Source organism: Nocardia sp. NPDC003726 (assembly GCF_053586955.1).
In genome coordinates this window covers 1-55943 of sequence record NZ_JBSFNF010000019.1, presented here as the reverse complement: position 1 = coordinate 55943, position 55943 = coordinate 1, and the positions used below count along the sequence as shown (strand labels likewise).

Genomic DNA, 55943 nt, shown 5'->3' with positions numbered 1-55943 from the left:
CGTCACCGACCTGCGCCGTTGGCGGGAGCAGACCGTCGCCTTGGCCGCGGACCTCGCGGCGGTGCAGGCGCGCCGGGATTGATTCCGGGTGGACGCCGGGTCGGCAAGACCGGCGGCAAGCGGATCGGCTCGGAAGCGGTGGCGACGTGCCTGCGGCGGGCGCCGTTCAGGCCGGAAGGATGATCATTAGCCGGAGATGGCGGGAAGCGTGTGCCCACGGAGACGCGTGTAGGCCGGACGGGCAAGGCGTGTGCGGATCAGGAGCAGAGATGGCAGTGGGGTTCGGAAAGGACGCGGCATGAATGCGGCGCGGCGATGCCCGTGTGGGCGTGGTGAGGCTTTCGACGACTGTTGCGGTCCGGTGCTGAGCGGCGAGCGTCCCGCTCCCACCGCCGAAGCGCTGATGCGCTCGCGCTACACCGCGTTCGCGGTGGGCGACGCCTGCTATCTGCTGCGTTCCTGGCATCCGCGCACCCGCCCGCGCGAGCTGACCCTCGATCCGGCCCAGCGCTGGTTGTTCCTCGAGATCACCGGGACCGATCGCGGTGGACTGTTCGACGACAGCGGCACGGTGGAGTTCGTCGCGCACTACCGGGACGCCGACGGCCGCGGCTCCCTGCACGAGACCAGCAGGTTCGCCCGGTCCGAGGGCGCGTGGGTCTACCTGGACGGCACGCACGAGGACTGAGCGGTAGCGTCAGCGGGCATGGCACGCGTCGCGATCGAGTACTGCACCCAATGCCGCTGGTTGCTGCGGGCGAGCTGGATGGCACAGGAATTGCTCAGCACGTTCGCCACCGACTTGGACGAAGTCGCGCTCCGGCCCGGTTCGGGCGGGGTCTTCCGGATCACCGTGGACGGCGAACAGATCTGGGAGCGCAAGGCCGACGGCGGATTTCCCGACATCGCGGTGCTGAAGCAGCGGGTGCGCGACCGGGTCGCACCCGAGCGCGACCTCGGTCACGCCGACCGGCGCGACTGACCCCGCGCCGGAATCTCAGCCGCAGCAGCCGCCACCGCAGCAGCCGCCGCCCGCCGGTGGCGCCGCCGGAGCCGGCGCGGGAGCACCGCCTCGGGAGACGGTGGCGAAGGTGGTCAGCAGCTTGACCGTGTCGTCGTGGCCGATCGGGCAGGTCGCCGGCGCCGACGACTCCGCCATCGGGCGGGAGACCTCGAACGTGTCGCCGCAGCTGCGGCACCGATAGCTGTAACTCGGCATCCGCTCAGTTTAGGGCTTGCGCCGCGGGCAGCTCGTCGTTCGGGGGGCGAGTCCTGGAGATGTCCGCGGGCTCGGTGGTGTTGCACGAGGCTCGCCACCGCGGCGGACCCCGATCTCATCGCGGTGGTGGGACCGTTGTCGCAGACCGGCACGCACGCACAGCTGCTGGGCGAGGACGGGCCGTATCGCCGATTGGGGGTCGCGTACGTGGGCGACGAGGCGGCGTCGGTCGGCGACCGGGAATCGGAGGCCGCGACCTGACCCCGCTCCACCCGCGCGACGGGAGCACCCTCCTGGCTATCGCAAGTTGCCGTGGGTTCCGGCGGTCGCCGTGACCGATTCGACACCGAGGCCCCGTCCGACGGCCTGAACAGCGGATGAATGGGAGTCGACGCGGCAATGTCATGGCATCGCGACGTTGTCGTCCTGATCTTCGACGTACTCTCGAAAAAGAAGTATGAGGAGGTCTGCGATGCGCGCTCAGTTCTCCGAGGCGGTGCCCGGTCCCGACGGTTGCGCCGAGCCCATCGCGCGAACGGCTTACGGCGACGTGCGCGGCGTGCGCGAAGGGTCGGTGTCCGTCTGGCGCAGCATCCCCTACGCGGCGGCCCCCACCGGTCCGGCCAGGTTCGCTCCGCCGCGGCCCCCGCAGCCCTGGGAGGGAGTGCGCGACTGCACCGCGTTCGGGGATATCGCGCCGCAGACGATGGGCACCATGGTTCCCATCGACTCGGGCCTGACCATGGGCGAGGACTGTTTGTGGCTCAACGTCTGGTCACCTCGGCCGGAAACCGGCGAGCCGACCCGTGGCGGGGAAACCGAACCGCGCCCGGTGCTGGTCTGGCTGCACGGCGGCGCGTACTGCCTCGGCACCGCCGCGCAACAGATCTACGACGGGCGCAAGCTGGCCGCGACCGGTGACGTGGTGGTCGTCGGGGTCAACTATCGGCTCGGTGCGCTCGGCTTCTTGGACCTGTCCTCCCTCGGCGCCGACTTCGCGCCGAATCTCGGCCTGCACGACCAGATTTCCGCACTGGAGTGGGTGCGCGACAACATCGCCGCGTTCGGCGGTGATCCAGGCAACGTCACGCTGTTCGGCGAGTCGTCCGGAGCGGGTTGCGTCACCGCGCTGCTCACCGCGCCGCGCGCCGCCGGGCTGTTCCACCGGGCGATCGCGCAGAGCCCGCCCGCGACCACCGTGTTCGGGCAGGAACGGGCCGCGAGGGTGGCGCGGCGGTTCCTCGAACTGATCGAGCTGCCCGCGACCAGGGCCGAGGAATTGCTGGACTGCCCGATCGAGCGGATCGTGGCCGCGGCGGGCGTCCTGCTCGACGAGATACCGCTGCGGGAACCGGGCCGGCTGGCCGCCGCGCCCGTGGTCGACGGCGATCTGCTGCCGACCTACCCGATCGACCGGTTCCAGCGCGGACTATCGCACCGGGTGCCGTTGATCATCGGCACCAACAAGGACGAGGCGTCGCTGTTCCGGCTGCTGCGCTCGCCGATCATGCCGGTGACGCCGGACGCGGTGAACGCGATGCTGCGTGACGTCGCGGCCGGTCACCCTGAGCTGTCCGCCGAGCGCATCGCCGAGATCACCTCGGCCTACCCGGACCTGAACAAGGCGCGCGGCGCGCTGGCGATGTCCACCGACGCGGCGTTCCGGATGCCGGCGCACTGGGTGGCCGACGGCCACGCCGAGCACTCGCCCACCTGGATGTACCGCTTCGACTACGCCACCCCCATGCTCAGGGCGGCCCGCGTCGGTGCTGGTCACGCCACCGAATTGCCTTACATCTTCGGCAATTTCGGCACGCTGAACCTCGACCCCACCTTCTGGCTCGGCGGGCGCAAGGCGGCCATGGAGGTCTCCGGGCGCATGATGCGCCGCTGGCTGGCCTTCGCCGCGCACGGCGTGCCCGCCGCCCTCGACGGCTCCAAGCACTGGCGGCCCTACCGGCTCGGAGCCCGCGCCACGCTGCTCATCGACAGCGTCGATCGGGTGGTCGACGACCCCGACCGCGACCTGCACACCGCCTGGGGGCAGCAAGCCGTGGGATTCTCCTAGCCGCGTGCGGGGTCGGGGCCTCAGACGTCGGTGGAGAAGCGGATGCCGCCGTCGGGAATCTCCACGCCGGGCCAGACGCGGGCGCCGCGCAGCAGTTCGCAGCGTGCGCCGATGTTCGCGCCGTCGCCGATGACGCCGTCGCGGACCAGTGCGCGGGGACCGATGCGCGCCCCGAAGCCGATGATGGTGCGTTCGACGGTGGCGCCGGCTTCGATCACCGCGCCGTCGAAGACGACCGCGCCGTCCAGGCGCGCGCCCGCCCCGATCTCCGCGCCGCGGCCGACGACCGTGCCGCCGATGAGCAGCGCGCCGGGAGCGACGCCTGCGCTGGGATGCACCAGCGATTCACCGCGCTGCCCCGGCAGGGCGGGGGAGGGCGCGATGCCGCGAACCAGGTCGGCGGAGCCGCGGACGAAGTCCTCGGGGGTGCCCATGTCGCGCCAGTAGGAGGCGTCGACGTAGCCCTGGACGCGGGCGCCCTCGGTCAGCAGCGCGGGGAACACCTCGCGCTCCACCGACACCGGGCGCCCGGCCGGGATCTTCTCGATGTACTCGCGGCGGAAGACGTAGCATCCGGCGTTGATCTGATCGGTCGGCGGGTCCTGGGTCTTCTCCAGGAACGCGGTGACCCGGCCGTCCGCGTCGGTGGGCACGCAGCCGAACGCGCGCGGGTCGCTGACCCGGACCAGGTGCAACGTCACATCCGCGCGGGTGGACTCGTGCGTGTCGAGCACCGCGCCGAGGTCGGTGCCGCCGAGCACGTCGCCGTTGAACACCATCACGTTGTCCGCGCGCAGCTTGGGCAGCACGTTGCGGATCGCGCCTCCGGTGCCCAGCGGCTCGGTCTCGGTGACGTACTCGATCTCCAGGCCCAGCTCGGAGCCGTCGCCGAAGTGCTCTTCGAACACCTCGGCCTTGAACGACGTGCCCAGCACCACGTGGGTGATCCCGGCCTCGGCGATCCGGGCGAGCAGGTGGGTCAGGAACGGGAGCCCGGCCGTCGGCAGCATCGGCTTGGGCGCCGAGAGGGTCAGCGGCCGCAGCCGCGTTCCCTGCCCGCCGACCAGGATCACCGCGTCGGTGCCTGCATTTCCTGCCATCGAGCTCCCCTGTTCACAAGGTCGTTTCCTGCCGGCGTCGCCGGTCACCCGGCGTCGCGCGCCTGCTGGCGCAGGGCAGATCGAACCGCAATCCGTGAGCGGATCGCAAGTCCGGCCCGCAGCGCCAGCCGCAGCGGAGCCTGCCACCAGTGCGGATGCCGGTCGGCCTGGAACCGGTAGGCGCTGGCGTGGTGGGCGGGCAGCATCTTCTCGGGATGACGTCCCGCCGCGTGACCCTTGGCGTGGGTGACCTCGGCGTCCGGCACGAAAACGTTGTGCCAGCCCGCCTTGCCCATCCGGTCACCGAAGTCGACGTCCTCCATGTACATGAAGTAGCGGGAGTCGAAGCCGTCGATCGAGTCGAACGCCGCGCGCCGCACCAGCAGGCACGAACCCGACAGCCAGCCGACGGCCCGCTCGGAGATCTCCTCGTTCTCCTGCCGGTAGCGGCGGGTCCACGGGTTGGACTTCCACACCGTGCCCAGGATCGCGTGTCCGGCGCCGTCCAGCAGGCCGGGCACCCGGCGGGCCGACGGGTACACGCTGCCGTCCGGCTCGAGCACCAGCGGCCCGAGCGCGCCCGCGCGCGGCCAGCGCTTGGCGGCGGCGAGCAGTTTGTCGATGGAATCGGTGCCCCAGCGGATGTCCGGGTTGGCGATCACGATGAACTCGATCGCCGGATCGATCTCCGCGACCGCCCGGTTGATCGCGCCGCCGTAACCGATGTTGCCGCCGGTGCGCAGCAGCCGCACGTGGGAATTGGCCTCGGCGACCAGCTCCGGCACACCGTCCACCGAGCCGTTGTCGGCGAGGATCACCTGAGGTTTCTCGGCGGTGGCCCCGGCTAGCGTGCTGATGAAGTGCTCGAGGTGTTCACCCGGCGAGTAGGTCACCGTGACGACGGCCAGGCCCGCGGGCGCGGCGGATGCGGAATCACTCACGACAGCCAACCTTAACGGGCGCGGGCGCGAGCCGTCCCCCGATAGTCCGCGCATGGTCGCGGGGATGGCGGACCGCGCCGCGGGCAGGCAGTCGGAAGGCGTGTGCCGATGATTCGCTCAGGGCTCCCAGTGGTGTCTGGAGACCTGATGACAGCAGTCGCCGGGCGTGTGCTGATGATTCGCGGTTGGCCGCAGCAGCGGCGGAGGGCTTGATTGAGGAAGGTCGCCTCAATCGGACCGCCGCGCCAGGGCGTCGCTCAGCGCGGCCTGCCAATCCCGCAGCGGCGTGAGCCCCGCGTCGTTCCAGGCCCGCGGCGACAGCACCGAGAACGCCGGGCGCCGTGCGGGTCTGGGGAACGCGGAGGAGTCGCACGGCCGGACGCGTTCGGGATCGGCGCCGACCCCGGCGAACACCGCGCGGGCGAGTTGGAACCGGCTGGCCCGTCCGGCGTTGGTGGCGTGCAGCACCCGTGGCGCGTCCGGTCTGCCCGCCAATTCCAGCAGCGCGGCGGCCAGGTCGGCGGCGTAGGTGGGAGAGCCGACCTCGTCGTCGACCACGTCGACGGTGTCGCGTTCGCGCTCCAGCCGCAGCATCGTGGCGACGAAATCGCCGCCGCGCCCGGTGTATACCCACGCCGTGCGCACCACGTGCGCGTCCGGGCAGCGGCTCAGCACCGCCTGTTCGCCCGCGAGCTTGGACGCCCCGTACACGGAGGTCGGTCCGGTCACATCGGCAGTGTCGTACGGCCGATCGTGGGTACCTGGAAAGACGTAATCGGTGGACAGATGGATCAGCCGGGCGCCGACGTCAGCGCAGACGCCTGCGAGCACGGTCGGTCCGGTGGCGTTGCCCGCGTACGCCGCCTCGGCTTCGGTCTCGGCCAGGTCGACGGCGGTATAGGCGGCGCAGTTCAGCACCACGTCGCCGGGCGCGAGTACCGCGCGCACGGCGGCGGGGTCGGTGATGTCGAGTTCGGCGCGCCCGTAGCCGCTGGCGGCCGGAGCGAGACGCCGCAATTCCCGGCCCACCTGTCCGTTCGCCCCGGTGACGACGAGGCGAGCGGGCACGGTGGACGCGGGCGCGGTGGGGTCGGTCACGGGCGCAAGTCTGGCACGCCGCCACGTTCTCGGTTACGGCCGTTCGCGACCACCTTTCGATAGCCTTGTGCTATCGGGTGATCCCGAAATCGGGCGGGGCGAGCGGTAACCAGGGTGGCGGATCGGTTGCGCACGCGTCGCCGGTACACCGAGTTTCGGCGAGAGGATGCGGACTTGTCGCAGCGGAGGGGCACATCGGCGGCGTCGCGGGCGACCGGGTCCGGCGACCGAGCCTTCGGGCCGTTGCGCTCGCTCGCCGTGGCCGCCGCCGTCACCGTGCTGGTGCTCACCGGTTTCGCCTGGCACAGCGTCGACGGGCTGGTCGCGAACATCGAGCGACTCGGCGATCTCGGCCTGGGCGGCAGTCGCGACGGCGCGGTGGACATCCTGCTGGTCGGTGTGGACAGCCGCACCGACGCGCACGGCAATCCGCTCTCGGACGCCGAGCGCGCGATGCTGCACGCCGGCGACGAGGTGGGCACCAACACCGACACCATCGTCCTGCTGCGCGTGCCCAACGACGGACGCTCGGCCACCGCGATCTCGATTCCGCGCGATTCCTACGTCAACATTCCCGGCCTGGGGATGGGCAAGATCAACTCCGCCTACGGCGCGACGAAGGCGACCCAGTTCCAGAAGCTCCTCGACCAGAGGGCCGCCAACGACGAGGCGGAGCGGCAGTCCACTCAGGCGGGCAGACAGGCGCTGATCAAGACGGTGGCCGGGCTCACCGGCATCACCGTCGACCACTACGCCGAGGTGAGTCTGCTCGGCTTCGCGCTGCTCACCGACGCCGTCGGCGGAGTCGAGGTGTGTCTGAAGAACCCGGTCGACGAGTGGATGTCCGGCGCCAGGTTCCCCGCGGGACGGCAGCGGCTGGACGGCCCGCGGGCACTGAGTTTCGTGCGCCAGCGCCACGACCTGCCGCGCGGCGACATCGATCGCATCGTGCGCCAGCAGGTGTTCATGGCGCAGCTGGTGCAGCAGGTGCTCAGCGCGAAGACGCTGGGCAACCCGGCCAAGCTCCAGCAACTCAGCGAAGCGGTGGGGCGGACGATCGTGCTGGACGAGGACTGGGACGTGCTGGCCTTCCTGCAACGGTTGAAGGACCTGTCCGGCGGTCAGGTGAAATTCGAGACCATTCCGGTCGCCGACCTCAACGGCGAGACCGGCAACGGCGAATCGGTGGTCAAGGTCGAGCCCAAAGCGGTCAAGTCCTACGTCGCCTCGCTGGTCGGCGACAACCCCGCCCCGCGCAATGCCGAGACGGGCTTCGATCCCGCGACGGTGACGGTCAGCGTCTACAACGCGGGCGGCATCGGCGGGCTCGCGGCCGAGGTCGCGCAAGCATTGAGCGCCAAGGGTTTTCGCCAAGGCACGGTGTCCAACTACACCGGCACTCGCGTCACCGGCAGCCGGGTGCTCGCGGCGGACACCGCGAGCCCGAAGGCGCAGGCGGTGGCCAAGGCGCTCGGCGGGCTGACGGTGCTCGCCGATCCGGCGCTGTCCCCGGATTCGGTGAGTGTCGTGCTGGCGAGCGACTATTCTGGTCCGGGCTCGTCGGCGAGCCGGATGTTCGATCTGTCCGGAACGTCGACCGCGGCCACACCAGTCCCGCCCGCTCCACCGATCGACGCAGGCCAGAACGGACCGAAATGCGTGAACTGAACCATGCGTGACATCGACCAGGCACATACGCTCACCGAAGCGGTACTCGATCCCATCCTCGCCCGCGAACCCGCAGGCCCGCGCGTCACCTACTACGACGACGCCACCGGCGCGCGCATCGAGTTGTCCGGCGCGACGCTGGCGAACTGGGCCGCCAAGACCGCCAATCTGATTCGCGACGAGTTCGGCCTGAGTCCCGGCGCGCGGGTCGCGGTCCTGCTGCCTGCGCACTGGCAGACCGCCGCGGTGTTGCTTGGCTGCTGGTGGGCGGGCACCGAGGTGGTGCTGCAGCCGGACCGGGACGCCGATCTGGCCCTGGTCACCCCCGACCGCCTGGACGACGCCGACGGAGCGGGCGAGGTCGCCGCGCTGTCGCTGGACGCCATGGGTTCGCCGGTGCGCGACCTGCCGGTCGGCGTCACGGACTTCGCCACCTCGGTGCGCGTGCACGGCGACCAGTTCCTCCCGCGCGGCGCCGGCGTCGCGCTCGACGGCATGCCGGTCAAGGAGGTGCTCGCCGAGGCGCGGAAATCGGCCGTGCGCCAGGGCTTCGCCGAAGGGGACCGGGTGCTGTCGAGCACGCCGTGGGACACCCCGGCCGAACTGATCGACGGATATCTCGCGGTGCTGGCCGCGGGCGCGTCGCTGGTGCAGGTGGTCAACCCCGATCCGGCGCTGCGTGAGCGGCGCATCGCTTCGGAGCGGGTGACCGCGCAGCGCGGCTGAGCCGCTCCTACCACGGTATAAGCGCCGGATCCGACCTGAGGACGTTCCACAACCGCGCACGGTTCCGTACGGTGGACTCATCGCCACGACGACGAGGTTGGACTATGAAGCCGCATTATTGGTTCCGCTGGTTGTCCGTGCAGGGCGCGCCTCGTCTCGTCCTGCGCACGCAGGCGCGCCGCGGTGATCCGTTCGCCGAACTGATGGCAGGCCAGGCCGGCTTCGACGACCCCTATCCGCTGATCGAGCGCTTGCGCGGCGAGACAAGGCTGCTGCGCACCCCGATCGCGTTCGCGACCTTCGACCACGAGCTGTGCCGCTCCATCCTGCGCGACAGCCGCTTCGGCGTGCGCACCACGGAGAGCTTCAACATCCCCAAGCCGTTGCGCAAGCTCGCCGAGCGTTTCCCGCTGCCGCCGAATCCGGTGGAGCCGCCGTCGATGCTGGTGATCGACCCGCCGGAACACACCGCGATGCGCAAACCGGTGGCATCGGCGTTCACCCCGCGCGCGATCCGCAGGCTGCGCGACCGCGTCGAGACGGTCACCGCGGAATTGCTGGACGGTCTGCCCTCCCACGGTTCCGCGGACCTGATCCACTCGTTCGCCTCCCAGGTGCCGATCGCCATCATCTCGGAGATGCTCGGCTTCCCGGACGAGGACAAGGCGCTGTTCCTGAACTGGGGCGACCAGATGACGCCCCTGCTCGACGTCGGTATCCCGTGGCGCGCGCACCGGAAGGCGATGCGGGCCATGGAGGTGATGAACGACTATCTCGACCGGCACATCGAGCGGTTGCGCCGCGAGCCGGGCGAGGACATCCTCAGCAGCCTGGTCACCGCGGGGGAACTGGACTCCTACGCGCTCAAGGCCACCGCGAGCCTGCTCATGGGCGCAGGCTTCGAGACCACGGTCAACCTGATCGGCAACGGTGTCGCGCAGTTGCTGGCCCATCCGGATCAGCTGGAGCGGCTGCGCGAAGAGCCGGAGCTGTGGCCCAACGCAGTCGAGGAGATCCTGCGCTTCGACTCCCCGGTGCAGACCACGGCGCGCACCGCGCTGACCGACGTGGAGATCGACGGCGTCCCGGTGCGCGCGGGCAACACGGTGGTGCTGTCGCTGGCGGGCGCCAATCGCGATCCCGCGGTCTTCGCCGATCCAGGACGGTTCGACGTCGGTCGCGAGAACGCGAAGGATCACCTGTCGTTCAGCAGCGGCGTGCACGTCTGCCTGGGAGCGAGCCTGGCTCGGATGGAAGGCGTGTACGCGCTGCAAGCCCTGTTCGACCGGTTCCCCGACCTGCGCCTGGACGGACCGCTGCGGCGGCGCGCGTTGTTCACCCTGCACGGGTACGAGCGGATGCCGGTGCACCTCGGCCAGCGCGCGCAGGCCCCGGAGCCGGTCTGATCAGCCCGTGGTCTTCCACACGTAGCGGGTCTTCGGACGTCCGGCCCGGCCGTAGTCGGAGCGGCGGACGACCAATCCGTCATCGGCGAGCTTCTCCAGATAGCGCCATGCGGTGATGCGCGAGACCCCGATCGAGGTCGCGGTGTCCGCGGCGGTCACGCCCTCGGCCTCGGCCGCGCGCACGGCGCGGGAGATCTCGTCGAGAGTCTGCGGCGCGACGCCCTTGGGGGTCGTCGCGCGCTGGTCGGTGGTGCGCAGGGCGCTCAACGCCCGGTCGATGTCGTGCTGGGAGATGGCGCTCTCACCGGCCGGCAGCGCGGTGCGGAACTCGCGATAGCGGTCCAGCTTGTCGCGGAAGGCGGCGAAGGTGAACGGCTTCAGCAGATACAGCACGACGCCGTGCGACACCGCCGTGCGCACCATGGCCAGATCCCGCGCGGACGTGATCGCGATGACGTCCGGGCGCGGCGCGAGACCGGTCAGCGCGGCGGCGACGTCCAGGCCGCTGGCGTCAGGGAGACCGATGTCCATCAGCACCAGGTCGATCGGTGTGCCCTCGGCCGCCGCGTCGGCCGCCGCGCGCATCGCCTCGCGCCCGGTGTGGGCGATGCCGACGGGTGTGAATCCGGCGATGCGCTCCACATAGGCGCGGTGAGCCTCGGCTATCAGCGGCTCGTCCTCGACGATCAGCACACGGATCATCGTGCCTCCTTTCGTGGGATCGTCACGGTCACCGCGCTTTCGGGATCCCGTTCGGTGCGAATGCTTCCCCCGTGCCGGGCCACCAGCCGGTGGACCAGCGCGAGACCGAGCCCGTGGTGGTCGGCCTTGGTCGAATAACCACGCTGGGACGCACGCGCGAACATCTCCGCCGACATCCCCGGACCGCTGTCGGCGACCCGGATGTAGAGCGTGGAACCGTCTCCCGCGTCCGCTCGCTGGTGGCGCAGCGTGACCTCCACCCAGCCGGACGTGCTGTCCGCCGCGGCATCGATCGCGTTGTCGACGAGATTGCCCACCAGCGTGACGGTTTCGTGCGGCGACAGCGGGTCCACCGAGTCGAGCGCGGTGTCGTCGGTGATGGTCAGCTCGATGCCGCGTTCGGCGGCCTGGTTCACCTTGCCGAGCAGCAGCGCGGCCAAGGCGGGCGCGCCCACCGCGGCGAACAGCCGATCGATCAGCGACTGGGACAACTCGAGTTCCGCGGTGGCGAACTCGACGGCCTCGCGGTGGCGGCCCAGCTCGACCATGGTGACCACGGTGTGCAACCGGTTGGCCGACTCGTGCGCCTGCGCCTGCAACGACGCGGCGAAGCTGCGCACCGAGTCGAGTTCGCCCATCACCGCTTGTAACTCGGTGTGATCGCGGATGGTCATCACGGTGCCGATCGCCCGGCCTTCCCATTCCACGGTGTCCTGGTTGACCAGCAGGATCCGGTCGGTGGTCACGTGCATCTCGTCGCGGACGGTGCCCCAGCTCATCCGTTGCAACGACAGCGGCAGGTCGCTGCGGCGCACCTCGCCCGGGGGCAGGTCGAGCAGGCGGCGCGCCTCGTCGTTGACCACTTCGGCGTCCTCGCCCGACGCGCCGAACACCACCAGGCCCTCGTGCACCGAGTGCAGCACGGCGTCGTGGTGCTCGTACATCGCGCGCAACTCGTCGGGCGCCAGGCCGTGCGTTTGCCGACGCAGCCTGCGGCTCAACAGGAACGAACCACCCGCGGCCAGCACCAGCCCGGCCCCAGCGACGCCGAGGATCACCGGGAACTGGGTGGCGACCTGGTCGCCGATCTTCGCGCGGGTCACCCCGGCGGAGACCAAGGCGACGATCCGCCCGTGGTCGTGCACCGGCGTCACCGCCCGGATGGACGGACCGAGCGTGCCGGTGAACGTCTCGGTGAAGGTCTCGCCCGCCAGCGCGCGATCGATGGTGCCGCTGAACGGCAGTCCGATCATCGCGGGGTTGGTGTGCGTGTAGCGGGTCCGGTCGGGCGCCATGACCACGATGAAATCCATGCCGGTCTCGTGCCGGATCTCCTCGGTCACCGGCTGCAGCAGCGCCGTCGGATCCGGACTGCGCAGCGCGTCGATGGTCGAGGGCGCGTCGGCCACGCTCACCGCGACGTCGGTGACCTCCCTGGTGGTGGTGACGTCGCTGTCGTGCCTGGCGTCCAGCACCGCGAGCACAACGCCGATCCCGATCATCAGCGCGAGCACGACCAACTGGAAGACGAACGCCTGCCCGGCGAGGGAGAGCCGACCGCGTCTCACAAGCTCTTCCTCCGCTGAACGTAATGCACCAAACAGTGACCGGGATCACCCGGCCGACCATCATTCTGCCTGGAAGGCGCGAGCCGCCTCGCGCCGGTACCTTTCGAAGGGAAATCCTCGCTATGAGCGACTCGACTCGAACGCGGCACGACCGCACCCATTGGCTGTATCTGGCCGTCATCGTGGCTGTGGTCGCCGGCGTCCTCGTCGGCTGGCTGGCGCCGGGCGTCGCGCAGTCGTTCGCTCCGCTGGGGACCATCTTCGTCAACCTCATCAAGATGATGATCGCTCCGGTCATCTTCTGCACCATCGTGCTCGGGATCGGCTCGGTGCGCGCCGCGGCCACCGTCGGCAAGGTCGGCGGGCTGGCCATCGGCTACTTCCTGGTCATGTCGACCATCGCGCTGGGAATCGGTCTCGTCGTCGGCAACCTGGTGCAACCGGGTACCGGACTGAATATCGCCACGTCGGCCAAAGCGGGTCACACGCTGGCCGATACCGCCCACAGCGCGGGCGGGACCTGGGAATTCATCCAGAACATCGTGCCGTCGACGCTACTGTCCTCGCTCACCACCGGCAACGTGCTGCAGGCGCTGTTCGTCGCGCTGCTGGTCGGATTCGCGGTGCAGGCCATGGGCGCGACGGGCGAGCCGATCCTGCGCGGCGTGGCGCTGCTGCAGAAACTCGTGTTCCGGATCCTGGTGATGATCCTGTGGCTGGCGCCGGTCGGCGCGTTCGGCGCGATCGCCAACGTGGTCGGCAAGACGGGTCTGGATGCCGTGGCGAAGCTGGGGACGCTGATGCTCGCGTTCTACCTCACCTGCGTGGTCTTCGTCTTCGGCGTGCTCGGCACGCTGCTGTGGGCCGTGTCCCGGGTGTCGATCTTCAAGCTGGTGCGCTACCTCGCGCGGGAGTACCTGCTGATCGTCGCGACCTCGTCGTCGGAATCGGCGCTGCCACGGCTGATCGCGAAGATGGACCACATGGGCGTCGAGCGCACCACCGTCGGCGTCGTGGTCCCGACGGGCTATTCGTTCAATCTCGACGGCACCGCCATCTACCTGACCATGGCATCGCTGTTCATCGCGGAGGCGATGGGCAAGCCGCTGTCCATCGGGGAGCAACTCGGGCTGCTGGTGTTCATGATCGTCGCGTCCAAGGGCGCCGCCGGCGTCACCGGCGCCGGGCTGGCCACGCTGGCGGGCGGGTTGCAGAGTCATCGGCCCGAGTTGCTCGACGGCGTCGGCTTGATCGTCGGCATCGACCGCTTCATGTCCGAGGCGCGGGCGCTGACCAACTTCTCCGGCAACGCGGTCGCCACGGTGCTGATCGGCACCTGGACCAAGACCGTCGACGTGGACCGGGTGCGCGAGGTGCTCGATCGCGAACTTCCCTTCGACGAGCGGACCATGGTCGACGACGGCCACGGGACGCCGGCGCAGGCGCAGGAATCCGAGACCAAGGATCTGGTCGAGGCGTAGCGCGCGCACGACGAAGGGCTCGCGGGATCCGCGGGCCCTTCGTGATGTCCGGGGTCAGGCCGTCCATTTCTCCGGGTGCAGGTAATGCTGGGTGAGGGCGCTGGCATGGCCGTGCCCGAACCCGTGCTCGGTCTTCAGCCACTCGACCAGCTCCTTGTGCGAGCTCGAGCCGGTCTCGCGCATGGCGGCCTTCCATTCCTCGATGGTGCGGCCGTACTTGGCCTCGATGGAGGGGAAGTAGGACGCGGGGCCGTGCGGCTTGGTCGCCATTGGTCGATCTCCTTGCTCGTCGTGCGTTCGATGGTGCAGACGGGACGGATGCCGCGAAGTCATCGGATTGCCGGGAGAGTGACCGGGATCATGGTCGCCTGGAGTTGCCCGCACGGCCTGGCCACACTGCACCGGAACGGACGGCTGACCACGGAACCGCGAATTCGGCGCCTGACCCGGTGGTGGCGGAATGGCTCGCCGCCGTGGGCGCGGCGCGAGCCTGACGGCCGCGTCGGCGAGCCCGCCGCCGGTAGCGTGGGGGTATGGCTGATGTGGTGGTGGTCGGCTCCGGACCGAACGGCCTCGCCGCCGCGGTGATCCTGGCCCGCGCGGGGCTCGCCGTGGAGGTGTACGAGGCCGAGGCGACGGCAGGCGGTGGATCCCGTACGGCGGAACTGACTTTGCCCGGTTACCGGCACGACGTGTGCGCGGGCGCGCATCCGATGGCGGCGGCCGCACCGCTGTTCCGCGCGTTCGACCTGACCGCGCACGGCGTGGAGTTGCTGGCCCCCGAGGTCTCCTACGCCCATCCGCTCGACGGCGGGGTGGCCGGGCTGGCCTGGCGAGACCTGGAACGGACGGTCGACGACCTCGGTCCCGACGGTCCGGCATGGCGCGAACTGTTCGCTCCGCTGGTGCGGCACTGGCCGGACGTGGTCGACCTCGCGATGTCGGATCTGCGCCGCATTCCGTCCGGGCTGGCGACCTCGATCCGTTTCGGCCTGCGCACCCTGGAGCAGGGCTCGCCGCTGTGGAACATCAGATTTCGTGACCAGGTCGCACCCGCCTTGCTGACCGGCATCGCCACGCACGCGATCATTCCCCCGCGCGCGATCACGGCCGCGGGCGCGGCGCTGCTGCTCGGCACGCTGGCCCACGTCGGAGGCTGGGTGATTCCGCGCGGCGGCAGTCAGGCGATCCCCGACGCGCTCATCGCCGAACTCGAACGTCTCGGCGGCCGGGTGCACACCGGTCATCGCGTCGACTCCATCGACGAGTTCGCCTGCGCCCGCGCCGTGCTGCTCGACCTCGCCCCGGCCGAACTACTGCGCATCGCCGGGCACCGGTTACCCGCGCGGTACGCGAAGCGGCTGCGGCGTTTCCGGTACGGCGGCGCCGCGTGCAAGATCGACTTCGCGCTCTCCGGGCCGGTGCCGTGGCGGGCCGACGGCTGCGAGCTCGCCGGAACGGTGCACGTGATCGGCACCCGCGCCGAGGCCATGGCCGCCGAGCACGCCGTGGCCATGGGAAAACACGCCGAACGGCCCTACGTGCTGTCCATCCAGCCCGGTGTGGTCGATCCAACGCGCGCGCCGGCGGGCGGCCACACCTTCTACACCTATGCCCACGTGCCCAACGGTTCGACCCGCGACGTGAGTGAGGAGGTGATCGGCCAAGTCGAGCGGTTCGCCCCGGGGTTCCGCGACCTGATCGTCGCGAAGAACGTGATCACAGCGGCGGAAATGCCCGCGCACAACGCCAACTACATCGGCGGCGACATCTCCGCGGGCGCGATGACGCTGCGCCAGTTCGCGTTCCGGCCCGCGCCACGCTGGAACCCCTATGCCACACCGATTCCCGGCGTCTACCTGTGCTCGTCCGCGACGCCGCCGGGTCCGGGAGTCCACGGCATGTGCGGGCTGCACGCCGCCCGGCACGCCCTGCACGACCGCTTCGACGTCCGCACCGACCCGCTCGATCTCCTGCGCGCCCCGGCGGTCCAGCACCGCTGAGCGCTGCCCGCGGTCGCCGGGTCGTCAACTCTGGGCGGGCTGGGTGCGGTAGAGATCGGGTTCGAGGTAGATGACGCGCGCTGCGGGCACGGCGGTGCGAACGCGGGATTCGGCGTCGTCGATGGCGCCTGCGATCGCCGCGATGTCGAGGCCGGGAACGACGCCGATCTTCGCGGCCACGAGCAGTTCCTCGGGCCCGAGGTATTGCGTCTTGAGGTGGATCACCCGATCGATGCGGGTCTCGTCGATCAGGTTCGCGCGGATCAACCGGTTCTCCTGCGGCGTGGCGCCCTCGCCGATCAGCAGGCTCTGCATCTCCACGATCAGCACGATCGCGATGACGCCCAGCAGCCCGCCGATGGCCAGCGTGCCGATGCCGTCCCAGACCGGGTCGTCGGTGAGCATGGTCAGGCCGACGCCCGCGAACGCGAAGATCAGGCCGATCAGCGCGCCGGTGTCCTCCAGCAACACCACCGGCAGCTCGGGGCTGCGCGAATTGCGGATGAACCGCCACCAGCTCGCGTCCCCCTTCAGCGGCGCGGACTCGCGTATCGCCGTGGTGAAGCTGTAGGTCTCCAGCGCGATCGCGATCACGAGGATGACGACAGCCACGATCGGCGAACTCAGCTCCTCCGGATGCTGGATCTTGTGGATGCCCTCGTAGATGGCGTAACCCGACCCGAGGGTGAACAGCACCAGCGCCACGATGAACGAATAGAAGTAGCGGTTGCGCGCGTAGCCGAAGGGGTGCAGCTCGTCGGCTTCCTTCGCGGCGCGCCGCTGGCCCAGCAGCAACAGCCCCTGGTTGCCCGTGTCGGCCACGGAGTGCACGGCCTCGGCGAGCATCGACCCCGATCCCGTGATCGCCGCACCGACGAACTTCGCCGCGGCGATCCCCGCGTTCGCGGTCAACGCCGCGACGATCGCCTTCTTGCCACCGCCAGCCGACATGGAAGCGTGTCCTCTCTGTTTTCGAGATACCAGCGAACAGACTAGGACACCCGGAAACCGGCGTTCCGGATCGGTCAGCCGATCGCGCCGACGGACGCGCAGAACAGCTGGACGGCACCGTCCACCGCCTGCGCGCGAATATCGGTGTCGGCGGCGGAGATCCACGCCGCCGCACCCCGGGTGAGCTCCAGCGACGAGTCGTTCCGCAACAGCCGCACCGTGCCCGCCGTGCACAGTACGATCGCCGGGCCCGCCGGGGTCAGCGGCACCCGCGCGGAACCGGCGACCAGATCGAAGCGGCGCAGCGCGAACTCCGACGTGGGCGTGCGATAGCGCACCGACCCGTCACCGGCGGGCTCGGGCAGCACCGCGGGCAAGTCGATCGGCTCGAAATCCAGCACGCGCAACAATTCCGGCACGTCGACGTGCTTGGGGGTGAGGCCGCCGCGCAGCACATTGTCGGAGTTGGCCATGATCTCCACGCCGACCCCGCGCAGGTAGGCGTGCAGATTCCCGGCCGCGAGGAACAATCCCTGGCCCGGCTCCAGGGTCACCCGGTTCAGCAGCAGCGCCGCAAGCACGCCCGCGTCGCCCGGGTAGGCCTCGGCCAATTCGAGCGTCGTGCGCGCCTCGGCCGTGAACTCGCGGGCGCCCTTGCCCGACAGATACCGCACGCAGCCGTCGAGCACCTCGGGCAGCAGCGTGGCCAGCACCTGCTGCGGCAGCGTGATCCACGTGGTGAACAGGGTGCGCAGGCCGGCCTTGTCCGGTTGCGCGGCAAGCAGTTCGCAGTAGGAGCGCAATCCGTCCACCGCCAGCGCGCGCAGCAACGCGACGGTGCGGTGCGGATCGCGGAAGCCGGCCAGCGCCTCCAGCCGGTCCAGCGCGACGATCAGCTCGGGTTTGTGGTTGTCGTCGCGGTAGTTGCGCAGTGGCGAGTTCAGCGGCACCTTCGCGCGGTTCTCCCGCTCGAAACCGGCCCGCGCCTGCTCCGTGCTCGGGTGGGCCTGCAGCGACAGCGGCTCCTCGGCGGCCAGGATCTTGAGCAGGAACGGCAGCTTCTCGCCGAATCGGGTTGCGACCCAGCCCAGTTCCCGGCTCGGGTCGGCGGCGATCAGTTCCTGCAGCGAGACGGCGTCGGTGCCGGTCTTCACGTACGCCGGATCGGCCGGGTGGGCGCCGAACCACAGTTCGGCCTCCGGATGCGCCGACGGCACCGGCCTGCCGCACAGCTGAGCGAGCGCGGTGCGCGAGCCCCAGGCATACGAGCGCAGCGCACCAACGAGTTCGTGCACTAGTAGCTTCCCCCGTACTGCTCCTGGCTGTCGGCCGGTGCGGTGCGCGAGCCGATCAGCCGCAGATAGGCGGCCGCCATCTCCAGTCGCAACGCGAGCACCGCGAGCTGTTCGAGTTCGGTGCCGTTGGCGGGCACGGCCTCTTCGGCATGGGTCTGCGCGGGCGCGGCCGGGTCGGTCATCTCCGTGTGCAGCAGGTCGACGTCGGCGTTCACCAGATCGGCGTCGACCATGCTCGCCGCCTCGCCGCCGAACACCGCGATGCGCCTGCGCGCGGCCGCCCGATCGCGATCGGCGCTGAGCACGAACACCCGGATGCGTTCCACGGGCGCGGGGCCGTCCAGTTCCTCGTCGTGGAACAGCGGGTCGTAGCCGGGCGCGGATTCGCCCGCCGCCTCGGCCATCCTGGTCCGCGCGGCCACGGCTTCGGCCAGATCCACCGCGGTGGCGACCTTGCCCGCGGACTGCAGCAGTACCTCGGCGCCGTGCTCGGCCAGTTCGGCGGCGGCGGGCGAATCGCCCGCGAGCACCACGCCCCGCTGCTGCATCCGGGCGGCCAGCGTCTTGGCGGGGTTGTGGAAGACCTCGTTGTGCGGGCCGTCGCGCAGCGCCTCCGCGTCCAGCACGTCGGCCAGGTCGGCGAGTTCCGGGACCACGGCTCCGGTGCGCTGGGGGTCGACCGCGCGCAGGACCGCGATTCCGGCGGCCAGGAAGCGCAGCAGGCGGTTGTACCCGAGCACCTGCACCCGGGGTTCCAGCACGGCGGCGCGCCCTGCCGCGGCGGCGCGCAGCGGCCCCTCGTGCGGCGCGGCGACGACCACCTCGGCGCCGCGGCGCAGCGCCCGGTCGACGGCGTCGATCAGGCGCGGATCGCCCGCGTCATCGCCGGAGACCAGCACGACGTCCAGCGGCCCCACCCAAGGGGGCAAGGCGGCGGCGGGCACGACGGGCAGACCCGCCCGGTCGCCGAGCGCGGCCACGAGCAGTCCGGCGGCGCGTGCGGCACGCCCGGAACCGGAGACCAGCACCACGCTGCGCGGTCGCAGATCGGCCAATCGGGCCAGCGCGTCCTCACCGACGGCCGCCGCGGTGGCGCGGACCTGGGCGCCGCCGGAAGCGGCCGAGCGAAGGGCGCCGCCTGCGTCGGCGGCCTCGAGTGAAGCGGCATCGTCGAGGTCGAGCACCGGTGTTCCAGCGATCATCGGGCGTCCCACCTCCCCTCATCGCGCTGTGTCTTTTCCGCCCCCGCGCCCACCCGGTCCAGCTGCCACACCGAGACCGAGACGGACGAATCCAAGGCCTGTGATTCCACTATTCCAGTCAGGAGCGAACGATGCCCAGGATCTCGGTCACGAGTGCGTCTACTTCCTCCGCCGATCTGGCTTCGACGTTCAGCCGGAGCAACGGCTCGGTATTCGACGCGCGCAGGTTGAACCAGGCGTTGTCGGCCAATTGCACGGTCACCCCGTCCAGCCGGTCCACCGAATGCGCCCGGTCGGCGAAGGCGTCGACGACGGCCAGCGTCCGCTCCGCGGCGTCGGCCACGGTGGAGTTGATCTCCCCGGAAGCCGCGTAGGTGGCGTAGGACGCCATCAGCTCCGACACCGGCCGGTCCTTCTCACCCAGCGCGGCCAACACGTGCAACGCCGCCAGCATCCCGGAGTCGGCGCCCCAGAAGTCGCGGAAGTAGTAGTGCGCGGAGTGCTCGCCGCCGAACACCGCTCCGGTGGCGGCCATCTCCTGCTTGATGAACGAGTGCCCGACCCGCGTGCGCACCGGCGTTCCACCCAGCTCGTGCACCAGCTCCGGCACGGCGCGGGAGGTGATCAGATTGTGGATGATCACCGCGCCGGGCTCCTTGGCCAGTTCGCGCTCGGCCACCAGGGCGGTGATCGCCGAGGGGGACACCGGGTCGCCGTTCTCGTCCACGACGAAGCAGCGGTCGGCGTCGCCGTCGAACGCGAGGCCGATGTCCGCGCCGGACTCGCGCACCAGCTTCTGCAGGTCCACCAGGTTCGCCGGGTCCAGCGGGTTGGCCTCGTGGTTGGGGAAGGTGCCGTCCAGCTCGAAGTACAGCGGCACGATCGTCACCTGGGGCAGCGCGCCGAGCACCGCGGGCACGGTGTACCCGCCCATGCCGTTGCCCGCGTCCACCGCGATGGTGAGCGGGCGGATGCCGCCGAGATCGACCAGGCCGCGCAGGAAGTCGGCGTACTCGGTCAGCAGGTCGAGTTCGGTCGCGGTGCCGCGCTCGCCCGCGTACGCGGGCACGCCGTCGATCAGTTCGTTCTTGATGGTGGCCAGCCCGGTGTCCTGACCGACCGGAAGGGCCTTGGCGCGGCACAGTTTGATGCCGTTGTAGCGGGCCGGGTTGTGGCTGGCGGTGAACATGGCGCCGGGACAGTCCAGGCGGCCGGAGGCGAAGTACAGCTGGTCGGTCGAGGCCAGGCCGATGTGCACCACGTCGAGGCCCTGGCCGAGCGCGCCGTCGGCGAAGGCGGCCGACAGCTCGGGGGAGGAATCGCGCATGTCGTGCCCGATGACGATCCGGCGGGCGCCTTCGGCGCGCATCAGCCGCGCGAAGGACGCGCCGACGTCCCTGACGAATTCCGCGTCGATTTGGTCACCGACAACACCGCGAACGTCGTAGGCCTTGATCACCGCGTTCACGAATTCGGCAGAGCGGGCGACTGTCATGCCCAACACCCTAGTGGTTGCGCCGGACCGGTCCGACACCGTCCTGGTCCGATCAGGACGGCGGGTCGGGCAGCACGCGCAGATGGCCGCGGCGACCCGTGCGCGTGGTGCGCGGCGGCGGGGGAGCGTAGTCGCGATAGCCGCGCTGCTCGCGCTCGGGAGGGCGGCGGCGCAACCCCGCTTCCCGCACCGCCTCGGCGAGCGCGGTCAGATCATCGTCATCCGGTGTGCTGGAGGAGAACCCGCCTTCGTGGCGAACCAGTTCCCAGCCCTTCGGGGCGGTGATGCGTGAGCCGTGCGTTTCGCAGAGATCCCAGGAGTGCGGTTCGGCGACCGTCGCGAGTGGTCCGACGACTGCCGTCGAGTCGGAGTACACATAGGTGAGCGTCGCGACGGCCGGATTCTTGCAGCCTGGTCGGCAGCAACGACGCATGGGAATCACGCCGATGAGAGTAACCCCCCTGGCGCGTCGATGGGGACAGACACGCTTGAAGAATCTCGGTCCGTGCGTCGCGGAACGAGGGCAGCACGAGGTTCCGCGGGGCCACGACGTGCCCCGCGGTGAATCCGGACGTCACCCGGCGCCACGCGCGGGCGCCGATGTCCGCACGCGCGACGCCAGTGGTCGGTCATGGCATGCGCACCGGAGTACCCAGCCGGTGACCGCCTACACACGCTTGCCCCCAGCGCATTCGGGTGCCGCCGCCGCGCGGATGGGTGCGATTCACTCCGCTTCCGGATCGATCACGTCCGGATCGACGCCGAGGTAGGTCGCGACCTGCTGGACCAGCACTTCGCGCAGCAGATCGACGAGGTCGTCGGGGTCGCTGGCGCGCAACTCGAGCGGCTTGCGGAACAGCACCACCCTGGCCCTGGTCGCCGCGCCGTGCCGGTCGACGCCCGCCGGGATGAGCCGGGAGAGCGGAACCGGGCCGTCGGCGACGACCTCGTCCGGCCAGGTGACCGAATCGGGATGCAGCGGACGGATTTTCGGAACGTCGTCGACCGCGATGTCGAGCTTGGTGAGCCGGTCGTGCCAGCGGGAGTCCAAGGGGGCGAACGCCTCGAGCACCAGCCGGTCGAACTTCTGGCCTCTGGTCCGCCAGGCCGGCACGGTGGGTGGCAGCATCGGTCCGCGCACTCCGCGGCCGCGGCGGATCACCGACCGCGCGGTCGGCGGTCGACGCTTACGGGAACGTGCCATGAGAGAAAATCTAGGCCAGTCGGCTCCGGCCGTCCGCATCGAGGCGGTGGGAGATCTGTCGGCCGTGTCGCGCGTGCCCGGAGCGCCCCGGTGGACGGGCGGCTCCGGGCATCGCGGATGTCTGTCAGCCGATGCCGCGCTTGAGGCGGCGGCGCTCCCGCTCGGAGAGGCCGCCCCAGATGCCGAAGCGCTCATCGTGCGCGAGCGCGTATTCCAGGCACTCGTCGCGGACCTCGCAGCCCATGCAGATCCGCTTGGCCTCGCGGGTGGAGCCGCCCTTCTCGGGGAAGAACGCCTCCGGATCGGTCTGCGCGCACAGGGCGCGCTCCTGCCACTGCTCTTCGATGGATTCGAACATCTCGTCGAAGCCGGTCACGACCAGGCTGAGCCGAGGCGCCGTGACTCCGTCACCCCCCTCTTGGTCCTTCCAGCCGCCGTTATCTGCGCAGACGCCACGTGCTGCGCCTGCTGTGGAATCGGTCGGCGAGACCATCTCGTTGGCCATCGCTCCGCCTCCTCACTGTGTGTTAGCGCAGAATGATTCTTTCCGTCGGACCAACACGCGCACCGACGGCCATACCCCGCGACGTTGTCCCGCGGACGTCCCCGAGCTTGTCACACCGATGCGAACGTCTGTTCGAAAAGTCGTTCGCGCGTTGATCTCTCGCGCGAACCCGGAATGACATGACTGTGATTAGACACGCCGGACGCGTCGATGGTCAAGCCGCCGTCGCTATTCCGTTACTATCCGCAGCCGCATTCCGAGTCCCTCTTGTGATGTGCGATAGCAAATGTATAGCAAATTTGCCGCGAACGGGAGACTTCGCGTCAGCGCATAGGCTGTGCGGATGTGACTGGACAACAAGCGGACGCCACGCCCGCGAACGGACCCCGGATCGCCGTGCTGGTCGGCGGTGTCGGTGGCGCGCGTTTCCTTCAGGGCGTCCGGGAACTGCTGCCCGAGGCGGACGTCTCCGCGATCGTGAACGTGGGCGACGACGTCTGGATGCACGGGCTCAGGATCTGCCCCGACCTCGACACCTGCATGTATACGCTGGGCGGCGGCATAGACACCGAGCGCGGCTGGGGCCGGGTCGGCGAGACCTGGCACGCCAAGGAAGAGCTCGCGAAATATCACGCCCAGCCGGACTGGTTCGGCTTGGGGGACCGTGATATCGCCACGCATCTGATCCGCACCGAAATGTTGCGCGCCGGATACCGGCTCTCCACCGTCACCGAGGCGCTGTGCAACCGGTGGCAGCCCGGCGTGAAACTGATCCCGGCAACCGACGATCGCTGCGAAACGCATGTCGTGGTGTCCGATCCGGACAACCCTGGCGAACGGCGCGCGATCCATTTTCAAGAGTGGTGGGTTCGCTACCGCGCGAACATCGACACCCATGGATTCGCCACAATTGGCGCCGATGAAGCCAAACCTGCCCCAAATGTGATCGATATCATAGAATCCGCCGACGTGGTCCTGCTCGCGCCGTCCAACCCCGTCGTCAGCATCGGCGCCATCCTCGCCGTGCCCGGTATCAGGGGCGCGCTGCGCACCACCCCGGCGAAGGTGATCGGCGTGTCGGGAGTGATCGATGGCAAGCCGCTGCGCGGTATGGCCGACGAGTGCCTGTCGGTGATCGGGGTGGAGACGACGGCCGAGGCGATCGGCCGGTACTACGGCGCCCGCTCGGCCACGGGGATCCTGGACGGCTGGCTGATCCACAGCACCGACGCCGCCGATGTGCCGGGAGTCGAGGTGCGTAGCGTCCCGTTGTTGATGACCGACCCGCCGACCACCGCCGAGATGGTGCGTCAGGCGCTGGATCTCGCTGGAGTCGCCTTGTGAGCACACCGATCGACCACGCGGCAGGAGAACTGCGCATCCTGCCCGTCACCGGGCTGCCCGAATTCCGGCCCGGCGACGACATCGCCGAGCACATCGCCCGCTGCGCGCCCTGGCTGGCCGACGGCGACGTGCTCGTGGTCACCAGCAAGATCGTCGCCAAGGTCGAGGGACGCATCGTGGAAGCGCCGCTGGATCCGCAGGAGCGCGACGCGGTCCGGCGCAGTCTCGTCGACCAGGAGGCGGTGCGGGTGCTCGCGCGCAAGGGCCGCACCCTGATCACCGAGAACAAGCTCGGCATCGTGCAGGCCGCCTCCGGCGTGGACGGCTCGAACGTGGAGCGGGGCGAGCTGGTGCTGCTGCCCACCGACCCGGACGCCAGCGCCAAGGCGCTGCGCGCCGCGCTCGCCGACCGGCTGGGCGTGACGGTCGCGGTGGTCGTCACCGACACGATGGGCCGGGCCTGGCGCAACGGGCAGACCGACGCGGCCATCGGCGCCGCGGGCCTGCGGGTGCTGCACGATTACGCGGGCGCGGTCGACGGTCAGGGCAACGAGCTGTTCGTCACCCAGGTGGCCGTGGCCGACGAGCTGGCCGCCGCCGCGGACCTGGTCAAGGGCAAGCTCGGCGGCGTCCCGGTCGCCGTGGTGCGCGGGCTTCCGATCGTCGACGACGGATCCGGCGCCGCCGATCTGCTGCGCGGCGGCACCGACGACCTGTTCTGGCTCGGCACCGAGGAGGCCATCGAACGCGGGCGCAAGGAGGCCATCCTCCTGCGTCGCTCGGTCCGCCAGTTCTCCGACGCTCCGGTCGATCCCGAGCGGATCCGCTCGGCGGTGTCGGTCGCGCTGACCGCGCCCGCTCCGCACCACACCCGCCCGGTGCGGTTCGTGTGGCTGCGCACGCCGCAGCTGCGCACCCGGCTGCTCGAGGCGATGGCGGACAAGTGGCGCGCCGATCTGGCCGCCGACGGCCTGTCCCCGGAACGGATCGAGCGCCGGGTCGCGCGCGGCCGCATCCTGTTCGACGCGCCCGAGGTGATCATCCCGTTCTGCGTGCCCGACGGTGCGCACGACTATCCGGACGAGCGCAGGCGGGCCGATGAGCGCACCATGTTCACCGTCGCGGTGGGCGCGGCGGTGCAGGGCCTGCTGGTCGCCCTCGCCACCGAGGGCATCGGCAGCTGCTGGATCGGGTCGACGATCTTCGCGCCCGAGGTCACCCGGGACGTGCTCGGCGTGGCCGAGGACTGGAGTCCGCTTGGCGCCGTCGCCATCGGTCATCCGCTCGAGGAGCTGACCCCGCGGCAGCCGGCGAGTGCGGGCTCGGGGCTGGTCGAGCTGTGAAGCGCCGCGATTCGGCGGCGGTGGGGAAGCGGCTCCGGTGAGCGCGGAATCACTGCGCGCTTCGGCCACCGACCTGCTCGAGACGTGGCGCCCGGGCACGGATCCGGAGCGATCGCTGCGTGAGGCGATGCTGGCATTCCTCGGTTCGGCGCCGCGTGGTTGCCTGCGCGAGCACGCGCCGGGCCACATCACCGCCTCCGCGGTCGTGTTCTCCCACGACGGTCGCGAGGTGCTGCTCACTCTGCACCCGCGGGTCGGGCGCTGGATCCAGCTCGGCGGCCACTGCGAAGAGCGGGACGAGACGGTCGCGGACGCCGCGTTGCGCGAGGCCACCGAGGAGTCCGGCATCGCGGGCCTGCGGCTGGAACCGGGACTGTACGGCGCCCAAGCGCATCCCATCACCTGCTCCCTCGGCGTTCCGACCAGACACCTGGACCTCCTGTTCCGCATCACCGCCCCCGCGGGCGCGCTCCCGGTGCGAAGTCACGAATCCACCGACCTGCGCTGGTGGCCGGTGCACGCCTTGCCCGCCGACGCCGACGTGCTGTTGCGCTGAGTCGGCCACCCGACGAGCCCCGGCCGGAGTCCCCTCCGGCCGGGGCTTTCTCGTTCTCTCGCCGCGTGGTTTACAAATTGCCGCATTTGTCTAGACAAGCGACAAATGTCCGTCTATCGTCCACAAGTGAGGTAATGCACGTCACATGTGGCGTGCTCTTCGGGAATGGAGACGACGATGTCGACGCACGCCGACGCGTCCGCCCAGCCGGTCGAGGTACCGGCGTGGCGGGATCGCAAGCGCTATATGTGGCTGTGGGGTCTGTTCGCCCCGGCCGGCCTGTTCCTCATCGGCCTGCCGCTGATCTGGGGACTCAACGAGTTGGGCTGGCATCGCCTCGCGCAGGTGCCGTTCTGGCTCGGGCCGATCCTGGTCTACGTGCTGATCCCGATCGCGGACATCTTCTTCGGCCCGGACGGCGACAACCCGCCCGACGAGGTGATGGAGTACCTGGAGAACGACAAGTACTACCGCTACCTCACCTACCTGTACCTGCCCTTCCAATACGCCACGCTGGTGATGGCGGCCTACCTGATCACCGCCGACGACGTGAGCTGGCTCGGCATCGACGGCGGGCTGCACGTGGTGGACAAGATCGGACTGGCGATCACCGTCGGCATGATCGGCGGCATCGGCATCAACACCGCGCACGAGCTCGGCCACAAGAAGGTGGACCTGGAGCGCTGGCTGTCGCGGATCGCGCTGGCCCAGTCCTGCTACGGGCACTTCTACATCGAGCACAACCGCGGCCATCACGTGCGGGTCGCGACGCCGGAGGACCCGGCGAGTTCCCGTGTGGGCGAGACGTTCTGGGCCTTCTGGCCGCGCACCGTGTGGGGCAGCCTGAAGTCGTCCTGGCAGTTGGAGAAGGTGCGGCTGGACCGGCTCGGCAAGAAGCCGTGGAGCCTGCGCAACGAAGTGCTCAGCGCCTGGCTGATGTCGGCGGTGCTGTTCGCGGTCTTGATCGCGGTGTTCGGCATCGAGCTGCTGCCGTATCTGATCCTGCAGGCCGTGGTGGGCTTCAGCCTGCTGGAGGCGGTCAACTACCTGGAGCACTACGGCCTGGTGCGGCAGCGCACGGCGAGCGGCCGGTACGAGCGCCCCGCCCCGGTGCACAGCTGGAACAGCGACCACATCGTCACCAACATCTTCCTGTACCACCTGCAGCGGCACAGCGACCACCACGCCTACCCGACCCGGCGCTACCAGACGTTGCGCAGCTGGGACGGCGCCCCCAACCTGCCCAGCGGCTACGCCAGCATGATCCTGCTCGCCTACTTCCCGCCGCTGTGGCGTCGCGTCATGGACAAGCGCGTGCTCGCGCACTACGGCGGCGACATCACCCGGGCCAACATCGATCCCGGCAAGCGGGAGAAGGTGCTGGCGCGCTACGGCGCGCGGAAGGCTGCCGAAGGGGACGAGGCATGAGCGCGTATCGCTGCCCCGTCTGCGACTACGTCTTCGACGAGGCGAAAGGCGCTCCGCACGAGGGCTTCCCGCCGGGCACCCGGTGGGAGACGGTGCCGGATGATTGGTGCTGCCCGGATTGCGGCGTGCGGGAGAAGATCGATTTCGAGCCGATAGGGGCAAGGAAATGACCGAGTACAAGCTGTATCAGTGCATCCAGTGCGGCTTCGAATACGACGAAGCCGAGGGCTGGCCGGAGGACGGCATCGCGCCGGGCACCCGCTGGGACGACATCCCCGACGACTGGACCTGTCCGGACTGCGGCGCCGCCAAGGCGGATTTCTACATGGTCGAAATCGAACGGTCGTGAGATTTTGACTGCGGCGGGCGCCCGTGACAGTGTCGCGGGTATGCCGCGCACCGGAACCAGGATTTCCTACCAGGAGGCCGCGCGGGACCTGCTGCGGACGTCGGTGCTGGACGCGATGCGCGAGCTGCTCACCGAGCGGGACTGGTCCAAGATCACCCTCGGTGACGTCGCGGCCAGGGCGGGGGTGAGCAGGCAGACGCTGTACAACGAGTTCGGCTCCCGCGCAGGCCTCACCCAGGCCTACGCCCTGCGCCTGGCCGACTTCCTGGTCGATCATGTGGACGCCGCCATCAACGGCAATGTCGGTGACGTCCGCGCCGCGTTCCGCGACGGTATGGCGAACTTCTTCTTCGACGCGGCGTCCGACCCGCTGGTGCAGTCGTTGGTCGCGGGTGAGGTGAAGCTGGATCTGCTGCGCCTGATCACTCTGGACGCGGGACCGTTGCTGGAGCACGCGACCGAACGTCTCTCGCGCGCCTTCCAGCACAGCTGGGTGGCTTCGACGGCGGCCGAATCGGACGTCATCGCGCACGCGCTGGTGCGGATCGCCCTCAGCTACATCCCTACTCCGCCCGGCCCTGGCCGCGACGCGCCCGCGGAATTGAGCGCGCTGCTGAGTCCCTACGTCGAAGCGATCCTCGCCGCGCGCGTGCAAAGCTGAGCCCGAATGAGCAACCGGCTCGCGACTGGCGCACATGCAGCACATTGAAAACAGACTGTGCGGCTTGTAATAGCGATCACGTCTCAACCCACGGCTTGGTTGTAACAGACAACAAGTCAAGAAGTATTCTCAGGCGACGGTGTTCGGGTCTTCTTCGAGTGGGGCAAAAGTGCAAACGGTTGGCAAATCGATGGGATCGCCCGATCCCAAGCGCCATCTGTGGGTTCTCGGCTTGCTTCCGCCCGCGTCGGCATTGCTGCCGTCGCAGCTGGTGCTGCACACCGGCCTGGACGTCTTCTGGTGGATCGGCCCGATCATCGTGCTGATCGCCATTCCGCTGCTGGACTGGTCGATCGGCGTCGACGGCACCAATCCGAAGGACGAGGACTACGAGCGGCTCTCCAACGACCGGTACTACCGGTGGTGCACCTATCTGATGCTGCCCGTGCAGCTGATCGGCTTGGTGATCGCGAGCTACATGTGGGCCGGCGACGAGCTGAGCGTGGTCGACAAGCTCGGCCTCGCCGCCACCCTGGGATTCGTCAGCGGCATCGGCATCAACGCCGCCCACGAACTCGGGCACCGGGTCGAGCGAATGGAGCGCTGGCTGGCCAAGATCGCGCTCGCGCAGTCCGGTTACGGGCACTTCTTCGTCGAGCACAACCGCGGCCACCACGTGCGGGTGGCGACTCCCGAGGACCCGGCCAGCGCTCGTCTCGGCGAGTCGCTGTGGGAGTTCTTGCCGCGCAGCGTGTCCGGCAGTTTCCGCTCGGCCATCGCCCTGGAGCGGGAGCGCCTCGCGCGCAAGGGCACGGGCTGGTGGAGCGTGCACAACCACATCCTGCAGGCCTGGTCGATGACGCTCGTGCTGTTCGGCGGCCTCGTCGCGGCGTTCGGCTATCAGGTGCTGCCGTGGCTGCTGCTGCAAGCCGTGATCGGTTTCGGTCTGCTGGAGACGGTGAACTACGTCGAGCACTACGGCCTGCTGCGGGCCCGCCGACCGGACGGCAGGTACGCCCGCTGCTCGCCGCGCGACAGCTGGAACAGCGACCATCTGGTCACCAACATCTTCCTGTTCCACTTGCAGCGGCACAGCGATCACCATGCCAACCCGGGCCGCCGCTACCAGACGCTGCGCACCTCCGAGCAGGCTCCGCAACTGCCCGCAGGCTACGCCGCCATGATCGTGCTCGCCGCCATTCCGCCGCTGTGGCGGCGGGTGATGGACGCCCGCGTCCTCGCCCACTACGGCGGCGACATCACCCTGGCGAACGTCCAGCCGCGGAAGCGGCGCCGCTTGCTGGCGGCTCGCGGCGTCCCGGCGGGAGCCGAGCCGGAGGCCGGTCCGCGTCTGGGAGGGACGGCCGCGTAGACCGGGCCGGGTCGTGAGCGACTAGCCTTGCCTCGGTACTTGCCGAACCAGGAGAGGCTGATGACCACCTCAGAACTTCCCGCACGCACGTCGTTGACCGCCGATGTCCGCAACGGCATCGACTACAAGGTGGCGGATCTGTCGCTGGCCGATTTCGGCCGCAAAGAGATCCGTCTGGCCGAACACGAGATGCCCGGTCTGATGGCGCTGCGCCGTGAGTACGCCGAGGTGCGGCCGCTGCAGGGCGCGCGCATCTCCGGCTCGCTGCACATGACCGTGCAGACCGCGGTGCTGATCGAGACCCTGACCAGCCTCGGCGCCGAGGTTCGCTGGGCCTCCTGCAACATCTTCTCCACCCAGGACCACGCGGCCGCCGCCGTGGTCGTCGGCCCCAACGGCACCGTCGAGGAGCCGAAGGGCACCCCGGTGTTCGCCTGGAAGGGCGAGACCCTGGAGGAGTACTGGTGGGCCGCCGAGCAGATGCTCACCTGGCCGAGCGAGCCGGCCAACATGATCCTCGACGACGGCGGCGACGCCACCATGCTCGTGCTGCGCGGCGCGCAGTTCGAGAAGGCCGGCGTGGTGCCGCCGGAGGACGAGAACCACTCGGCCGAGTACAAGGTGTTCCTGAACCTGCTGCGCGAGCGCTTCGAGTCCGACCGAGGCAAGTGGACGAAGATCGCCGAATCGGTGCGCGGCGTCACCGAGGAGACCACCACCGGCGTGCTGCGGCTCTACCAGTTCGCGGCGGCGGGCGAGCTGGTGTTCCCGGCGATCAACGTCAACGACTCGGTCACCAAGAGCAAGTTCGACAACAAGTACGGCACCCGCCACTCGCTGATCGACGGCATCAACCGCGGCACCGACGTGCTCATCGGCGGCAAGAAGGTATTGATCTGCGGCTACGGCGATGTCGGCAAGGGCTGCGCGGAATCGCTTGCCGGACAGGGCGCCCGGGTGCAGGTCACCGAGATCGACCCGATCAACGCGCTGCAGGCGCTGATGGACGGCTACGACGTGGTGACCGTGGAGAAGGCGATCGGCGATGCCGACATCGTCATCACCGCGACCGGCAACAAGGACATCATCACCCTCGAGCACATGAAGGCGATGAAGGACCAGGCCATCCTCGGCAACATCGGTCACTTCGACAACGAGATCGACATGGCCGCGCTGGAGCGTTCCGGCGCAACGAAATTGAACATCAAGCCGCAGGTCGACCTGTGGACGTTCAAGGAGACCGGCCGCTCGATCCTGGTGCTGTCGGAGGGTCGTCTGCTCAACCTCGGCAACGCGACCGGCCACCCGTCGTTCGTGATGTCCAACAGCTTCTCCAACCAGGTGATCGCGCAGATCGAGCTGTGGACCAAGCCGGAGGAGTACGACAACGAGGTCTACCGGCTGCCGAAGCACCTGGACGAGAAGGTCGCCCGCATCCACGTCGAGGCGCTCGGCGGCGAGCTGACCAAGCTCACCAAGGACCAGGCCGAGTACATCGGCGTCGATGTCGAGGGCCCGTACAAGCCGGAGCACTACCGCTACTGAGCCCGCGTAACCACCGGGGTCGCCGGCGCCTGAAGGTGTCGGCGACCTCCGGGGTCGCGTGCGGTGCCATGGCCGCCGTACGAGGACCGGCACGCGCGTTCCCGCAGCCCCTGCTCAGCCCGGCATACACGCTGGTGAGGTGGTGTCGGTTCCTGCTGCGAGGCGGGGTATTGTGCCAGGTCATGGGAGTGCTGATAGCGGTCGAGGGGCTCGACGGCGCCGGTAAGCGGACGCTGATCGAGCGGGTGGTCGCGGAGCTGCGCGGTCGCGGGCTGCGGGTCGCGACGATGGCCTTCCCGCGCTACCGCGTCTCGGTGCACGCCGACCTGGCCGCCGAGGCGCTGCGCGGCGCGCACGGCGACCTCGCGGGCTCGGTCAGCGGCATGGCGCTGCTGTTCGCGCTGGACCGCGCGGACGCCGCGGACGAGCTGTCGAAGCGGTTGGCCGACAACGACGTTGTGCTTCTCGACCGTTACGTCGCTTCCAACGCCGCCTATTCGGCCGCCCGCCTCGGGCAGTCGGCGGACGGTGAAATCGTGGACTGGGTGGGCGAATTGGAGTTCGGCAGATTCGCCCTTCCCGCTCCGGCGCTGCAAGTGTTGCTGGACGTTCCCGTCGAACTCGCGGCCGAGCGTGCCCGCAGGCGTGGCGAACTCGACGCCGAACGCGCGCTCGACGTCTACGAGCGCGACGGCGGTCTGCAGCACCGCACCGGCGCGGTGTACCGTGAGCTGGCCGAACGCGACTGGCGCGGACCGTGGTGGACATACCGATCCGAGGACGGTCCGGCTACGCTGGCCGCGCGCATCGCCGAAATCGTTGGTCGATAAGGTTGGCTGTGCCGCGGGTTCGCACCAGTGTTGGCGTGGCGGCCCGATCCTGGCCTGGGAGATGACAACATAGTAGTTATGAAGCCGAAGATTCTGGTCGTCGACGACGATATGGCACTCGCTGAGATGCTCACGATCGTCTTGCGCGGGGAAGGGTTCGACCCGCATGTGGTCGGCGACGGCACACAGGCCCTGGCGGCGGTTCGCGAGATCCGCCCCGATTTGGTGCTGCTGGACCTGATGCTGCCCGGCATGAACGGCATCGACGTGTGCCGTGTGCTGCGGGCCGATTCCGGGGTTCCGATCGTGATGCTCACGGCGAAGACCGACACGGTCGACGTCGTGCTCGGTCTGGAGTCCGGCGCCGACGATTACATCGTCAAGCCCTTCAAGCCGAAGGAGCTGGTGGCCCGGGTGCGGGCCCGCCTGCGCCGCACCGAGGAGGAGCCCGCCGAGCTGTTGTCGATCGCCGATATCGTGATCGATGTGCCCGCGCACAAGGTCAGCCGCGGCGGCGCGCAGATCTCGCTGACGCCGCTGGAGTTCGACCTGCTCGTCGCCCTGGCCCGCAAGCCGCGCCAGGTGTTCACCCGTGAGGTCCTGCTCGAGCAGGTCTGGGGCTACCGGCACGCCGCCGACACCCGCCTGGTGAACGTGCACGTGCAGCGGTTGCGGGCGAAGGTCGAGAAGGATCCGGAGAACCCGGAGATCGTGCTGACCGTCCGCGGTGTCGGTTACAAGGCCGGACCGCCGTGATCCATGGCGTCCTCGCGCGTCTGGAACGATCGCTGGCTCCGGTGGTGGCCTGGTTCCAAGCGGTCGGCATTGCCCTAGGCCACCTGTGGCGTCGTTCGCTGCAATTGCGCGTCATCGTGTCGACGCTGACGTTGTCGCTGATCGTCATCACGATCCTCGGTGTCGTGCTGACCAGCCAGATCACCGACCGGCTGCTGGACGCCAAGATCAACGCTGCGGTCGAGGAGATGGACCGCGCGCGCAACACGGTGGAGAGCCAGCTGGCCGGTGTGCACGACATCGGCGCGCAGCCGCAGCGGCTGGAGGAGGCCCGCAACGCGCTGTCCAACCGCGGCGGCAGCGGGCAGTCCACCGGCGCCGCGGGCAGCTTCGTCTCTGCGCTGAGCGTCATCGGCGGTATGCCGCCGCAGCAGATCCCGCGCGGCCCGATCCAGGAAGTGCCCGACGAGCTGCGCCGGTTCGTGCAGCGCAACCAGGTCAGCTACCAGTTCGCCACCGTCGAGGACGCGGATGGCTACAGCGGTCGCGCGCTGATCATCGGCAGCCCGAGCGCCGAGATCCCGACCCTGGAGATCTACCTGATCTTCCCGCTGGCCAACGAGGAGCGCAGCCTGTCGCTGATGCGCGGCACCATGCTGGTCGGCGGCATCGTGCTGCTGGTGCTGCTCGCCGCGATCACCGCGCTGGTGACCAGACAGGTGGTCCTCCCGATCCGCTCCGCCGCCCGGATCGCGGGCCGGTTCGCCGACGGCAGGCTCAAGGAACGCATGCTGGTGCGCGGCGAGGACGATATGGCCCGGCTGGCCCAGGCGTTCAACGAGATGGCCGAGAGCCTGTCCAACCAGATCACCCAGTTGGAGGAATTCGGCAATCTGCAGCGCCGGTTCACCTCCGACGTCAGCCACGAGTTGCGCACGCCGCTCACCACCGTGCGGATGGCCGCCGACCTGATCCACGGCAGCAGCGACGACCTCGATCCAGCCCTCGCCCGCAGCGCCGAGTTGCTGGTGAACGAACTCGACCGGTTCGAGGGCCTGCTCAACGACCTGCTGGAGATCAGCAGGCACGACGCGGGCGTCGCCGAACTCCAGGTCGAATCGCTGGATGTGCGGATGTGCGCGCGGGCCGCGATCTCGACCGTGCGGCACCTCGCCAAGGACGCCGGTGTCGAGATCGTCAGCGACATGCCGGAGGACCCCTTGGTCGCCGAGGTCGATCCGCGCCGGGTGGAGCGAGTGCTGCGCAATCTGCTCGCCAACGCGATCGACCACAGCGAGGGCAAGCCGGTGCTGATCCGGATGCGCGGCGACGCCGAGAGCAACGCGGTCGCGGTCGTCGTGCGGGACCAGGGCGTCGGCCTTCGGCCCGGCGAGGAGAAGCTGGTCTTCAACCGCTTCTGGCGTTCTGATCCGTCTCGCATGCGCCGCTCCGGCGGCACCGGCCTCGGTCTGTCGATCAGCGTGGAGGACGCGAACCTGCACGAGGGCAGGCTCGAAGCGTGGGGCGAGGTCGGGGTCGGCGCCAGCTTCCGGCTGACGCTGCCGCTGGTGCGTGGCAAGAAGCTCGGCCCGAGTCCGCTTCCGCTGGAGCCCGCGCGCAAATCCATGCATGTGGTGGAGCCGGAACCGCCGGTCGATCGTGAGGCGACCGAATCCGAAACGGCGCGACCGGCCGCCGCCGAGCCGGGTGCCGCGCAGGTGACGAACGCCGTGGGGCAAGGCGCGCAGGCGGACGCTGCCGATCCGGTCGGTGTGCCTCCGGCCGGCGTCGAGACCACCGAGCCGGACCCGGTGCGTTCGGAGAGCGGAAGCGAGTCGGCCGGGACGGGCAGCGGTGAGCCGGACGCCGCGGAGGCGGAGGGCGGCGCAGCGGCGGAGCCGAGCGCGAGTGGTCGGCCCGCAGCGGCCGAAAGCACGGTGACGCCCACCGACAACGCGCAGGCCGAACAGCAGCCCGCGTCCGGGTCGAATGGCTCGCCCGCGTCGGAGTCGGCGCAGGCCGGGGGCGGCGGTGCGCGCGAACCGGGGGACGTACAGTCATGAGAATGCGTGTCGGATCTGCGCGGATGCGGCGGCTGACCGTGCTGACAGCGGCGGTTCTCGCGGTCGTGATGCCGCTCACCGCCTGTGCCAGCCTGCCCGAGTCGTCCGCGCCGGAGGCGCTGGGCACCATCAATCGCGAGCCCACGTCCGAGGGCCCGCCGCCCCCGGTCGCCAACCGTGATCCGGATCTGCTGCTGCGCGATTTCCTCCAGGCCACCGCCGATCCGGCCAACCGGCATCTGGCCGCCCGGCAGTACATGACGCCCGCGGCCTCCACCCAGTGGGACGACGCGGCGGGCACCGTCATCGTCGAGAAACCCGACACCCTGCGGGAATCGCGCTCCGGCGACAAGGCCAACTATCTGATCCGCGCGCGCAAGGTCGGCGAGCTGTCCGCGGACGGCGGTTACCGGCCCAACGACGACATCCCGTTCGTCGAGAACAAGATCGAGCTGACCAAGATCGACGGCGAGTGGCGCATCGATGAATTGCCCGACGGTGTGGTCATGGACTCCACCGCGTTCTTCAAGTCCTACCGCCGCTACACGCTGTACTTCATCGATCCGAGCGGCAATATGGCCGTGCCGGATCTGCGCTGGCTCGCGGTGCCCAAAGCGCAGCTGACCCAGCGGTTGATCAGCTCGCTGCTGGAGGGGCCGCAGCCCACGCTGTCGTCGGTGCTGCACAGTGAGTTGACGCCGCCGATCGCGCTGCGCGGGACGATCACCAAGGCCAACGGCGACCCCGACGGCGTCGGCATCGGGCTCGGCGGCGTGCGGATCGACTTCGCCGGCGCGTCGGCGCTGAATCCGCGCGAGCGCGAACTACTGGCCGCGCAGGTGGTGCTCACGTTGTCCAGCGCCGACATCCTCGGGCCGTACATGCTGCTCGCCGACGGCAAGCCGCTGGACGAGCGTTTCGCCGCCAACGGGTGGAACGTGGCGGACGTGCAGCAGTTCAATCCGGCCGCCGCCGCCCGCAACCCCATCGGGCTGCACGCGCTGCGCGGCGGCGGGCTGGTGCAGATCGCCGACAACGGCGGTATCACGCCCACGCCCGGCTACTTCGGCGGAGTGAACAATCTGCAGTCCGCGACGCTGTCTCCGGATGGTCAGTTCGTCGCCGCGGTGGCCGAAGCGGGACGACCGCCGGGCGTGCCGTCGCGGACGCTGATGGTCGGCACATACGGCGGCAACGCTTTTCCGGTGGCCGAGGGCTTCACCATCACCCGGCCCTCGTGGACCGCGGACGGCAGCGCGGCATGGGCGGTGGTCGACGGTGACCGGGTGATCCGCGCGGTCAACGATCGCGGCACCGGAAACGTTTCGGTACAGAACGTCGACATCTCCGGATTGACGGCGGCCTCATCGGCCACGGCGCCCCGGCTACCGATCACCGAGCTGCGCATCTCCCGGACCGGGGTGCGGGCGGCGATGATCGCCGACGGACGGGTCTACGTGGCGGTCGTCGTGCCGCAGCCGGACGGGAAGCTGGCGCTGACCTCGGCGCTGCCCGTCGGTGTCGGGCTCAGCACGGCCGCGGTGTCGGTGGACTGGCTCGACGCGGACACGATCATCATCGCGCGCGAGGGCAATGTCGACCCGGTGAGCACCGTGTCGGTCGACGGCTCGGAGCCGACCCCGCTGACGTCGCAGAATCTCACGGCGCCGGTGCGCTCGGTGAGCGCGAGCCCGGACCACCAGTACGTCGCCGACTCGCGCGCGGTGCTGGAGCTGACCTCCGCGCCGGATCAAGGGCAGCCCTACTGGCGTGAGGTGCCGGGGCTGGGCGCGAACGCCATCCCCGTCCTGCCCGGCTGAGCGGCGACCGGTCGCGAGTACGAAGGAACTCGTGCTCGGCGCGATCGCACGGGAGGTTGCGGCAGCGGTTCGTGCGCGGCGTAAACGGCTTCGCCGCAAGGTATCAACGCTCTGCTAGGCGCAATGTCGTCTGCCTGATCGAGCGAATCTGTCGGAGCGCGGGCGCACACTCGGTCGATGCGAACCTTGCTCGATCTGGTCTTGCCCGCCGCATGCGCGGGCTGCGGGCGTTCCGGAGCCGATTGGTGCGCCGACTGCGCCGTCACGTTGGCCGGTCCGCCGGTACGCGTGTGGCCGCGCAGTGACCCGGGCGTTCCTTGCTGGGCGCTCGGGCCGTATGCCGGGCCCGCGCGCCGGGCAGTGCTCGCCGCCAAGGAAAGAGGACGGCGGGACCTGGCGCTGCCACTCGGCAAGGCGCTCGCGGGCGCGCTCGCCGAGTTGCGTTCGCCGCGCCTGCCCTTGGTGCTGGTGCCCGCGCCGAGCAGGCGCGTGGCCGCGCGGCGCAGGGGCGGCGACCCGGTGCTGCGCTCGGCCTCGGTAGCTACGCGGTGGCTGCCCAACTGCCGAGTGTTGCCTGTGTTGCGGCTGGGGCGCGGGGTGCGTGATTCGGTGGGCTTGACACCCATCGAGCGCGCTCGCAACCTGGAGGGGCGGGTGACCACGGCGCCCGGTCCCGCCGCGGAGTGGGGAATACCGGCGAATGCCGAGGTGGTGCTGGTCGACGACGTGCTGACCACCGGTGCGACGGCCCGCGAGTCGGTGCGCGCGCTACTGGGCGCCGGATTGCCGACACGTGGCGTTCTGGTTACTTGTGCTGCTTGACTCCGGGAAATTTGCGTGAACACTGGCGATCAGCCCGTCGGCGGACTAGCGTCGCGGACACACACCCGAACCGCAAGTTTGGAGGTGGCGCCTCGGACGTCTAGTGCCGAGCAATCGTCGTTCGGCACGGTTCAATCCCGCCGCACTGGAATCGGTCGGTGCGGCCAGATCCGGGAGGTACGCGTGACGACTTCTTCACGACCTTCAGTGAAAGATCCCGCTGCTTCGATGCTGGAGTCCAGCACCAAGGAAGCACTCGAGCAACCCACAGCGGAACGACCACGGGCGCCACGCGGCGACATCGTGGTGAAGGGTCGCAATGTAGAGGTGCCCGATCATTTTCGTATCTACGTCGCGGAAAAACTCTCCCGATTAGAACGCTTCGACCCGTCGATCTTCCTCTTCGACGTCGAGCTGTTCCACGAACGCAACCGGCGCCAGCGCAAGAACTGTCAGCGCGTCGAAATCACCGCGCGCGGAAAGGGTCCCGTTGTGCGGGCCGAGGCTTGCGCGGACAGCTTCTACGCCGCCTTCGAGTCGGTGACCGCGAAGCTGGAGAGCAGGCTGCGCCGCACCAAGGACCGGCGCCGGGTGCACTACGGCGACAAGACGCCGCTGTCGGTCGCCCAGGCCACTGCCGATCTGGTGGACGACTCCCTGTTCGAGCGGCTCGGTGAGTCGAGCGCCGCGCACGCGCACCAGGAGCAGGAGCGGGAGCCGGAGTACGACGCCGGTCCCGGCCACATCGTGCGCACGAAGGTGCACTCGGCGACGCCCATGACCGTCGACGACGCCCTGTACCAGATGGAACTCGTCGGCCACGATTTCTTCCTGTTCCAGGACAAGGAGACCGACCGGCCTTCGGTGGTCTACCGCCGCCATGCGTTCGACTACGGCCTGATCCGCCTGGCCTGACCACATCGAAACCGCACGTTCCCCCTTCTCCGGGCATTCGGCTCACCTACCGGATGTCCGGAGAATTTCGTCGGGGCGAGGTTACCGCCGCCGGTCGCGGAAGAACGTGCGGTGCAGCAGCGAATCGCGGCGCGGTGGGCGCATGGCGTGCAGCATCACCATGTCGGCGAACGTTTCCGCGTCGCGCTCGCGCATGGTTCCGTAGTCGGTGCGTCCGAGCACGTGGGCGATCGACTCGGGCGAGATCGAGGGCAGCAGGTCGGCGACCGCCGCCACCGTCGGGGTGCTGGTGGTCGGCTCACCGGGCCGGTGCTGCTCCGGGCCGTGCCCGAGCAGCATGTGCCCCAGTTCGTGCACGATGATGTGCTCGGCGTGCCATTCGGTGGTGTCGGCGCCGTAGACGATGACGTCGCTGTCCTGCTTCGCGATCCACAGACCGCTGCCCGTGCCGCAACCGGTGCCCGCCAGTAGGGCGGTGTCGATCGGCCACAGGCTGATGCTGCGACCGCGGTGCTCCGCGACGGCATCGAGATAGGCCTGCAGATTCCATGGGTGGGGTATCGGGAGGTCCCGGGTCAAGCTCCGGAACCGGGCCTGGATGGCCATGTGATCGGTCTCCTACAAAAGCTCAGTGGCCCATGTAGAGAAGCATGCTACCGACTCGGCGGCACCGACCCTTCCGTGCTCTGGATGATCTTGGCGAGCATGGCCCGATCGATGTTCGAACCGCGCAGCGCGATGCTGGCGACGTTCGCGTCGCGCATGGTGGCGAGCAGTTCGAGTTCGCGGTCGATCGCCTCCGCCGCGGGGCCGCGGGTGAGCAGGTAGTCGGCGGCGACGCCGAAGCTGCGCGCCACCGCGCCCAGGATGTCGGCATCCGCCGCGGCGCAGGCGTCGCGGTCGTCGAACTCGCCGTCGCGCAGGCGCGCGAGGTAACCGGGCGGCACCGGGCGGCCGAGGATCTCACCGGCCTGCCGGGCGACGGATTCGGTGCTGCGCTCCGGAGCGTCGCGCGGATGCACGACGGCGAACAACCGGTTGATCTTGCGGCTGAGGGTGAGTTCCGTGGAGTTCGGTCCCTGGTCGGTCATGGTTGCCTCGTCACTCGCCGTTTCCGAACGCGGGCGGGGCCATATTGGCCGCCAGCCAGCGTGCGCGGAACCGAGCTTCGGTCGCCGCATCGATATCCTCCGATCGGCCGGCCAGCCAGCGGCGGTACCGGCGTTCCTGTAGCTCGTCGGGATCGCTGGCCGCCGCGGGGACCGCGAGCAGGTGCGCGAAGGCCATCTCCACCAGCGGGTGCAATTGCCTGCCCGGTCCGCCGTTGCGTTCCAGCATGGCGGTCGCGTACCGCGCCGACAGCTTGGAGACCACTCGGTTGAGCTCCGCGATCGCGGCGACCACCTGAGGGTCGGTGGTGCGACCGTGTTCGACGGCGTCGTTGAGCCTGCCCGACGCCGCGAGCAGCCCGGTCAGGTCGGAGATCTCGAAGCGGATCGCGTCCGGACCGGCCACCACCGAGTCGCCCGCGCCGCGCGCGGCGTTCGCGGGTTCGTCGGCGGCGGGGACGCCGCCGGCATAGGTGCGTGCGGCGCTGCCCGGCAGCCATCGCAGCGGCGCGTCGAGCTTGTTCAGCGTCTGCATGCTGATGGTCGCCTCGCCGTCCTCGATCTTCCGGATGGTCGGCGCCGAAGGTCCCCCGAGGTCGCCGATCTGTAGCTGGGTGAGGCCGAGCTCGTCCCGGCGTTCTTTGATGATTCGCCCGAATCTCTTCTGCCGCGACAGCTCCGAAGGGCTATGCATAGTGGGTTCATGGTAAGCCGATGGGAGGTATCAGGCAAACCAATAGAAACTATTTGGAAAATCGGTCGAAAGTTTGTTACGGTTCTTTCCGTCGGATGACGGAGTGCATGCGACGGTTCCGGGACGGGCAGGGGCGTTCGCCGGGACGGACGTCTCGGTCCGGCGCGCAACGGCGCGCGGCGGACCGGTCAGCGGCGGTGGAGGGGATCGCCGCTGTGTCGGGGGTTCACCGTCGGCGAAGGGGGTCGACGGTGAACTTACTTTGCAGTAAGTTTGGTGGACGTAGGCTTTCGAAAGGAAATCGCATGGCCACCAAAGCCGCTCGCCGTGCCGTGATCGTGTCCGGTGCCCGCACGCCGTTCCTGCGCGCGTTCACCGGATACACCCGAATGGATTCCATCGCGCTCGCCGATGCCGCGGTCCGGGGACTGCTGGAGCGCACCGGGCTGCCCGGCACGCAAGTGGAGGCGATCGTCTGGGGCGGGGTCATCCTGCCCGGCGCGGCGCCGAACATCGCCCGCGAGATCGCGCTCGACCTGCGGCTGGATCCTGGCTGCGAGGGCTACACGGTGACCAGGGCCTGCGTCTCCGGCTTACAGGCCGTCACCTCGGCGGCGGCCGCGATCGAGCGCGGCGAATACGACATCATGATCGCGGGCGGCAGCGATTCCACCTCGAACGCCGAAGTCAAACTGCCGCAGAAGGTGGTACACGCGGCGGCTCCGCTGGCTCTGGGCAAGCCGAAGCCGAAGGACTACCTGTCCGCGGTCGCGCGCCTTGCGCCGTTCACCGACCTGCTGCCGAGCCGGCCCAAGATCGCCGAACGCACCACCGGCGAGGTCATGGGCGAGTCGGCCGAGAAAATGGCTCGCATCCACGGCGTGAGCCGCGCGGATCAGGACGAGTTCGCCGCACGCTCACATCACCGCGCGGCGGCCGCCATCGAGTCCGGCCGGTTCGACGACGAGGTGCTGCGGGTTCGCACCCCCGAAGACGTGGAGATCCTGCGCGACGGCTTGGTGCGCGGCGACACCAGCCTCGCCAAACTGGCCGCGCTGAAGCCGGTTTTCGCCGCCGACGGCAGCGTGACCGCGGGCAACGCCAGCCCCCTCACCGACGGCGCCGCCGCGGTGCTGCTGATGAGCGAGGAGAAAGCGCACGCCCTCGGATACCGGCCGCTGGCGGCGTTCCGGTCGTGGAGCTACGTGAGCGTCGACCCGGCTGATCAGGTGCTGATCGGGCCGGCCATCTCGATGCCACGCGCGCTGGAGAAGGCCGGAATGTCCTTGGGCGACGCCGATCTGGTCGATATCCACGAGGCCTTCGCCGCCCAGACCCTGGCGGTGCTGACCGCGCTGGCCAGCGACGAATGGGCCAAGACCCGGCTGGATCGCGACACCGCCGTCGGCGAGGTGGACATCGACAAGTTGAACGTGCACGGCGGCTCGATCTCGCTCGGCCACCCGTTCGGCGCCACCGGGGCGCGCATGGTGACCACCATGGCCAACGAACTCGCGCGCACGGGAAAGAACACGGCCTTGCTCGGTATCTGCGCCGCGGGCGGCATCGGCGCGTCGGCGGTGCTCGAACGGGTCTGAGGCGGCGCGTGCGCCCCTGTCCCGCCGGGGCCTCGGTCAGGCCTTGCCGCGCCGCTTGCGTCCCTCGTCGGCCAGGATGCGCAGACAGGTCTGGTGCTTGGTCTCGCCGGGGATGCCTTCCCGGCGCAGGCGCAGCGTCGCCTGTGCCAGATCGATGCCCAGCTCGCTCGACAGCCGAACAGCATCGACATTGGCCATTGCACAAACCTCCTGGAACGACGAAACCACGATGAAGAGCACTGCGTCAGAGGCAGTTTCGCCCTTGTCGTACCCAGTGGGGATCCGATTGAACCATGAACGATCCACACAGTTGGGTAACGATGCGCGACCGGGGCCGCCGCGCGGTCAGCCGCGGTAGGTCTCGCGGTGCACCGCGTCCGTGAGCGGTCTGCCCGCGCGCCAGCCGAAGCGCTCCAGGTCGGGAACGCGCTGGAACTCGCGCACCGGCCCGACGCACAGCCAGGCCACGGTGCGGACGTTCCGCGGCAGGCCGATCAGATCGGAGAGGAAACCGGGATCGTAGAACGACACCCATCCCACGCCGATGCCTTCCGCGGTGGCGGCCAGCCACAGATTCTGGATGGCGAGAACCGCCGAGTAGACACCGGTTTCGGGCACCGTGGCCCGGCCGAGCACCTGCGGTCCGCCGCGATCGTGGTCATAGCAGACCACCACCCCGGTACCGCTCTCCAGAATGCCCTCGATCTTGATCGGCTCGAAGGTGGCGGCGCGCTCGGGCGGCAGCGCGTCGCGGAACTCGAGGCGCTTGCCTGCCACGTGATCGGCGAACTTGCGCAGCGTCGCCGGATCGCGGACCACCACGAAATCCCATGGCTGCGAATTGCCCACGCTCGGCGCCCGGTGCGCGGCATCCAGCAGCCGCCACAGTGTCGCGTCCTCGACCAGTTCGCCGGTGAACTCCGCGCGTACGTCGCGGCGGCGCCGGATGGCCTCGTAGACACTCAGAACCTCAGCATGCACCGCCCGAGTCAATCAAACCCGGCGAACTCACCGCGCACGGCGTCGGCCGCGCGGGACGTGGAACTCAGCGCGCCGCGGCCACGCCGCGCCGGGCGAGCCTGCGCCGTCCGTTGGCCAGCGCGGTGCGCAGACCGCGGCGACGGCCGGTCACCGGGTCGATGGTGGCCGTGGTGCGGCCGCCGAACTTGCGCTCGGAGGCGGTCTCCGGCGCGTCGTCGGCGGTGGCCCGCAGGTACTTGTTCGGCAGCGACAGCTTGAGAATGGTGCGCCACGCCTTGAAGTACTGCACCGGCAGCGAGCCGGTGGTGTAGGGCAGGTCGTACTTGTCGGCCAGCTCGCGCACCCGCACGGCGATGTCGGCGTACCGGTTGCTCGGCAGGTCGGGGAACAGGTGGTGTTCGATCTGGTGGCTCAGATTGCCGGTCATGAAGTGCATGACCGGGCCGCCGGAGATGTTCGCGCTGCCGAGCATCTGGCGCAGATACCACTCGCCCTGCGTTTCGCCGTCGATGTCGGCCTTGGTGAACTTCTCCGCGCCGTCGGGGAAGTGCCCGCAGAAGATCACCGCGTTGGACCACACGTTGCGGATGGCGTTCGCGGCCAGGTTGGCCATCAGCGTGGAGAAGAACGCGCGACCGGTGAGGGCGGGGAAGATCACGTAGTCCTTGAGGACCTGCTTGCCCATCTTGGTGAGCGCTTCGTCACGCCTGCGCTCGAAGTCGGCGCGCTCGGGGGTGCCCGGCTTGTACCGGCCCGCGACCAGCTTGCCCAGCTCCAGGTGCTGGATCGCGACGCCGTATTCGAAGAACAGCTGCAACACCAGGTTGTAGACCGGGTTGCCCAGGTTGAACGGCTTCCAGCGCTGGTCGCGGGTCACCCGCAGCAGGCCGTAGCCGATGTCGTCGTCCATGCCGAGCACATTGGTGTACTTGTGGTGCAGGTAGTTGTGGGTGTGCTTCCAGTGCTTGGCCGCGCCGGTGTTGTCCCATTCCCACGAACTGGAGTGGATCTCCGGATCGTTCATCCAGTCCCACTGCCCGTGCATGACGTTGTGCCCGATCTCCATGTTCTCGATGATCTTGGCGGTGCTGAGCAGGGCGACGCCCGCCAGCCACGCCGGGCGCTTGGGACTGGCGAAGAGCACCGCCCGGCCACCGATCTCGAGAGCGCGCTGCAACCGGATGACGTTGCGGATGTACTTCGCGTCGCGCGCGCCGCGCGAGGCTTCGATTTCCCGCCGGATCGCGTCGAATTCCGCGCCGAGTGCTTCCACGTCGGCCTCGGTGAGATGCGCGTATTCCTTGACATCCGAGATCGCCATACGGGTTACCTTACCGTAAGTTACGACAGCGTAGGTTCCGAGATCTGGCTTGGAGATGTGTCAAATACCCTATTGCGATACCGAGGCTCGACTGGTACGTTAGCGCACCCTTCGCTGGAAGCGAAAACGCCTGTCGCGCTTGGCTTTCTCGCGCAGCGCCGCCTGTTCGTGGCGGGCGCGCTCCTGGAGCGCGAGCTTGGCATCGCGCAGGACCTGCCGCTCGTGTTCGGCCTTCTCCTGCAGGGCCGCTTTGGCCTCGCGGAGCATCTCTTTCTCCTGCCGCGCCTTCTCGCGCAGCACGATCTTCGCCTCGTGCAGCGCCGAACGCAGACCGCGCCGCTTGCCGGTCTCCGGATCGACGCGCAGCCAGTGGGTGGACTCCGTGCCGCGTGACGGCAGCGTGATGCCGGCGAACTTGCGTTCCGACGAGGTCTCCGGCGCGTTGTCGGCGGTGGCCTTGAGGAAGCGGTCCGGCAGCGCCAGCTTGTGGATCGTGCGGAAGGCCAGCAGATACTGCTTGCCCAGCGACCCGGTGGTGTAAGGCAGGTCGTACTTGTCGCACAGCTCGCGCACGCGCACCGCGATCTCCGGATACCGATTGCTCGGCAGATCGGGGAACAGGTGGTGCTCGATCTGGTAGCAGAGGTTGCCGCTCATGAACGCCATGGCGGGCCCGGCCTTGAAGTTCGCGCTGCCGAGCATCTGGCGCAGATACCACTCGCCGCTGGTCTCGTTCTCCAACTGCTCGATGGTGAACTTCTCCGCGCCGTCGGGGAAGTGGCCGCAGAAGATCACCGCGTACGCCCACAGGTTGCGCACCAGGTTCGCCGTCGCGTTGGCCTTCAACGTGTGCTTGAACGCCGGACCGGTGAGCGCGGGGTGGATGAGAAAGTCCTTGGCCACCTGACGGCAGATCTTGCGCGCGAATGCCCTGTTCGGCTCCGAGGTCAGGTGCCAGCGCGGCGTGTTCGACAGCTCCTTCTCGATGCTCCAGTCGTGCAGCGCGATGCCCCACTCGAAGGTCGCGGCCAGCAGCAGATTCGCCAGCGGCTGCACCAGGTGGATCGGCCGCCACTGCTCGTCGCGGGTCATCCGCAGGATGCCGAACCCGAGATCCTCGTCCTTGCCCAGGACGTTGGTATAGGTGTGGTGGGAGTAGTTGTGCGCCCGGCGCCACTGCGCGGAGGGACCCGTCATGTCCCACTCCCAGGAGCTGGAGTGGATCTCCGGGTCGTTCATCCAGTCCCATTGCCCGTGGCTGACGTTGTGCCCGAGCTCCATGTTCTCGATGATCTTGGCCACCGACAGCAACGCGGTGCCGGTCAACCAGGCCCAGCGGTTGCGGCTGCCGAACAGCACTACCCTGGCGGCTACCTCGAGACCGCGTTGCGCTGCGATCGCGCGCCGGATGTATTTCGCGTCGCGCTCGCCACGGGACAGCTCCACCGAACGCCGGATGGAATCGAGTTCCTGGCCCAGTGTCTCGATATCGGTCGCCGTGAGGTGGGCGAAGGTCTTGATGTCGGTGATGGCCACCGGGGTCCTTTCCCTACTCGATACACCTCGAGGGTACCTGGCGGACTACACGTCCAGGGTGCAGTCGCCCGCCGCGGCCGAGATGCAGGTCTGCACCTTGTCGCCTTCGCGGCGCTCCTCACCGTTGCGCAGGTCGCGCGCGTGCCCGGAACTCAAGGTGACCACGCAGGTCTGGCAGATGCCCATCCGGCAGCCGAACGGCATCTGAACGCCCGCCGACTCGCCTGCCTCGAGCAGGCTGGTCGCGCCGTCGGCGGCGACGGTGCGGCCGGTCTTGCCGAAGGTGACCGTGCCGCCTTCGCCGACCGCGGAGCGCTCGATCTCGAACCGCTCCACGTGCAGCCGGTCCGACAGGCCTGCCTCGCGCCAGTGCTGCTCGATCTCGTCGAGCATCCCGGCCGGGCCGCAGGCCCAGGTCTGGCGCTCGCGCCAGTCCGGGAACTCGGTGTCGAGATCGGCGAGGGCGAACTTGCCCCGCTCTGCGGTGAGATGCAGCCGGGTGTCGAAGCCCGCATTGCGCTCGTGCAGCTCGGCCAGTTCCGCACCGAACATCACGTCGTCGGCGGTGCGGGCCGAATGCAGGTGCGCCACGTCGGTGAACACCTCGCGACGGTCCATCGCGCGCAGCATGGACATCACGGGGGTGATGCCGCTGCCCGCGGTGAGGAACAGCACTTTCCGCGGCGGCGGGTACGGCAGCACGAAGCCGCCTTGCGGCGCGGCCAGCCGGACGATGGTGCCGACCGGAACGCCGCTGACCAGATGGCTGGACAGGAAGCCCTCCGGCATCGCCTTCACGGCGATGGAGATCAGCCGCTTGCCGCCGTGGCCGGGGTCGGACCAATCCGGCGGGCAGGTCAGCGAGTACGAGCGCCAATGCCAGCGGCCGTCGACCAGGATGCCGATGCCGATGTACTGGCCGGGCTGGTATTTGAAGTCGAAACCCCAGCCCGGCTGGATCACCAGCGTCGCGGAGTCGGCGGTCTCCTTGCGCACCTCGACGATGCGCCCGCGCAGCTCGCGCGCCGACCACAGCGGATTGGCCAGGTGCAGGTAGTCGTCGGGCAGCAACGGTGTGGTCACCCGCGCCACGGCGCCGCGCAGCACGTTCAGCTTGCCGCCGCGCTCCGCGACACTCGCGGCAGGCGCCTCCAGCCACGCGCGGACACTTCGCACGGAGAAGCTCCCAATTTTCGAACCCATCGCTGCCGTTGGTCTCCCTGTCGTCGGATGCGCGGGCCGCCGACTCGCCGATCGGAGGCCCTCGCCAGCAAGGTTACGGCATCGTAGGTTACGGCGGTGGGCCAGTGGCGCGCCCACCGTCGCGATTCACAGCAGCTCGAGCAGAAACGGCAGCTCCTGGGCCGCGTACCAGGCCAATTGATGGTCCTCGGCGTCGCCGAGGACGAACTCCGCGTCGGTGTCGCCGAGATCGGCGGCGTCCACCACGTCGACGGCCTTGGCCACCTGAGGTTCGGCGTCGGCCAGGTCGACGTGCACGGAGGCGATCTGCTGGTAGCCGATCGGGCCCGCCAGCCGGACCACCGCGTCGTCGAGGTCGGGTCGCAGCTTCGCGCCGGTCACGTCGGCGGCGATGACCGCACGGCGGTAGACCGGGCTGCCGCCCGCGACCGGCGCGTCCTCGTCGCCGGCCTCCTGCGAGACCGCATCGCGTTCGGCGGCGAGCAGTCGCAGTGAAGCGCGCGCGGCCTCGTTCATGGCGACTTCCCCGAGTTCCTCGTCGTCGCCGGAGGCGTAGGCCTCGCGCAGCGTGGGCGTCACCGCGAACGCGGTCCCGCCGACGGCAGCCAGTTCCCGGTTGTCGACCAGCTCGCGCAGCATCGGCACCGTAGCCGGGATGTAGACCCGCAGCTTCTTCTGATCAGACGCAGGCACCGAGCATCTCCTCCATGGAATCGCGCACCGCCGTGGCGAGCACGCCGATGTCGGCCATCGCGTCGCGGTCGGCGTTGAGACCGTAGAAGACACGTCCGTCGTAGGACGTGATCCCGATGCTCGACGCCTGATTGCGCAGCAGTGGCGACACCGGGTACATCTCCAGCATCCGCGCGCCGCCGATGTACATCGGCGCTTGCGGACCCGGCGCGTTGGTGATCACCAGATTGAACGTGTGTTCTGCGAACGTACTCGCCGCGCGCACACTCATCGCATGCAGGCTGGCCGGAGCGAAACCGGCCAGGTGCACGAGCGTCCGCGCGCGGACGCCGCGCCGCTGACGTCCGTTGAGCTCGGTGGCGTGCGCGATGTGCGACAACCGCATCACCGGGTTCGGTTCGCCGACCGGCAGATCGATCAGGAACGACGACACCTCGCTCGCCGAGTGCGTCTGGTCGCCGTCGTTCCCCTCGACGTACACCGACATCGGCACCACCGCCCGCAGCGTGGTGGACTCGGTCAGCGCTTCCCCGCGCGAGAGCAGCCAGTTGCGCAGCGCGCCGGTGACCACCGCGAGGATGGCGTCGTTGGTCGAGCAATCGAACCGCCTGCGGATCGTGCGGTAGTCCGCCAGGTCGGTGCGCACCACGTCGAAGCGCCGATTTCGCGAGGTACGTGTGTTCAGGGGGCTGGCGGGCGCTCCGGTCGCCGCGGTGCGCACCGCGCCGATGACCGACTCGACCGCCTTGCCCGCCGTCCCGAGCACCGCGAACGCGCCCGCGCTGGCGTCCCTGGCCACCTCGACGGCCTTGCGCGGCTGTGCGGCGAGATGGGCGAGCGCGCCCACCAGCAGTTCCATCTCGCCGGGCTCGCGCGGGGCGATCCAGTCGTCGCAGGCCAGTTCGCGGGGCGCAGGCCCGGCGTCGAGGATCACGTGCCCGATCTCGAGCGCGGTGTCCCCGTCCACCAGGGCGGCATGCGTCTTGGTGAAGATGGCGCAGCGGCCGTCGGACAACCGTTCGATCAGGTACATCTCCCACAGCGGACGGGCTGGATCCAAGGGGTGGGAGACGAGCCGGGCGACCAGATCGTGCAGCTGCTCGTCGGTGCCCGGACCGGGCAGAGCCGAACGCCGGACGTGGTAGGTGATGTCGAACCGGCTGTCCTCGACCCATACCGGCCGCCCGAGCGACAGCGGGATCTCCCGCACTTTGCGCCGGTATCTGGGCACCAGCGAGAGCCTGCTCTCGACCAGATCGACCAGCCGGTCGTAGTCCAGGATCGCCTCGCCCGCGCCGTCGCCGATTTCGGTGTTCCGCACGATCGCGAGAGAGCCGATATGGATCGGATTGCTGCTCGACTCGAGCCGGTAGAAGGCCGTGTCCTGCGGCGATAGTCTCGTGATCACGCTGCCCGGTACTCCTTTTCCCGATGCCGCCCCCGCTTCATTGTGCTGCCGCATCGACCATCGGCCCGGCCGTTGCGCCATTTCTGATGAATTCCGTACACGTTTTTCCGCGCCGGAGTTCCATGACACGCTGGCCCGACTCGAGTTCTGCGAACCGATTCGATCACAGGGCAGACCGAGGCGCAGGGCGAAGATCCGCTCGAGCCCGGCCGCGCTACCGCAAGCGGCCCAGACCCCCGGCCAGCCCGAAGCCGCACCCCACGCCGTGTCTGCCCTACAAGTCGATGGAGCATGCTCGTGTGGGAGCCGCGTGGATGTCATCGCGCTCACACGAAGGCGACAAGCGGCGCCGTTCACACAACTCTCGCCGCGTCCGGACGGTCTACCGGCGTGGACCCCGAGTGATCCACCTCTCGGCCCGGCCCGAACCGAGCGCGTACTTCCGCCGAACCGGCCGTGCCCGCCATGCCGTCGAACTGTCCCGCCCCGACGTCGCCCACGCCGCCGACGCACTCCTGCGAGCCGACCCACTCGGATGTAGCAGCCATCACCGCGGGCAGGTGGCGGACCAGGGTCATCATCAGTCGCGGCGGCGTGATCCCTCCCGCGAAACCGCTCAGCCATACCGCGCACCCACGTCCAGGGTGCCGCATACTCCGAGGTCATGCCGCTGTCAGCACACGCAACCACCCAGCTCGACCACGTCTTTCGAGCGAAGCGAGACCGAGCATCCGCCGTTCGCGGCCCGGCTCGCGTCCGAGTGACCGCCGCGTCCGCGACGAAGTCGCCAGCGGCGGTCACTCGGACGCGAGCCAAGAGGGGGCCGCGAACACGCAGCGCCGCAGGCGCTGCGAATTCAACAGAGCATTACCATGGGGCATGCAGCGGATTCCGCGCAACCGCGTGGGCCGCACCGGCCCGGGGGCCGACGACAGATTTGACACACCGACCAGAGGACTGACGAGACCCGTGCCTGCGCTGACACTGACGAGGTTGCTACGGATTGGTGAGGGTCGCATTGTCAAGCGGCTCTCGCATTTCGCCGACCAAGTCCTCGCCCTCGAACCGGAGTACGAAGACCTCAGCGACGCGGAGCTACGGGCCAAGACCGACGAGTTCCGCGAGCGGTACGCCGAGATGGTCGAGGACGGCGAGCCCGATCCGCTCGGCCAGTTGATGGCCGAGGCGTTCGCGGTCGCACGGGAGGCGTCCTGGCGCGTGCTCAGCCAGAAGCACTACAAGGTGCAGGTCATGGGCGGCGCGGCGCTGCACACCGGCAACATCGCCGAGATGAAGACCGGTGAGGGCAAGACCCTGACCTGTGTGCTGCCCGCGTACCTGAACGCGATCAGCGGTGACGGCGTGCACGTCGTGACGGTGAACGACTACCTGGCCAAGCGCGACGCGGAGTGGATGGGCCGCGTGCACCGCTTCCTCGGCCTCGAGGTCGGCGTCATCCTGTCCGGCATGAGCCCCGCCCAGCGGCGGGTGGCCTACAACGCCGACATCACCTACGGCACGAACAACGAGTTCGGCTTCGACTACCTGCGCGACAACATGACGCACTCGCTGGACGACCTGGTGCAGCGCGGGCACAACTTCGCCATCGTCGACGAGGTCGACTCCATCCTCATCGACGAGGCGCGCACCCCGCTGATCATCTCCGGTCCCGCCGACGCGTCGTCGAAGTGGTACGCCGAGTTCGCGCGCATCGCGCCGCTGCTGAAGAAGGACGTGCACTACGAGGTCGACATCAAGAAGCGCACGATCGGCGTGCACGAGGCCGGCGTCGAGTTCGTCGAAGACCAGCTCGGCATCGACAACCTCTACGAGGCCGCCAACTCGCCGCTGGTGAGCTACCTGAACAACGCCATCAAGGCCAAGGAGCTCTACACCCGCGACAAGGACTACATCGTCCGCGACGGCGAGGTGATCATCGTCGACGAGTTCACCGGCCGCATCCTGGTCGGGCGCCGCTACAACGAGGGCATGCACCAGGCGATCGAGGCCAAGGAAGGGGTGGAGATCCAGCCGGAGAACCAGACCCTGGCCACGATCACCCTGCAGAACTACTTCCGCCTCTACGACAAGCTCTCCGGCATGACCGGCACCGCCGAGACCGAGGCGGCCGAGCTGCACCAGATCTACAACCTCGGCGTGGTCCCGATCCCGACCAACAAGCCGATGATCCGCGCCGACCAGTCCGACCTGATCTACAAGACGGAGGAGGCCAAGTTCTCCGCCGTGGTCGACGACGTCACCGAGCGGCACGAGAAGGGCCAGCCGGTGCTGATCGGCACCACCAGCGTCGAGCGCTCGGAGTACCTGTCCAAGCAGTTCACCAAGCGCGGCATTCCGCACAATGTGCTGAACGCGAAGTTCCACGAGAAGGAAGCCGAGATCATCGCCGAGGCCGGCAGGCCGGGCGCGGTGACCGTCGCCACGAACATGGCCGGCCGCGGTACCGACATCGTGCTCGGCGGCAACCCGGACATCATCGCCGACATCCTGCTGCGCAAGCAGGGTCTGGACCCGGTCGAGACGCCGGAGGAGTACGAGCGCGCCTGGCTGCCGACGCTGGACCAGGTCAAGGCCCAGACCGCCGAGGACGCCGACGCGGTGCGCGACGCCGGCGGCCTCTACGTGCTCGGCACCGAGCGGCACGAGTCGCGCCGCATCGACAACCAGCTGCGCGGCCGTTCCGGCCGTCAGGGCGACCCGGGTGAGTCCCGCTTCTACCTGTCGCTGGGCGACGAGCTGATGCGCCGGTTCAACGGCGCGGCGCTGGAAGCGATCATGACCCGGCTGAATCTGCCCGACGACGTGCCGATCGAGGCGAAGATGGTCTCCAAGGCCATCAAGAGCGCGCAGACGCAGGTCGAGCAGCAGAACTTCGAGATCCGCAAGAACGTGCTCAAGTACGACGAGGTGATGAACCAGCAGCGCACCGTCATCTACGGCGAGCGCAACCGGATCCTGCGCGGCGAGGACATGGAGGGCCAGGTCCAGAGCATGATCACCGACGTGATCACCGCTTACGTGGACGGCGCCACCGCCGAGGGCTACGTCGAGGACTGGGATCTGGACAAGCTGTGGACGGCGCTGAAGACGCTGTACCCGGTGAGCCTGGACTACCGGGACCTGACCGGCGAAACCGACATCGGCGAGGCCGGCGAGCTCACCCGCGAGGAACTGCTGGAGGCGCTGCTGGACGACGCGCACGCCGCCTACGAGCGCCGCGAAGCCGAGATCGACGGTCTCGCGGGCGAGGGCAGCATGCGCAATCTGGAACGGCAGGTGCTGCTGTCGGTGCTCGACCGCAAGTGGCGGGAACATCTCTACGAGATGGACTACCTCAAGGAGGGCATCGGCCTGCGCGCGATGGCCCAGCGTGACCCGCTGGTGGAGTACCAGCGCGAGGGCTTCGACATGTTCACCGCGATGCTCGACGGTCTCAAGGAGGAGTCGGTCGGCTTCCTGTTCAATCTGCAGGTCGAGGTGCAGCAACCGCAGCCGGAAGGCGTCGCCGTCGGTACCGGTCTTCGTTCGCCGGTCGGAGCCATGACCGCCCCGCGTCCGCTGCCCACCGAGGAGGCGCAGGTCGCCAACGGGCACGGCGCGCCGGCGGCGCTGCGCGCCAGGGGTATCGATGACACCGCTCCGCGCGGTTTCAGCTACTCCGGCCCTGACGAGGGCGGCCGCGCCGCGGTGCACAGCGACGCCGAGGAGTACGGCGTGGACGGTGGCCCGCAGCAGACCCGGCGCGAGCGCCGCGAGGCCGCCCGCGCGGAGGCGAAGGGCCGCCGCGGCCCGAAGTCCCGCCGCCGCCACTGATCCGCTGAACTACGAAGGCGCTCAGAGCTTCTCTGGGGGCCTTCGTCGTTCTCGGATGATTCGGAGGGTCAGATGCTGTTCCACGGACAGTACGCATCGATCGCGGCGTCCAAGAAGATGTAGGGATACTCGACGGCGTCGCGAGAACTCTCGGCGAGTGTGATGTGATTGCGGGCCGAATTGCCGTGCGCGTCGAGCCAGTTGCACTCCGAATGCGCCAGCGCTATCGCCGCGTCTTGGACGTCGTAATCGGCTCCGGCGTAATAGCTTTCGCGTAGGAACTTCCGGTCCGCGGCGCTGCGGGCAGGTCCAGAGCTTCCTCCCGCCGATCCGGAACTGCCCGACGCCGATCCGGAACTGCCGGACGCCGAGCCGGAACCGGGTGCGGCGAGGGCGGTCTGGCTGCCGCCGAGCAGCAGTGCGGCCGCCGTGGTGGCGACGAGAAATGTGTTGTACATGGTGGCTTTCGCGCGGGCAGAGCTGTCCATAGGTCCTCGAGACAAGGGATAGGCGGATTGCCTTCGGAGGGCATGGACAACGCTCCGAGCCCTCGGCGGCAGGGCCGAACGTTAGCGGGAACCGCTGTGCGGTAGAGACTTTCGCCCGATCACGAGGGGTCGTTCGGGAGTTCCGGCTGCATCCGGTCCGGACGCGCCGGGGCCAGCGCGCATCGAGGCCGGAAACGGCGGCGCGAACCGGGCGGTCCCGCACCGTCGCGGTAGGCCGAGACGATCACCAGGGGTCGTTGGACATGAGGGCGACGAGCAGACGGCGGATGGCGACCACCCGGTGTTCCTTGCCCGGCAGCTGGTCCAGCGCGCATTCCGGATCGGCGGGCGGGCCGAGATGGGTGCAGCCCCGCGGGCAGTCCTCGATGGCGTCGGCGAGGTCGGTGAACGCGGCGATCACGTCGTCCGGGGTGATGTGCGCCAGGCCGAACGATCGCACGCCGGGTGTGTCGATGACCCAGCCGCCTCCGGGCAGGGGGAGCGCCACCGACTGGGTGGAGGTGTGCTTGCCCTTGCCAACGCCGGACACCTCGCCCACGGCCCGCTCCGCTTCCGGGACAAGACGATTGACCAGCGTCGACTTGCCGACGCCGGAGTGGCCGATCAGCGCGGTGAGGTGATCGGTGAGCAGGTCGAGGACCGGATCGAGCGGATCGTCGATGCCGCCGTAGACGATGGTGAGATCGAGATCCTCGAACGTGGCCGCGAATTCGGAATCGGCCGCCAGATCGTGCTTGGTCAAGCACAGAACCGGTTGCAGCCCACCGGCATAGGCGGCGACCATGGCGCGCTCCACGAAACCGGTGCGCGGGGGCGGGTCGGCGAGCGCGACCACGATGAACAGCCGCTCCGCGTTGCCGACCACGATGCGCTCGAACGGATCGGTGTCGTCGGCGGTGCGGCGCAGCACCGTCCTGCGGTCGGCGACCCGGACGATACGCGCGAGGGTGTCCGGTCGCCCGGACAGGTCGCCGACCACGTCCACCTGGTCGCCGACCACGATCGGCGTGCGGCCCAGCTCCCTGGCGCGCATCGCGACGATGCGGCGATCCGGATCACCGCCGAGGACGCATCCCCACCGGCCCCGGTCGACCGACACCACCATGGCCGACTGGGCGTCGTTGTGCTGCGGCCGGGTCTTCGTGCGGGGACGGGAACTGCGCCCCGGACGAACCCGGACGTCGGATTCGTCGTAGCTGGCCGCTGATCGTCGTCCCCGGTTCAGTGCGCCGCTCCCTCGTCGGATAGCGCGGGCTCGAGCATCTGCTCCCACAAGGCGACGAAATTCGGCAGGGTCTTGGCCGTGGTCCCGATGTCCTCGATCTCCACGCCGGGCACCCGAAGGCCGAGAATGGCTCCCGCCGTGGCCATCCGGTGGTCGGCGTAGGAATGCCATTTGCCGCCGTGCAGGTCGGCGGGCACGATCTCCAGTCCGTCCTCGGTCTCGGTCACCTTGCCGCCGAGGCGGTTGATCTCGGTGGACAGCGCGGCCAGCCGGTCGGTCTCGTGCCCACGCAGATGGGAGATGCCGCGCAGCACGGACGGCGAGTCGGCCAGCGCGGCCAGCGCCGCCACGGTGGGCGTCAGCTCGCCCACGTCGTGCAGGTCGATATCGATGCCCGCGAGCCGGTCGGGGCCGTGCACGGTGAGCACGCCGTCGAAGATCCGCGCTTCCGCGCCCATGCGCACCAGGATCTCGCGGATGACGTCACCCGGCTGGGTGGTCAGCCGCGGCCAGTGCGGGATGCTGACCGTTCCGCCCGTGATCGCGGCCGCGGCCAGGAACGGGGTGGCGTTGGACAGGTCCGGCTCCACCTCCCAGTCCACCGCGCGGATCGGCCCGTGCTCGACGGTCCAGGTCTGCGCCTTGAAGCTGTCCGCGGGCGCCTGCACCCGCACGTCTGCGCGGCGCAGCATCTCCACGGTCATCTCGATGTGCGGCATAGACGGCAGCGCCTTGCCGTCGTGGTGCACCACCAAGCCCTCGTCGAAGCGCGCGGCCGACAGCAGCAGACCCGAGACGAACTGCGACGAGCCGGACGCGTCGATCGTCACGGTGCCGCCGCGCAGCGCGCCGGTGCCGTGCACGGTGAACGGCAAGGCGTCGCCGTCGATATCCGCGCCGAGCGAGCGCAGCGCGTCCAGGATGGTGCGCAGCGGCCGGATCCGAGCCTGCTCGTCACCGTCGAAGGCCACATCGCCCGACGCCAAGGCGGCGACCGGCGGCAAGAAGCGCATCACCGTGCCCGCGAGCCCGCAGTCGACCGTGCCGCCGCCCAGCGGGGCCGGAGTGACGGTCAACGTGTCGCCCTCACCCTCGATGCCGACGCCGAGCGCGCACAGCGCGGCGATCATCAGGTTCGTGTCCCGGCTGCGCAGCGCACCGGTGATGGTGGAGGGACCGTCGGCAAGGGCGGCCAGGATGAGCGCCCGGTTCGTGATCGATTTCGACCCGGGCAGGGTCACGGTCGCGTGTACGGGGACCTCGACATGGGGCGCTGGCCAAAAGTTCACCAGTCCATCATCACACGGTGCTGATTGGCAGCGCCTTCGGCGCTGCGTGTTCGCGGCCCTCTCATGGCTCGCGTTTGCGCGACCGCCGCTTGCTCCTTCGTCGCGTACGCGGCGGCCACGCAAACGCG

The 55943-nt window shown here is 69.3% G+C and carries 55 protein-coding genes (1 of these 55 running past the window's edge); 27 read left to right on the top strand and 28 right to left on the bottom strand.

All coding sequences use genetic code 11. The features are described 5' to 3' along the window. From ACWDMM_RS23595 to ACWDMM_RS23585, 3 genes are all read left to right on the top strand, one after another. A protein-coding gene (locus tag ACWDMM_RS23595; RefSeq protein WP_195082051.1) for a hypothetical protein crosses the window boundary here: on the top strand, positions 1-82 show its 3' end. It extends 407 nt beyond the left edge of the window; only the last 82 of its 489 coding nucleotides appear in the window; the start codon falls outside the window, past its left edge; its stop codon occupies positions 80-82. Positions 83-298: 216 nt separating this feature from the next. Further along, entirely contained in the window at positions 299-688 is a 390-nt protein-coding gene (locus ACWDMM_RS23590) for a YchJ family protein (protein WP_357110086.1), read from the top strand. An 18-nt stretch (positions 689-706) separates the two neighbouring features. Further along, positions 707-982, top strand: a complete 276-nt coding sequence (locus ACWDMM_RS23585) for a SelT/SelW/SelH family protein (RefSeq protein WP_067804457.1) — start codon at positions 707-709, stop codon at positions 980-982. Positions 983-997: 15 nt separating this feature from the next. Here ACWDMM_RS23585 and ACWDMM_RS23580 read toward each other — a convergent pair whose 3' ends face one another. Beyond that, on the bottom strand, positions 998-1219 hold the full coding sequence (locus ACWDMM_RS23580) for an FmdB family zinc ribbon protein (RefSeq protein WP_195082049.1): 222 nt from the start codon (positions 1217-1219) through the stop codon (positions 998-1000). 126 nt (positions 1220-1345) lie between these two features. Here ACWDMM_RS23580 and ACWDMM_RS23575 point away from each other — a divergent pair, with 126 nt between their 5' ends. Continuing rightward, positions 1346-1480: a hypothetical protein gene (locus ACWDMM_RS23575; RefSeq protein ID WP_357110090.1), complete on the top strand. Its 135-nt coding sequence runs from the start codon at positions 1346-1348 to the stop codon at positions 1478-1480. 211 nt (positions 1481-1691) lie between these two features. Next, complete coding sequence (locus tag ACWDMM_RS23570; protein ID WP_357110093.1) at positions 1692-3287, top strand: carboxylesterase/lipase family protein; 1596 nt, start codon at positions 1692-1694, stop codon at positions 3285-3287. Positions 3288-3307: 20 nt separating this feature from the next. Here the strand turns inward: ACWDMM_RS23570 and ACWDMM_RS23565 are convergent, their stop codons facing one another. The 3 genes from ACWDMM_RS23565 to rfbD form a co-directional block, all read right to left on the bottom strand. Continuing rightward, entirely contained in the window at positions 3308-4387 is a 1080-nt protein-coding gene (locus ACWDMM_RS23565; RefSeq protein ID WP_195082047.1) for a mannose-1-phosphate guanylyltransferase, read from the bottom strand. 44 nt (positions 4388-4431) lie between these two features. Then, a complete protein-coding gene (locus tag ACWDMM_RS23560) occupies positions 4432-5328 on the bottom strand; it encodes a glycosyltransferase family 2 protein (RefSeq protein WP_195082046.1) in 897 nt (298 codons plus the stop codon). A 228-nt stretch (positions 5329-5556) separates the two neighbouring features. Further along, positions 5557-6426 carry a dTDP-4-dehydrorhamnose reductase gene (gene rfbD / locus ACWDMM_RS23555; protein WP_449939568.1) on the bottom strand — a complete coding sequence of 290 codons (870 nt, stop codon included), beginning with the start codon at positions 6424-6426 and terminating at the stop codon, positions 5557-5559. Between the two features lie 243 nt (positions 6427-6669). Between rfbD and ACWDMM_RS23550 the strand changes: the two genes are divergently transcribed. From ACWDMM_RS23550 to ACWDMM_RS23540, 3 genes are all read left to right on the top strand, one after another. Continuing rightward, positions 6670-8094: an LCP family protein gene (locus tag ACWDMM_RS23550; RefSeq protein WP_449939671.1), complete on the top strand. Its 1425-nt coding sequence runs from the start codon at positions 6670-6672 to the stop codon at positions 8092-8094. Between the two features lie 3 nt (positions 8095-8097). Next, complete coding sequence (locus tag ACWDMM_RS23545) at positions 8098-8820, top strand: TIGR03089 family protein (RefSeq protein ID WP_449939567.1); 723 nt, start codon at positions 8098-8100, stop codon at positions 8818-8820. A gap of 104 nt (positions 8821-8924) precedes the next feature. Further along, positions 8925-10226 carry a cytochrome P450 gene (locus ACWDMM_RS23540; RefSeq protein WP_449939565.1) on the top strand — a complete coding sequence of 434 codons (1302 nt, stop codon included), beginning with the start codon at positions 8925-8927 and terminating at the stop codon, positions 10224-10226. Here ACWDMM_RS23540 and ACWDMM_RS23535 read toward each other — a convergent pair whose 3' ends face one another. After that, positions 10227-10928 carry a response regulator gene (locus ACWDMM_RS23535; RefSeq protein WP_195082043.1) on the bottom strand — a complete coding sequence of 234 codons (702 nt, stop codon included), beginning with the start codon at positions 10926-10928 and terminating at the stop codon, positions 10227-10229. Continuing rightward, positions 10925-12496, bottom strand: a complete 1572-nt coding sequence (locus tag ACWDMM_RS23530; protein ID WP_397071454.1) for a sensor histidine kinase — start codon at positions 12494-12496, stop codon at positions 10925-10927. Before ACWDMM_RS23530 ends, ACWDMM_RS23535 begins: the two co-directional genes overlap by 4 nt. A 122-nt stretch (positions 12497-12618) precedes the next feature. On the opposite strand from ACWDMM_RS23530, the gene ACWDMM_RS23525 reads away from it, so the two are divergent. Further along, complete coding sequence (locus tag ACWDMM_RS23525; protein WP_195082042.1) at positions 12619-13977, top strand: cation:dicarboxylate symporter family transporter; 1359 nt, start codon at positions 12619-12621, stop codon at positions 13975-13977. 54 nt (positions 13978-14031) lie between these two features. Here ACWDMM_RS23525 and ACWDMM_RS23520 read toward each other — a convergent pair whose 3' ends face one another. Continuing rightward, positions 14032-14247, bottom strand: a complete 216-nt coding sequence (locus ACWDMM_RS23520; RefSeq protein ID WP_449939562.1) for a DUF4287 domain-containing protein — start codon at positions 14245-14247, stop codon at positions 14032-14034. A gap of 263 nt (positions 14248-14510) precedes the next feature. On the opposite strand from ACWDMM_RS23520, the gene ACWDMM_RS23515 reads away from it, so the two are divergent. Further along, entirely contained in the window at positions 14511-15980 is a 1470-nt protein-coding gene (locus tag ACWDMM_RS23515) for a phytoene desaturase family protein (protein ID WP_195082040.1), read from the top strand. A gap of 24 nt (positions 15981-16004) precedes the next feature. Here the strand turns inward: ACWDMM_RS23515 and ACWDMM_RS23510 are convergent, their stop codons facing one another. The 7 genes from ACWDMM_RS23510 to ACWDMM_RS23480 all read right to left on the bottom strand — a co-directional run bounded on the left by ACWDMM_RS23510 (position 16005) and on the right by ACWDMM_RS23480 (position 22485). Continuing rightward, positions 16005-16931 (bottom strand): cation diffusion facilitator family transporter, encoded by a 927-nt coding sequence (locus tag ACWDMM_RS23510; protein WP_449939561.1) that lies wholly within the window; start codon positions 16929-16931, stop codon positions 16005-16007. Positions 16932-17005: 74 nt separating this feature from the next. Beyond that, positions 17006-18226, bottom strand: coding sequence for a mannose-6-phosphate isomerase, class I (manA, locus tag ACWDMM_RS23505; protein ID WP_449939559.1), 1221 nt, complete (start codon positions 18224-18226; stop codon positions 17006-17008). Next, positions 18226-19428 (bottom strand): serine/threonine-protein kinase, encoded by a 1203-nt coding sequence (locus ACWDMM_RS23500; protein ID WP_195082037.1) that lies wholly within the window; start codon positions 19426-19428, stop codon positions 18226-18228. Before ACWDMM_RS23500 ends, manA begins: the two co-directional genes overlap by 1 nt. A 118-nt stretch (positions 19429-19546) precedes the next feature. Next, positions 19547-20923, bottom strand: a complete 1377-nt coding sequence (locus ACWDMM_RS23495; protein WP_195082036.1) for a phosphomannomutase/phosphoglucomutase — start codon at positions 20921-20923, stop codon at positions 19547-19549. A gap of 52 nt (positions 20924-20975) precedes the next feature. Then, positions 20976-21356, bottom strand: a complete 381-nt coding sequence (locus tag ACWDMM_RS23490) for a DUF3499 domain-containing protein (RefSeq protein ID WP_039800382.1) — start codon at positions 21354-21356, stop codon at positions 20976-20978. A 291-nt stretch (positions 21357-21647) separates the two neighbouring features. After that, positions 21648-22127, bottom strand: a complete 480-nt coding sequence (locus ACWDMM_RS23485; protein WP_168434228.1) for a metallopeptidase family protein — start codon at positions 22125-22127, stop codon at positions 21648-21650. A 124-nt stretch (positions 22128-22251) separates the two neighbouring features. Further along, positions 22252-22485 carry a WhiB family transcriptional regulator gene (locus ACWDMM_RS23480; RefSeq protein ID WP_029901515.1) on the bottom strand — a complete coding sequence of 78 codons (234 nt, stop codon included), beginning with the start codon at positions 22483-22485 and terminating at the stop codon, positions 22252-22254. A gap of 492 nt (positions 22486-22977) precedes the next feature. On the opposite strand from ACWDMM_RS23480, the gene cofD reads away from it, so the two are divergent. From cofD to hpf, 15 genes are all read left to right on the top strand, one after another. Further along, the gene (gene cofD / locus ACWDMM_RS23475) at positions 22978-23976 is read left to right on the top strand and encodes a 2-phospho-L-lactate transferase (RefSeq protein WP_397071459.1); all 999 of its coding nucleotides are present in this window, start codon (positions 22978-22980) and stop codon (positions 23974-23976) included. Next, positions 23973-25319: a coenzyme F420-0:L-glutamate ligase gene (locus tag ACWDMM_RS23470; protein ID WP_357207839.1), complete on the top strand. Its 1347-nt coding sequence runs from the start codon at positions 23973-23975 to the stop codon at positions 25317-25319. Before cofD ends, ACWDMM_RS23470 begins: the two co-directional genes overlap by 4 nt. Positions 25320-25356: 37 nt before the next feature. Next, positions 25357-25875: an NUDIX hydrolase gene (locus tag ACWDMM_RS23465; RefSeq protein WP_357112839.1), complete on the top strand. Its 519-nt coding sequence runs from the start codon at positions 25357-25359 to the stop codon at positions 25873-25875. Between the two features lie 177 nt (positions 25876-26052). After that, on the top strand, positions 26053-27303 hold the full coding sequence (locus ACWDMM_RS23460) for an alkane 1-monooxygenase (RefSeq protein WP_195082033.1): 1251 nt from the start codon (positions 26053-26055) through the stop codon (positions 27301-27303). Next, positions 27300-27473, top strand: coding sequence for a rubredoxin (locus ACWDMM_RS23455; protein WP_195082032.1), 174 nt, complete (start codon positions 27300-27302; stop codon positions 27471-27473). Before ACWDMM_RS23460 ends, ACWDMM_RS23455 begins: the two co-directional genes overlap by 4 nt. After that, positions 27470-27652 carry a rubredoxin gene (locus ACWDMM_RS23450; RefSeq protein WP_043730863.1) on the top strand — a complete coding sequence of 61 codons (183 nt, stop codon included), beginning with the start codon at positions 27470-27472 and terminating at the stop codon, positions 27650-27652. The genes ACWDMM_RS23455 and ACWDMM_RS23450 overlap by 4 nt, the downstream gene beginning before the upstream one ends. Positions 27653-27692: 40 nt before the next feature. After that, positions 27693-28313, top strand: a complete 621-nt coding sequence (locus tag ACWDMM_RS23445) for a TetR/AcrR family transcriptional regulator (RefSeq protein ID WP_195082031.1) — start codon at positions 27693-27695, stop codon at positions 28311-28313. A gap of 190 nt (positions 28314-28503) precedes the next feature. Then, positions 28504-29685: an alkane 1-monooxygenase gene (locus tag ACWDMM_RS23440; RefSeq protein WP_195082030.1), complete on the top strand. Its 1182-nt coding sequence runs from the start codon at positions 28504-28506 to the stop codon at positions 29683-29685. A gap of 60 nt (positions 29686-29745) precedes the next feature. Further along, positions 29746-31230 (top strand): adenosylhomocysteinase, encoded by a 1485-nt coding sequence (gene ahcY / locus ACWDMM_RS23435; RefSeq protein ID WP_449939554.1) that lies wholly within the window; start codon positions 29746-29748, stop codon positions 31228-31230. A gap of 182 nt (positions 31231-31412) precedes the next feature. Then, positions 31413-32060: a dTMP kinase gene (locus tag ACWDMM_RS23430; RefSeq protein ID WP_449939552.1), complete on the top strand. Its 648-nt coding sequence runs from the start codon at positions 31413-31415 to the stop codon at positions 32058-32060. A gap of 78 nt (positions 32061-32138) precedes the next feature. After that, on the top strand, positions 32139-32816 hold the full coding sequence (gene mtrA, locus ACWDMM_RS23425) for an MtrAB system response regulator MtrA (protein WP_039800350.1): 678 nt from the start codon (positions 32139-32141) through the stop codon (positions 32814-32816). After that, complete coding sequence (gene mtrB, locus ACWDMM_RS23420; RefSeq protein WP_449939549.1) at positions 32813-34858, top strand: MtrAB system histidine kinase MtrB; 2046 nt, start codon at positions 32813-32815, stop codon at positions 34856-34858. The genes mtrA and mtrB overlap by 4 nt, the downstream gene beginning before the upstream one ends. Beyond that, positions 34855-36678 (top strand): MtrAB system accessory lipoprotein LpqB, encoded by a 1824-nt coding sequence (gene lpqB / locus ACWDMM_RS23415; RefSeq protein ID WP_357207844.1) that lies wholly within the window; start codon positions 34855-34857, stop codon positions 36676-36678. The genes mtrB and lpqB overlap by 4 nt, the downstream gene beginning before the upstream one ends. Before the next feature lie 177 nt (positions 36679-36855). Continuing rightward, entirely contained in the window at positions 36856-37500 is a 645-nt protein-coding gene (locus ACWDMM_RS23410) for a ComF family protein (protein ID WP_357207846.1), read from the top strand. 228 nt (positions 37501-37728) lie between these two features. Further along, a complete protein-coding gene (gene hpf / locus ACWDMM_RS23405; RefSeq protein ID WP_195082025.1) occupies positions 37729-38415 on the top strand; it encodes a ribosome hibernation-promoting factor, HPF/YfiA family in 687 nt (228 codons plus the stop codon). Between the two features lie 81 nt (positions 38416-38496). On the opposite strand, the gene ACWDMM_RS23400 is transcribed toward hpf, so the two are convergent. The 3 genes from ACWDMM_RS23400 to ACWDMM_RS23390 are packed head-to-tail and all read right to left on the bottom strand — an operon-like array spanning position 38497 to position 40218. Then, positions 38497-39021: a hypothetical protein gene (locus ACWDMM_RS23400; RefSeq protein ID WP_195082024.1), complete on the bottom strand. Its 525-nt coding sequence runs from the start codon at positions 39019-39021 to the stop codon at positions 38497-38499. Positions 39022-39068: 47 nt separating this feature from the next. Then, a complete protein-coding gene (locus ACWDMM_RS23395) occupies positions 39069-39506 on the bottom strand; it encodes a hypothetical protein (protein WP_195082023.1) in 438 nt (145 codons plus the stop codon). A gap of 10 nt (positions 39507-39516) precedes the next feature. Further along, entirely contained in the window at positions 39517-40218 is a 702-nt protein-coding gene (locus ACWDMM_RS23390; protein WP_195082022.1) for a helix-turn-helix domain-containing protein, read from the bottom strand. Positions 40219-40523: 305 nt separating this feature from the next. Between ACWDMM_RS23390 and ACWDMM_RS23385 the strand changes: the two genes are divergently transcribed. After that, a complete protein-coding gene (locus ACWDMM_RS23385) occupies positions 40524-41816 on the top strand; it encodes an acetyl-CoA C-acyltransferase (RefSeq protein WP_449939544.1) in 1293 nt (430 codons plus the stop codon). A 36-nt stretch (positions 41817-41852) separates the two neighbouring features. Here the strand turns inward: ACWDMM_RS23385 and ACWDMM_RS23380 are convergent, their stop codons facing one another. The 8 genes from ACWDMM_RS23380 to ACWDMM_RS23345 form a co-directional block, all read right to left on the bottom strand. After that, on the bottom strand, positions 41853-42014 hold the full coding sequence (locus ACWDMM_RS23380) for a hypothetical protein (RefSeq protein ID WP_157111850.1): 162 nt from the start codon (positions 42012-42014) through the stop codon (positions 41853-41855). A 147-nt stretch (positions 42015-42161) separates the two neighbouring features. Beyond that, complete coding sequence (bluB, locus tag ACWDMM_RS23375) at positions 42162-42782, bottom strand: 5,6-dimethylbenzimidazole synthase (RefSeq protein ID WP_195082146.1); 621 nt, start codon at positions 42780-42782, stop codon at positions 42162-42164. Between the two features lie 79 nt (positions 42783-42861). Continuing rightward, a complete protein-coding gene (locus tag ACWDMM_RS23370; RefSeq protein WP_449939542.1) occupies positions 42862-44118 on the bottom strand; it encodes a fatty acid desaturase family protein in 1257 nt (418 codons plus the stop codon). Between the two features lie 99 nt (positions 44119-44217). Continuing rightward, positions 44218-45654 carry a fatty acid desaturase gene (locus ACWDMM_RS23365; protein WP_195082019.1) on the bottom strand — a complete coding sequence of 479 codons (1437 nt, stop codon included), beginning with the start codon at positions 45652-45654 and terminating at the stop codon, positions 44218-44220. Between the two features lie 45 nt (positions 45655-45699). Next, the gene (locus ACWDMM_RS23360) at positions 45700-46857 is read right to left on the bottom strand and encodes a ferredoxin reductase (RefSeq protein ID WP_195082018.1); all 1158 of its coding nucleotides are present in this window, start codon (positions 46855-46857) and stop codon (positions 45700-45702) included. 126 nt (positions 46858-46983) lie between these two features. Further along, positions 46984-47496, bottom strand: a complete 513-nt coding sequence (locus ACWDMM_RS23355) for a DUF6912 family protein (protein WP_397071490.1) — start codon at positions 47494-47496, stop codon at positions 46984-46986. 40 nt (positions 47497-47536) lie between these two features. After that, positions 47537-48958: a WS/DGAT/MGAT family O-acyltransferase gene (locus ACWDMM_RS23350; RefSeq protein WP_357207848.1), complete on the bottom strand. Its 1422-nt coding sequence runs from the start codon at positions 48956-48958 to the stop codon at positions 47537-47539. A 353-nt stretch (positions 48959-49311) separates the two neighbouring features. Next, entirely contained in the window at positions 49312-49611 is a 300-nt protein-coding gene (locus ACWDMM_RS23345) for a hypothetical protein (RefSeq protein ID WP_357419968.1), read from the bottom strand. A 316-nt stretch (positions 49612-49927) separates the two neighbouring features. Between ACWDMM_RS23345 and secA the strand changes: the two genes are divergently transcribed. Continuing rightward, a complete protein-coding gene (secA, locus tag ACWDMM_RS23340) occupies positions 49928-52792 on the top strand; it encodes a preprotein translocase subunit SecA (RefSeq protein ID WP_195082016.1) in 2865 nt (954 codons plus the stop codon). Positions 52793-52860: 68 nt separating this feature from the next. Here secA and ACWDMM_RS23335 read toward each other — a convergent pair whose 3' ends face one another. The 3 genes from ACWDMM_RS23335 to aroA all read right to left on the bottom strand — a co-directional run bounded on the left by ACWDMM_RS23335 (position 52861) and on the right by aroA (position 55815). Then, positions 52861-53280 carry a DUF732 domain-containing protein gene (locus tag ACWDMM_RS23335; RefSeq protein WP_067810555.1) on the bottom strand — a complete coding sequence of 140 codons (420 nt, stop codon included), beginning with the start codon at positions 53278-53280 and terminating at the stop codon, positions 52861-52863. A 244-nt stretch (positions 53281-53524) separates the two neighbouring features. Beyond that, positions 53525-54406, bottom strand: coding sequence for a ribosome small subunit-dependent GTPase A (rsgA, locus tag ACWDMM_RS23330; RefSeq protein ID WP_397071473.1), 882 nt, complete (start codon positions 54404-54406; stop codon positions 53525-53527). Between the two features lie 116 nt (positions 54407-54522). Further along, positions 54523-55815, bottom strand: coding sequence for a 3-phosphoshikimate 1-carboxyvinyltransferase (gene aroA / locus ACWDMM_RS23325; protein ID WP_195082015.1), 1293 nt, complete (start codon positions 55813-55815; stop codon positions 54523-54525). Between the last annotated feature and the right edge of the window lie 128 nt (positions 55816-55943).

Excerpts from the sequence above, each read along its gene's own strand:
- ACWDMM_RS23590 (WP_357110086.1), top strand. The coding sequence starts at position 299 with ATGAATGCGGCGCGGCGATGCCCGTGTGGGCGTGGTGAGGCTTTCGAC.
- ACWDMM_RS23585 (WP_067804457.1), top strand. The coding sequence starts at position 707 with ATGGCACGCGTCGCGATCGAGTACTGCACCCAATGCCGCTGGTTGCTG.
- ACWDMM_RS23580 (WP_195082049.1), bottom strand. The coding sequence starts at position 1,219 with ATGCCGAGTTACAGCTATCGGTGCCGCAGCTGCGGCGACACGTTCGAG.
- ACWDMM_RS23570 (WP_357110093.1), top strand. The coding sequence starts at position 1,692 with ATGCGCGCTCAGTTCTCCGAGGCGGTGCCCGGTCCCGACGGTTGCGCC.
- ACWDMM_RS23565 (WP_195082047.1), bottom strand. The coding sequence starts at position 4,387 with ATGGCAGGAAATGCAGGCACCGACGCGGTGATCCTGGTCGGCGGGCAG.
- ACWDMM_RS23545 (WP_449939567.1), top strand. The coding sequence starts at position 8,098 with ATGCGTGACATCGACCAGGCACATACGCTCACCGAAGCGGTACTCGAT.
- ACWDMM_RS23540 (WP_449939565.1), top strand. The coding sequence starts at position 8,925 with ATGAAGCCGCATTATTGGTTCCGCTGGTTGTCCGTGCAGGGCGCGCCT.
- ACWDMM_RS23535 (WP_195082043.1), bottom strand. The coding sequence starts at position 10,928 with ATGATCCGTGTGCTGATCGTCGAGGACGAGCCGCTGATAGCCGAGGCT.
- ACWDMM_RS23525 (WP_195082042.1), top strand. The coding sequence starts at position 12,619 with ATGAGCGACTCGACTCGAACGCGGCACGACCGCACCCATTGGCTGTAT.
- ACWDMM_RS23520 (WP_449939562.1), bottom strand. The coding sequence starts at position 14,247 with ATGGCGACCAAGCCGCACGGCCCCGCGTCCTACTTCCCCTCCATCGAG.
- ACWDMM_RS23515 (WP_195082040.1), top strand. The coding sequence starts at position 14,511 with ATGGCTGATGTGGTGGTGGTCGGCTCCGGACCGAACGGCCTCGCCGCC.
- ACWDMM_RS23510 (WP_449939561.1), bottom strand. The coding sequence starts at position 16,931 with ATGTCGGCTGGCGGTGGCAAGAAGGCGATCGTCGCGGCGTTGACCGCG.
- ACWDMM_RS23500 (WP_195082037.1), bottom strand. The coding sequence starts at position 19,428 with ATGATCGCTGGAACACCGGTGCTCGACCTCGACGATGCCGCTTCACTC.
- ACWDMM_RS23495 (WP_195082036.1), bottom strand. The coding sequence starts at position 20,923 with ATGACAGTCGCCCGCTCTGCCGAATTCGTGAACGCGGTGATCAAGGCC.
- ACWDMM_RS23490 (WP_039800382.1), bottom strand. The coding sequence starts at position 21,356 with ATGCGTCGTTGCTGCCGACCAGGCTGCAAGAATCCGGCCGTCGCGACG.
- ACWDMM_RS23485 (WP_168434228.1), bottom strand. The coding sequence starts at position 22,127 with ATGGCACGTTCCCGTAAGCGTCGACCGCCGACCGCGCGGTCGGTGATC.
- ACWDMM_RS23480 (WP_029901515.1), bottom strand. The coding sequence starts at position 22,485 with ATGTTCGAATCCATCGAAGAGCAGTGGCAGGAGCGCGCCCTGTGCGCG.
- ACWDMM_RS23460 (WP_195082033.1), top strand. The coding sequence starts at position 26,053 with ATGTCGACGCACGCCGACGCGTCCGCCCAGCCGGTCGAGGTACCGGCG.
- ACWDMM_RS23455 (WP_195082032.1), top strand. The coding sequence starts at position 27,300 with ATGAGCGCGTATCGCTGCCCCGTCTGCGACTACGTCTTCGACGAGGCG.
- ACWDMM_RS23450 (WP_043730863.1), top strand. The coding sequence starts at position 27,470 with ATGACCGAGTACAAGCTGTATCAGTGCATCCAGTGCGGCTTCGAATAC.
- ACWDMM_RS23445 (WP_195082031.1), top strand. The coding sequence starts at position 27,693 with ATGCCGCGCACCGGAACCAGGATTTCCTACCAGGAGGCCGCGCGGGAC.
- ACWDMM_RS23440 (WP_195082030.1), top strand. The coding sequence starts at position 28,504 with ATGGGATCGCCCGATCCCAAGCGCCATCTGTGGGTTCTCGGCTTGCTT.
- ahcY (WP_449939554.1), top strand. The coding sequence starts at position 29,746 with ATGACCACCTCAGAACTTCCCGCACGCACGTCGTTGACCGCCGATGTC.
- ACWDMM_RS23430 (WP_449939552.1), top strand. The coding sequence starts at position 31,413 with ATGGGAGTGCTGATAGCGGTCGAGGGGCTCGACGGCGCCGGTAAGCGG.
- mtrA (WP_039800350.1), top strand. The coding sequence starts at position 32,139 with ATGAAGCCGAAGATTCTGGTCGTCGACGACGATATGGCACTCGCTGAG.
- lpqB (WP_357207844.1), top strand. The coding sequence starts at position 34,855 with ATGAGAATGCGTGTCGGATCTGCGCGGATGCGGCGGCTGACCGTGCTG.
- ACWDMM_RS23410 (WP_357207846.1), top strand. The coding sequence starts at position 36,856 with ATGCGAACCTTGCTCGATCTGGTCTTGCCCGCCGCATGCGCGGGCTGC.
- hpf (WP_195082025.1), top strand. The coding sequence starts at position 37,729 with ATGCTGGAGTCCAGCACCAAGGAAGCACTCGAGCAACCCACAGCGGAA.
- ACWDMM_RS23400 (WP_195082024.1), bottom strand. The coding sequence starts at position 39,021 with ATGGCCATCCAGGCCCGGTTCCGGAGCTTGACCCGGGACCTCCCGATA.
- ACWDMM_RS23395 (WP_195082023.1), bottom strand. The coding sequence starts at position 39,506 with ATGACCGACCAGGGACCGAACTCCACGGAACTCACCCTCAGCCGCAAG.
- ACWDMM_RS23390 (WP_195082022.1), bottom strand. The coding sequence starts at position 40,218 with ATGCATAGCCCTTCGGAGCTGTCGCGGCAGAAGAGATTCGGGCGAATC.
- ACWDMM_RS23385 (WP_449939544.1), top strand. The coding sequence starts at position 40,524 with ATGGCCACCAAAGCCGCTCGCCGTGCCGTGATCGTGTCCGGTGCCCGC.
- ACWDMM_RS23380 (WP_157111850.1), bottom strand. The coding sequence starts at position 42,014 with ATGGCCAATGTCGATGCTGTTCGGCTGTCGAGCGAGCTGGGCATCGAT.
- ACWDMM_RS23370 (WP_449939542.1), bottom strand. The coding sequence starts at position 44,118 with ATGGCGATCTCGGATGTCAAGGAATACGCGCATCTCACCGAGGCCGAC.
- ACWDMM_RS23360 (WP_195082018.1), bottom strand. The coding sequence starts at position 46,857 with ATGGGTTCGAAAATTGGGAGCTTCTCCGTGCGAAGTGTCCGCGCGTGG.
- ACWDMM_RS23355 (WP_397071490.1), bottom strand. The coding sequence starts at position 47,496 with ATGCTGCGCGAGCTGGTCGACAACCGGGAACTGGCTGCCGTCGGCGGG.
- ACWDMM_RS23345 (WP_357419968.1), bottom strand. The coding sequence starts at position 49,611 with ATGCGGCACCCTGGACGTGGGTGCGCGGTATGGCTGAGCGGTTTCGCG.
- ACWDMM_RS23335 (WP_067810555.1), bottom strand. The coding sequence starts at position 53,280 with ATGGACAGCTCTGCCCGCGCGAAAGCCACCATGTACAACACATTTCTC.
- rsgA (WP_397071473.1), bottom strand. The coding sequence starts at position 54,406 with ATGGTGGTGTCGGTCGACCGGGGCCGGTGGGGATGCGTCCTCGGCGGT.